56 protein-coding genes, 1 pseudogene and 1 riboswitch (2 of these 58 running past the window's edge) are annotated in these 56900 nt (G+C 57.7%); of the genes and pseudogenes, 27 read left to right on the top strand and 30 right to left on the bottom strand.

Annotated elements, in window-relative coordinates:
• Positions 1-312, top strand: partial view of a bacterioferritin gene (gene bfr / locus JNL86_14790; GenBank protein MBL8044179.1) — the 3' portion only. 168 nt of this gene lie to the left of the window's left edge; the window shows 312 of its 480 coding nt (coding positions 169-480); its start codon lies beyond the left edge, outside the window; the stop codon is at positions 310-312.
• 209 nt (positions 313-521) lie between these two features.
• On the opposite strand, the gene JNL86_14785 is transcribed toward bfr, so the two are convergent.
• The 5 genes from JNL86_14785 to JNL86_14765 form a co-directional block, all read right to left on the bottom strand.
• The gene (locus JNL86_14785) at positions 522-1097 is read right to left on the bottom strand and encodes a helix-turn-helix transcriptional regulator (protein ID MBL8044178.1); all 576 of its coding nucleotides are present in this window, start codon (positions 1095-1097) and stop codon (positions 522-524) included.
• Positions 1098-1125: 28 nt separating this feature from the next.
• Positions 1126-1839 carry an HD domain-containing protein gene (locus tag JNL86_14780; protein MBL8044177.1) on the bottom strand — a complete coding sequence of 238 codons (714 nt, stop codon included), beginning with the start codon at positions 1837-1839 and terminating at the stop codon, positions 1126-1128.
• 138 nt (positions 1840-1977) lie between these two features.
• The gene (locus tag JNL86_14775; GenBank protein ID MBL8044176.1) at positions 1978-2496 is read right to left on the bottom strand and encodes a hypothetical protein; all 519 of its coding nucleotides are present in this window, start codon (positions 2494-2496) and stop codon (positions 1978-1980) included.
• Positions 2497-2507: 11 nt separating this feature from the next.
• On the bottom strand, positions 2508-3185 hold the full coding sequence (locus tag JNL86_14770; protein ID MBL8044175.1) for an FMN-binding protein: 678 nt from the start codon (positions 3183-3185) through the stop codon (positions 2508-2510).
• Between the two features lie 526 nt (positions 3186-3711).
• Complete coding sequence (locus tag JNL86_14765; protein ID MBL8044174.1) at positions 3712-5187, bottom strand: hypothetical protein; 1476 nt, start codon at positions 5185-5187, stop codon at positions 3712-3714.
• A 1175-nt stretch (positions 5188-6362) separates the two neighbouring features.
• Here JNL86_14765 and JNL86_14760 point away from each other — a divergent pair.
• Positions 6363-7310: pseudogene (locus JNL86_14760) on the top strand (FAD:protein FMN transferase).
• A gap of 46 nt (positions 7311-7356) precedes the next feature.
• Here JNL86_14760 and JNL86_14755 read toward each other — a convergent pair.
• From JNL86_14755 to JNL86_14725, 7 genes are all read right to left on the bottom strand, one after another.
• Positions 7357-7659 carry an energy transducer TonB gene (locus JNL86_14755; GenBank protein ID MBL8044173.1) on the bottom strand — a complete coding sequence of 101 codons (303 nt, stop codon included), beginning with the start codon at positions 7657-7659 and terminating at the stop codon, positions 7357-7359.
• Positions 7660-8309: 650 nt separating this feature from the next.
• Complete coding sequence (locus JNL86_14750; protein ID MBL8044172.1) at positions 8310-8684, bottom strand: biopolymer transporter ExbD; 375 nt, start codon at positions 8682-8684, stop codon at positions 8310-8312.
• Positions 8668-9099: a TonB-system energizer ExbB gene (gene exbB / locus JNL86_14745; protein ID MBL8044171.1), complete on the bottom strand. Its 432-nt coding sequence runs from the start codon at positions 9097-9099 to the stop codon at positions 8668-8670. The genes JNL86_14750 and exbB overlap by 17 nt, the downstream gene beginning before the upstream one ends.
• A gap of 111 nt (positions 9100-9210) precedes the next feature.
• On the bottom strand, positions 9211-10293 hold the full coding sequence (locus tag JNL86_14740; protein MBL8044170.1) for an ABC transporter ATP-binding protein: 1083 nt from the start codon (positions 10291-10293) through the stop codon (positions 9211-9213).
• Between the two features lie 65 nt (positions 10294-10358).
• Complete coding sequence (locus JNL86_14735; protein ID MBL8044169.1) at positions 10359-11963, bottom strand: iron ABC transporter permease; 1605 nt, start codon at positions 11961-11963, stop codon at positions 10359-10361.
• 14 nt (positions 11964-11977) lie between these two features.
• Positions 11978-13009, bottom strand: a complete 1032-nt coding sequence (locus JNL86_14730; GenBank protein ID MBL8044168.1) for an extracellular solute-binding protein — start codon at positions 13007-13009, stop codon at positions 11978-11980.
• Between the two features lie 96 nt (positions 13010-13105).
• Complete coding sequence (locus JNL86_14725) at positions 13106-13567, bottom strand: transcriptional repressor (GenBank protein MBL8044167.1); 462 nt, start codon at positions 13565-13567, stop codon at positions 13106-13108.
• Positions 13568-13690: 123 nt separating this feature from the next.
• Between JNL86_14725 and JNL86_14720 the strand changes: the two genes are divergently transcribed.
• Positions 13691-14254 carry a hypothetical protein gene (locus tag JNL86_14720; GenBank protein MBL8044166.1) on the top strand — a complete coding sequence of 188 codons (564 nt, stop codon included), beginning with the start codon at positions 13691-13693 and terminating at the stop codon, positions 14252-14254.
• 95 nt (positions 14255-14349) lie between these two features.
• Here the strand turns inward: JNL86_14720 and JNL86_14715 are convergent, their stop codons facing one another.
• The 3 genes from JNL86_14715 to JNL86_14705 all read right to left on the bottom strand — a co-directional run bounded on the left by JNL86_14715 (position 14350) and on the right by JNL86_14705 (position 17687).
• Positions 14350-14775 carry a hypothetical protein gene (locus JNL86_14715; GenBank protein MBL8044165.1) on the bottom strand — a complete coding sequence of 142 codons (426 nt, stop codon included), beginning with the start codon at positions 14773-14775 and terminating at the stop codon, positions 14350-14352.
• A 134-nt stretch (positions 14776-14909) separates the two neighbouring features.
• Positions 14910-15650: a response regulator transcription factor gene (locus JNL86_14710; GenBank protein ID MBL8044164.1), complete on the bottom strand. Its 741-nt coding sequence runs from the start codon at positions 15648-15650 to the stop codon at positions 14910-14912.
• Between the two features lie 429 nt (positions 15651-16079).
• Positions 16080-17687, bottom strand: coding sequence for a carboxypeptidase M32 (locus JNL86_14705; protein MBL8044163.1), 1608 nt, complete (start codon positions 17685-17687; stop codon positions 16080-16082).
• On the opposite strand from JNL86_14705, the gene JNL86_14700 reads away from it, so the two are divergent.
• The 12 genes from JNL86_14700 to JNL86_14645 all read left to right on the top strand — a co-directional run bounded on the left by JNL86_14700 (position 17686) and on the right by JNL86_14645 (position 32171).
• The gene (locus JNL86_14700; GenBank protein ID MBL8044162.1) at positions 17686-18336 is read left to right on the top strand and encodes a class I SAM-dependent methyltransferase; all 651 of its coding nucleotides are present in this window, start codon (positions 17686-17688) and stop codon (positions 18334-18336) included. The genes JNL86_14705 and JNL86_14700 overlap by 2 nt on opposite strands.
• Before the next feature lie 62 nt (positions 18337-18398).
• Positions 18399-19310, top strand: coding sequence for a DMT family transporter (locus JNL86_14695; protein ID MBL8044161.1), 912 nt, complete (start codon positions 18399-18401; stop codon positions 19308-19310).
• 153 nt (positions 19311-19463) lie between these two features.
• Positions 19464-21041 (top strand): PAS domain S-box protein, encoded by a 1578-nt coding sequence (locus tag JNL86_14690; protein ID MBL8044160.1) that lies wholly within the window; start codon positions 19464-19466, stop codon positions 21039-21041.
• Positions 21038-21691, top strand: coding sequence for a response regulator transcription factor (locus tag JNL86_14685; GenBank protein MBL8044159.1), 654 nt, complete (start codon positions 21038-21040; stop codon positions 21689-21691). The genes JNL86_14690 and JNL86_14685 overlap by 4 nt, the downstream gene beginning before the upstream one ends.
• 228 nt (positions 21692-21919) lie before the next feature.
• Complete coding sequence (locus JNL86_14680) at positions 21920-23002, top strand: Gfo/Idh/MocA family oxidoreductase (protein ID MBL8044158.1); 1083 nt, start codon at positions 21920-21922, stop codon at positions 23000-23002.
• 608 nt (positions 23003-23610) lie between these two features.
• On the top strand, positions 23611-27645 hold the full coding sequence (locus JNL86_14675) for a PAS domain S-box protein (protein ID MBL8044157.1): 4035 nt from the start codon (positions 23611-23613) through the stop codon (positions 27643-27645).
• 18 nt (positions 27646-27663) lie between these two features.
• Positions 27664-29058, top strand: a complete 1395-nt coding sequence (locus JNL86_14670) for a sigma-54-dependent Fis family transcriptional regulator (protein ID MBL8044156.1) — start codon at positions 27664-27666, stop codon at positions 29056-29058.
• A 656-nt stretch (positions 29059-29714) separates the two neighbouring features.
• Positions 29715-30035: a hypothetical protein gene (locus tag JNL86_14665; GenBank protein ID MBL8044155.1), complete on the top strand. Its 321-nt coding sequence runs from the start codon at positions 29715-29717 to the stop codon at positions 30033-30035.
• A 149-nt stretch (positions 30036-30184) separates the two neighbouring features.
• The gene (locus JNL86_14660; protein MBL8044154.1) at positions 30185-30577 is read left to right on the top strand and encodes a nuclear transport factor 2 family protein; all 393 of its coding nucleotides are present in this window, start codon (positions 30185-30187) and stop codon (positions 30575-30577) included.
• Positions 30578-30754: 177 nt separating this feature from the next.
• A complete protein-coding gene (locus tag JNL86_14655) occupies positions 30755-31153 on the top strand; it encodes a hypothetical protein (protein MBL8044153.1) in 399 nt (132 codons plus the stop codon).
• Positions 31154-31530: 377 nt separating this feature from the next.
• Positions 31531-31776: a hypothetical protein gene (locus JNL86_14650; protein ID MBL8044152.1), complete on the top strand. Its 246-nt coding sequence runs from the start codon at positions 31531-31533 to the stop codon at positions 31774-31776.
• A gap of 44 nt (positions 31777-31820) precedes the next feature.
• Positions 31821-32171 (top strand): hypothetical protein, encoded by a 351-nt coding sequence (locus JNL86_14645; protein ID MBL8044151.1) that lies wholly within the window; start codon positions 31821-31823, stop codon positions 32169-32171.
• Between the two features lie 86 nt (positions 32172-32257).
• On the opposite strand, the gene JNL86_14640 is transcribed toward JNL86_14645, so the two are convergent.
• Complete coding sequence (locus tag JNL86_14640) at positions 32258-32494, bottom strand: hypothetical protein (protein ID MBL8044150.1); 237 nt, start codon at positions 32492-32494, stop codon at positions 32258-32260.
• A 188-nt stretch (positions 32495-32682) separates the two neighbouring features.
• Here JNL86_14640 and JNL86_14635 point away from each other — a divergent pair, with 188 nt between their 5' ends.
• Together JNL86_14635 and JNL86_14630 are read left to right on the top strand one after the other, a co-directional pair.
• Complete coding sequence (locus JNL86_14635) at positions 32683-32943, top strand: hypothetical protein (GenBank protein MBL8044149.1); 261 nt, start codon at positions 32683-32685, stop codon at positions 32941-32943.
• A 48-nt stretch (positions 32944-32991) separates the two neighbouring features.
• Positions 32992-33474, top strand: a complete 483-nt coding sequence (locus JNL86_14630; protein ID MBL8044148.1) for a hypothetical protein — start codon at positions 32992-32994, stop codon at positions 33472-33474.
• Between the two features lie 184 nt (positions 33475-33658).
• Here the strand turns inward: JNL86_14630 and JNL86_14625 are convergent, their stop codons facing one another.
• The 6 genes from JNL86_14625 to JNL86_14600 form a co-directional block, all read right to left on the bottom strand.
• Positions 33659-34750: an aminomethyltransferase family protein gene (locus JNL86_14625; GenBank protein MBL8044147.1), complete on the bottom strand. Its 1092-nt coding sequence runs from the start codon at positions 34748-34750 to the stop codon at positions 33659-33661.
• 32 nt (positions 34751-34782) lie between these two features.
• Positions 34783-35172: a histidine kinase gene (locus JNL86_14620; protein MBL8044146.1), complete on the bottom strand. Its 390-nt coding sequence runs from the start codon at positions 35170-35172 to the stop codon at positions 34783-34785.
• A gap of 12 nt (positions 35173-35184) precedes the next feature.
• On the bottom strand, positions 35185-35700 hold the full coding sequence (locus tag JNL86_14615) for a tetratricopeptide repeat protein (protein MBL8044145.1): 516 nt from the start codon (positions 35698-35700) through the stop codon (positions 35185-35187).
• 139 nt (positions 35701-35839) lie between these two features.
• On the bottom strand, positions 35840-36640 hold the full coding sequence (locus tag JNL86_14610; GenBank protein ID MBL8044144.1) for a thiazole biosynthesis protein: 801 nt from the start codon (positions 36638-36640) through the stop codon (positions 35840-35842).
• Between the two features lie 139 nt (positions 36641-36779).
• Positions 36780-38630: a phosphomethylpyrimidine synthase ThiC gene (gene thiC, locus JNL86_14605; protein MBL8044143.1), complete on the bottom strand. Its 1851-nt coding sequence runs from the start codon at positions 38628-38630 to the stop codon at positions 36780-36782.
• Positions 38631-38785: 155 nt separating this feature from the next.
• A riboswitch (TPP riboswitch) is annotated at positions 38786-38888 on the bottom strand.
• A gap of 86 nt (positions 38889-38974) precedes the next feature.
• A complete protein-coding gene (locus JNL86_14600; protein ID MBL8044142.1) occupies positions 38975-39526 on the bottom strand; it encodes a DUF3617 domain-containing protein in 552 nt (183 codons plus the stop codon).
• Between the two features lie 217 nt (positions 39527-39743).
• Between JNL86_14600 and JNL86_14595 the strand changes: the two genes are divergently transcribed.
• Complete coding sequence (locus JNL86_14595; protein MBL8044141.1) at positions 39744-40340, top strand: DUF3365 domain-containing protein; 597 nt, start codon at positions 39744-39746, stop codon at positions 40338-40340.
• 160 nt (positions 40341-40500) lie between these two features.
• Here the strand turns inward: JNL86_14595 and JNL86_14590 are convergent, their stop codons facing one another.
• Complete coding sequence (locus tag JNL86_14590) at positions 40501-41805, bottom strand: DUF262 domain-containing protein (GenBank protein MBL8044140.1); 1305 nt, start codon at positions 41803-41805, stop codon at positions 40501-40503.
• A 400-nt stretch (positions 41806-42205) separates the two neighbouring features.
• Between JNL86_14590 and JNL86_14585 the strand changes: the two genes are divergently transcribed.
• The 5 genes from JNL86_14585 (at position 42206) to lspA (ending at position 47680) form a co-directional block, all read left to right on the top strand.
• The gene (locus tag JNL86_14585) at positions 42206-42430 is read left to right on the top strand and encodes an addiction module protein (protein ID MBL8044139.1); all 225 of its coding nucleotides are present in this window, start codon (positions 42206-42208) and stop codon (positions 42428-42430) included.
• Positions 42430-42726: a type II toxin-antitoxin system RelE/ParE family toxin gene (locus tag JNL86_14580; GenBank protein ID MBL8044138.1), complete on the top strand. Its 297-nt coding sequence runs from the start codon at positions 42430-42432 to the stop codon at positions 42724-42726. Before JNL86_14585 ends, JNL86_14580 begins: the two co-directional genes overlap by 1 nt.
• Positions 42727-42884: 158 nt before the next feature.
• The gene (gene nadA / locus JNL86_14575; protein MBL8044137.1) at positions 42885-43988 is read left to right on the top strand and encodes a quinolinate synthase NadA; all 1104 of its coding nucleotides are present in this window, start codon (positions 42885-42887) and stop codon (positions 43986-43988) included.
• Positions 43989-44342: 354 nt separating this feature from the next.
• Positions 44343-47162 carry an isoleucine--tRNA ligase gene (gene ileS / locus JNL86_14570; protein ID MBL8044136.1) on the top strand — a complete coding sequence of 940 codons (2820 nt, stop codon included), beginning with the start codon at positions 44343-44345 and terminating at the stop codon, positions 47160-47162.
• On the top strand, positions 47159-47680 hold the full coding sequence (lspA, locus tag JNL86_14565) for a signal peptidase II (protein MBL8044135.1): 522 nt from the start codon (positions 47159-47161) through the stop codon (positions 47678-47680). Before ileS ends, lspA begins: the two co-directional genes overlap by 4 nt.
• Before the next feature lie 31 nt (positions 47681-47711).
• On the opposite strand, the gene JNL86_14560 is transcribed toward lspA, so the two are convergent.
• Both JNL86_14560 and JNL86_14555 read right to left on the bottom strand, forming a co-directional pair.
• Positions 47712-47978 (bottom strand): DUF2024 family protein, encoded by a 267-nt coding sequence (locus JNL86_14560; protein MBL8044134.1) that lies wholly within the window; start codon positions 47976-47978, stop codon positions 47712-47714.
• Positions 47979-48006: 28 nt separating this feature from the next.
• The gene (locus JNL86_14555) at positions 48007-48882 is read right to left on the bottom strand and encodes an undecaprenyl-diphosphate phosphatase (GenBank protein ID MBL8044133.1); all 876 of its coding nucleotides are present in this window, start codon (positions 48880-48882) and stop codon (positions 48007-48009) included.
• Positions 48883-49133: 251 nt separating this feature from the next.
• On the opposite strand from JNL86_14555, the gene JNL86_14550 reads away from it, so the two are divergent.
• The 4 genes from JNL86_14550 to JNL86_14535 all read left to right on the top strand — a co-directional run bounded on the left by JNL86_14550 (position 49134) and on the right by JNL86_14535 (position 53343).
• Positions 49134-49856 carry a helix-hairpin-helix domain-containing protein gene (locus JNL86_14550; GenBank protein ID MBL8044132.1) on the top strand — a complete coding sequence of 241 codons (723 nt, stop codon included), beginning with the start codon at positions 49134-49136 and terminating at the stop codon, positions 49854-49856.
• A gap of 183 nt (positions 49857-50039) precedes the next feature.
• Entirely contained in the window at positions 50040-51299 is a 1260-nt protein-coding gene (locus JNL86_14545; protein MBL8044131.1) for an efflux RND transporter periplasmic adaptor subunit, read from the top strand.
• A gap of 90 nt (positions 51300-51389) precedes the next feature.
• Positions 51390-52100, top strand: a complete 711-nt coding sequence (locus JNL86_14540) for an ABC transporter ATP-binding protein (protein ID MBL8044130.1) — start codon at positions 51390-51392, stop codon at positions 52098-52100.
• A gap of 7 nt (positions 52101-52107) precedes the next feature.
• A complete protein-coding gene (locus tag JNL86_14535) occupies positions 52108-53343 on the top strand; it encodes an ABC transporter permease (protein MBL8044129.1) in 1236 nt (411 codons plus the stop codon).
• A 58-nt stretch (positions 53344-53401) separates the two neighbouring features.
• Here JNL86_14535 and JNL86_14530 read toward each other — a convergent pair whose 3' ends face one another.
• The 5 genes from JNL86_14530 to JNL86_14510 all read right to left on the bottom strand — a co-directional run.
• Entirely contained in the window at positions 53402-54640 is a 1239-nt protein-coding gene (locus tag JNL86_14530) for a DUF3391 domain-containing protein (GenBank protein MBL8044128.1), read from the bottom strand.
• 55 nt (positions 54641-54695) lie between these two features.
• Positions 54696-55196 carry a RusA family crossover junction endodeoxyribonuclease gene (locus JNL86_14525; GenBank protein ID MBL8044127.1) on the bottom strand — a complete coding sequence of 167 codons (501 nt, stop codon included), beginning with the start codon at positions 55194-55196 and terminating at the stop codon, positions 54696-54698.
• Positions 55197-55359: 163 nt separating this feature from the next.
• Positions 55360-55800: a hypothetical protein gene (locus tag JNL86_14520; protein MBL8044126.1), complete on the bottom strand. Its 441-nt coding sequence runs from the start codon at positions 55798-55800 to the stop codon at positions 55360-55362.
• A gap of 148 nt (positions 55801-55948) precedes the next feature.
• Complete coding sequence (locus JNL86_14515) at positions 55949-56287, bottom strand: zinc ribbon domain-containing protein (GenBank protein MBL8044125.1); 339 nt, start codon at positions 56285-56287, stop codon at positions 55949-55951.
• Positions 56274-56900 carry the 3' portion of a ComF family protein gene (locus JNL86_14510; GenBank protein MBL8044124.1) on the bottom strand. The gene runs 24 nt beyond the window's last position, so only the last 627 of its 651 coding nucleotides appear in the window; its start codon lies beyond the right edge, outside the window — the gene reads right to left on this strand; the stop codon is at positions 56274-56276. The genes JNL86_14515 and JNL86_14510 overlap by 14 nt, the downstream gene beginning before the upstream one ends.

Below are 56900 nucleotides of genomic sequence, written 5' to 3'. Positions count from 1 at the left end.
GGTCTAATCGATCATATTCTCTATTTGGGCGGAGCGCCTGAGATGGACCGCTTGGATGCTGTAGTCGCGGGCAAGAAGGTGACGGAGTTGCTTGAAGCTGACCTTACGTTTGAGCGTGAGGATGCGGATGTGTTGCGAGGCGGGATCGCGCATTGTGTCAAGGTCGGGGATTTCACCACGCGACATCGGCTCGAGGAAATGATCGTCGATACAGAGGAGCATATCGAGTGGTTTGAGACCCAGCTCCGGACGATCTCGCAGGTGGGGCTGGAGCGGTACTTGGCTGAACAGATCAGTTCTGCCAAGTCATAGGCTAGACGTGTCATGAACGCCGGTCGGCATTTCTCGAACGGGAAGTGTCGACCGGCCTCCCTCCCTCCCGGTTTGCTCGTGTCAATTCTTTCCAACGTTCAGCGCACGCACGCGCTGCTTCTCTCCGATATTTCGAAATGTGAAAGCGGCATGCCCGTTTGTGACTCTCGGCTTGTGAACGGTTCTAATCGCCTATGCTCTGGTACGAGCTATGCGGAGTTATTGGAGGGCGAGTATCGGAGCGAGCGATGCTCTTGGCGTGCGTGCCGCCGGATGTGGAGCATCCGTAACTCCAGCGGGGACTGGCCAGTCGCTCGTTTGAAGAAATGGCTAAAGGCGAATTGATCGCTGAATCCCAAGCTTGCCGCAATCTCGGCCAGCGTCTGACCGCTGCTTCGAAGCAACGTGCTGCCGCGCTCGACTCTGTATCGACGCAGGTAGGTCGAAAAAGGCTCACCCATAATCCGCGCAAACAAATCGGAACAGTACTTCTCTGAGTAGCCTAGGAAGTTCGCCAGCACCTTGAGACTCATTCCCTGGTGGAGATTGTCCCGGATGAATGCGGCAATGCGTGTGGGAAGCGTGTGGACGGTGGGCGGAGATTCTTCGTGGGAGATGAGCGTGTGGGAAAGGTTGAATAGCTCACAGACCAGGTTACGCAGTTCATGCTCCGTTTTGACGTGTTCCAATCGATCGGCCCATTCGGGCGACTGGCTTCGGAGCTCTGAAGCGAGAGTGTGCAGACGGTCAATGGAAAACGGCAGGTGGGAGGGTTTGGCCGACATGTGACATCTCCTTTCTCGTGCGCGCTGATTATTTCAGATCGCTGTGGGTGGGTAATGGTGCATCTGAGGCCAGTCCAGGTGCTGGATTGGAGGATTCTCTTTCGTCAGACTGCGGGCGACGAGCCTGGTCGTACAATACGTTGCAAAAGGTGGCACAGAGCTCGGGGTCAAATTGGGAGCCTGCAGAGGCGTGTAAGGCGCGGAGGGCCGTTTGCCATGAGGTTGAGCGCGAGGCGATAGTATCGAACACGTCTGCAAGTGCAAGTATTCTGGAGCCGGCAGGAATATAGACGCCGCGAAGTCCATAGGGATATCCAGCCCCATCCCAACGCTCATGATGATGGGCGATCAGTCGTGCCGGCTCTTGGAGGAATGGATAGGGACTCAGGAGGGCGGCACCTTCCCGGGGATGGCTTTGGATCAAGGCATAGTCGTTCAGCGTATGGGGGGCTGTTGTGCCGAGCAGGTGTTCCGGCATCATCAAGAGTCCGATGTCATGCAGCAATGCCGCATAGTGTAATTCGAGGCGCTGTTCCTTGGTCAGTCCGAGGCGCTCGGCCAACAACAGCGCGTAATGCGCCGTGCGCTCTCCGTGCCCGAAGTGTCCAGGAACGACGGTTTCAATCTGTCGTGCCAGACGCCGGAGTTGCAGTACCCGGACGGCCTCGAGCGACTCATGGGGAAGTTGTAGGGCATTCAGGGCTGAGAGTTGGCGACTGAGGCCTTGATGAGACCGAGTCATGGTAGGTATCGGTAGGGTCGAACGGTGCATGAGAGTCCTCCAAAATGTCAGAGCCCAAGACCATGTGGAATGATCTTGGGCTCTGGGCTGAATACCTCGGGCCGCACGTAACGCGCGTAGCAGGTGTGCGATGCTAAGTCATCCGTGCTCCCCACGTTTGCCTGCCATCAACGGTTGTTTCAGAATCCACATTTCATGGAGCGGGATAACAAACATGACCAAGAATCCTGCCGTCATAAACGTATCGCCTGTCAGCATAGTCAATACGAAGGCAGGAGAAACATAACTGATCAACCACGGGGATATGAGGTCCAGGATAACCCCTCCGAAGGAAACCCAAGTCGTGACAATTTTCAGTCGGTTGCTGGCGTTCGTTAAGTAGAGGACATGAACGAGGATCATAAACACAACGGGCATCGTGAATAGGTGGAAGTGGGTAATTTCAGCCAGTTCACGGAAAGACATCGGTTCGCCGAATGTTGCGTTGGACCCACGGTAATGGTCAGCAATTCCCTGCGGGGACAAGCCTGTCATACTGTGTGCCCAGAAAAATGAAAACGTAAAGCCGGCGAGCATCAACAAGAGAAAGAATGTGTAGACCAGCCTGATGTGACGATCCGAATCGCGGAGGCGAAACCGGGTGTTGAAATTGCGCATGTCTGCTGGAATCAGTTCCCGAAAATCGACTTAAAGAAACCCTTCTCGGTCTTTTGGGCAGTCACCGTGTCGCTGCCAAGCCCTTGCGGTTTCAGGTAGAACTCGTCCACCAACACCAACACTCGTTTAATGCCTGCGGTCATAGAGCGGACAGACATCGTGGCGCCGCTGATGTTGATAATGTCTTTGTTGATTCGGACCGGATCGAGTACGGATTTGCCTTCATACTGGACGTTAAACCGTTTGGTGCGTACCTCACTGCCGCGCGCCTCGCGAAAAACGAGTAATTCGACATTGGAGACCAGGCCTTGCGCGTCTACGCCAACCATATACGTCATGGGTTTGTGTTTGCCGATCGTGTTTTGGACCAACGCATACCCATCAATGTGCGTGCCGGTCTCGCCGACATAGACTTCGAACGACTCCTCCGGAAAGTTCCAGCCAATGCGACTTTCGATGACTGCCTTCTTGTCCGGTGGAAGGTTGAGTGCTTCTTTCCTGACCCGTGCTGATTTGGGGAACATAAGTTTAAGGGCTTCTTCTTCGGTCAGAAACACTTCTGCCATCGTCATTTCTTGTTCCGTTAAATAACGCTTCAGTTCACTGTCCCACACGCGTTCTGCCGACGCAGGAATGGGGGAGAGTGACCAGAGTAGCATCAATGAACAGACAAGCAGATGAGTTCTCATGTGGGCAGACATCCTTGTTCTTTCAGTTTGGCATTGACTCGATCTACAATCTCATTCGTTGTGGCTTCCGATGGGTCTGCTGGCCACCATTTTGTGGCTTGTGAAGTCACTCCCCCTCGCGAATGCCATCGCTGTCTAGTTTCCAATACGCTGACTGAAGCCACCTCGTTCATCCGTTTGACTGCAACGCTTACGCGTGCACGTTCTTTATTCCCGAATCCTTCACGGGAAAAGAGTCCGAACGAGCGTTCCGTAATGGGTTCAACGTCCATCCATGCAGTTTCGATCAGTCCTGCACCTTTGTCGGAAGTCGCGATAGACTGCCCCTTCATGACGTCGAGCGCGGCATCCCAGACCCTGTCATAGGAGCAGACATAATATTGCTCCCGGCTTCCGCTTAGGGCGGCGCAGCCGGTCGTAAGGAGCAAAATGGCTGATATGGCAATATGTGAAATCGACACGTTAACTGGCACCTTCCTGAGTTCAGATGCCCCCTCCTTGCGGAGAGGGGGCATCTGAGACCGGTTTAGAAATATGTCGCCGCTGAGATCACAACGGCACTATCGTGAATCCGCTCTCCCGTGTTCGGGTTAAAGGACTTTGGCATATATTGGTAGCTAATCTTGAAGACCGCGTCTTCAACCGGCCGATAATTCAGACCAAAGGAAATTTGTTCCAATTCGCCCTGGTTTTCCCCGCGGTTGTCGCGGTTTAAATTCACGCGATCATAACGGACAACAGCCGTAAAGGTTGAACCCTCACCAAACCGCTTAGGTGAGAGTTTCGTCAGGAACGCCGGCATGAAGTGGTAGTTGCCTTGAATATAGAACCCCTGCATCCGTTGCGGTGGCCCTGCGAAGGAATTTAATGTGTTGATACCCGTCAGAAATGTGCCGGGCGTGGCGAAGGTAGCCCCTTGAATGGCACGGGAGTTTCCTCTGGAGTAGGCCCACGCGGCCTCACCGAGGATTTCAAACGGTCCCTTCTGTAGGGTCCAGTCAATTGCCGTGATGCTCAATGGGTTGTAGCTGGTGGATGATTGATTGCCGTAGTAGCTCGATCCGGCGACTTCCACACCCAACATCGGGCTGAATGCGACGCGACCTGAAACCGCTTTCCCATTGTTAATGTCCAGGCCATCATCGGAAGCACATTTCCGCTGACGGGAGTTGCGAGTCCCATTCTCCTCGCTGACTCGTGGAGAGCCATCCTGGTTATATCCACAAGGACCGGTGGTGACGTAAAACTCATAATCCAGCTTACTGGTGCGACCTGGATAGAGAGTGCCATAGAATCCGACTCCGGTCTCGGCCATCGTGGAAGGGATAATCAGTTGACTCACAAGTGGACGGTCCGTCAAGTCGTTGAGTGGTGAATCGTGTAGCAGGTTGAACTTGCCGATGGGAATGAGCAAGATGCCCGCTCTGAGGTTAAACGGTTCGTGCACTAAATAGTCAATATGAGCAAATTCCAGGCTGATTTCATTGTCACTGGTTTCCCGAATGCCGTGCTCGATCTCAATTTCTGACGCAAATTTTACATGCTCCGTAATATCGGCATAGATAAATGGGACAAAGCGTTGTTGATCGAATCCATTCGTGGTTCCGCTACCAAAACCGCCCGTTTCCAAAACGCCTTTATTGTGGGAACGATACTGAATGTCCATATAGCCGCCCACAATGGCCTTCGGGGCCGAAACGAATGGTTTGGCATAGACGAGACGACCGGACCCAGTCGATCCGAATGACAGGGCGGGTTGCGTGTCGGAGCGGCGTTCTTTTCCGACCTCCGGAAGTGACCCTATTCCTGGCTCATTGCCAGGAGTGGTCAAGCCTTCTTTACGCTCAGACACTCCTTCGCGGCGCTCGTGCTCCCGTAAACGCTTTTCAACAGCTTCGTCAACCAACTGCTTGATCTCCTCCGGGGTCAGGTTTTCCGCCAACGCCGGCATTGCCGACAGACTGGCCAAGACGAGAGCCCCGAGGATTGCCCGGATCTTCATGGGTATCCTCCATCCGCGAGTAAAGTTATGGAATGACTCGGGACTCAACGGTCTCTGGTCTGTGATGAAAGTCTGAGGGGGTGACTGAAGCCTTGAATGCTTTCCGGTGCGGAGGCCTCCTTTCGTGAATTGAATCATGCCGGCACCGTGCCCCACCCTTCAATTGAGGTGAATGGGATGACCACAATGCGTTTGCATCGCTTGCATTTGAGCTCCAGCCCCTGTCCACGAACTTTGGCGATCAGTTGGCCGCACTCACAGCGTGTTTCGCTGTCCTGGCACAAAGAGGGTATCGGAGAATTGGTAGACGTCATAGCGAGCGATTATTGCGTCGGCGAAATTGAGAACGATTATTAATATCCCGATCAGCGAGAGAATGTCAAGGGCAGATTGGAGGCGCTGCTGGACAATAATTGCGCGCACCCGTATGTTCGGTTACCTTAATTGCGCAATGAAGCAGTCACTGCGATTCCTTGTCATCTTGAGGTTGAATTGCAGCATGATTTGCCTCCTCGCCCTGGTGGGGTGTGTGAGAGAGGCTTCAGTCCCCCCTCTCTCGGTCGGACCTCCGATGATTCTGGTTTCAGGTCGAGCGATGGCGTTGATTACCGGAGATCGGGGTAGACGGTTTGAGCCGGAGGTGCGTTGGTTGGAGTTCATGCATCGGCAAACGGGAGAGCGTTACAGTGCAATACTCGAGACCGGCGACAAGACATTTGTGCTTTTCCTTCCGGCTGGACATTATGAAATTACTCGTGTGCAAATCAGTGAAGGACCATTTAGGTCGATCGCTCAGCTCTCGTCTTCCTTCTGCATAGGCGAGACATCAATGATCTTTGTTGGCACCTGGCGTTTCGGAGTAGATTCGCCGCGGTATGGACGCATGGTTCTTGTATCAATGGTGGCCGAAGACGACACGCGACAGGAAGTCGAGCAGACCATTCGAATGCGGTATCCTACCCTTGGAAGCGAAATCTTATCCACACTCATTCCTTCGCCCGCAGAAACGGAGACCCGACTCTATGAAGTCCTCCCATACCCTCGCTACCCGAGGTATTTTCAGCGCCATCTCTGGTAGAGGCTGCTTTGTCCGGCTACGGGGCTGTCTCACAGCCATGCCTCACCTGATTGTTGCGTTCTCGCTTAGTTGGGGATGCGCAAGTAACGAGGTCGTGTCTAGTCCTGTCGTCGTGAAGCGGACGCAAATGCAAATGGGCACGCTCGTAACAATTACCTCGGTGGCACCGGACCGTCAAAGTGCGCAAGAGGCAGCAACGGCAGGGTTTCAAGAGATTCATCGGTTGGAAGATTTGCTCAGTACATGGATTGCAACCAGCGAACTGTCTCAAATGAATGCCGCAGCGGGGAAAGGGCCAGTTACGATCAGTCCTGAAACGATGCATATCTTGCAGACATCGATCGAGATGGCTCGTCTGACCGAAGGAGGGTTCAACATCCTCGTGGGGCCTGCTGTTGAGGCGTGGAGCGTCTTAGATCGGCAACAGGTGCCCTCGGATGAGATGTTGCAAGCGGTTCGTCCACTTCTGGATCTGCGAGAGCTTCATCTCGATGTCGCCCCCAGTACCGGTTATCTCGCAAAACCCGGCATGCGCGTTGATGTGGGGGGCATCGGCAAAGGATACGCTGCGGACATGGCTGTCGCAGCGATGCGAAAGGCAGGAGCAACAGCCGGAGTCGTTGCCCTCTCGGGCGACATTAAGACATTTGGTCGACTTCCAGGGCACGAAACATTTGTGTTTGGCATTCGGCATCCACGACGAGAAGATGCCCTGTTGGCATCTGTTGATCTCCAGGATGAAGCGATTTCCACGGCCGGTGACTATGAGCGGTATTTTGAACGGGATGGAGTCCGATACCATCATATTCTCGATCCGGCGACGTTACGCCCGGCACAGGATTGTCAAAGCGTGACGGTTATAGCAAGAGACGGGACGATGGCGGATGGATTGGACACTGGAATTTTTGTGATGGGGCGAGAACGAGGGTTAGCGCTGATCGAGCGTCTGCCGGGGGTTGGTGCAGTCATCGTTGATCGTGATGGAAACGTTTGGGTCTCGTCATATCTCAAAGAACGAGTCAAGATTCATGGGGGGCACGAATAGCTCCAATGTGGCCGACCTAACAGCTGCTCCTCACCATCAACCGATATTATCGTCCTAATTGATAGCTGAGGGGCACTTGTATTGTGATCTGCGATTTCTCTAGAGGCTGAGTCAGCATGATGGGTGAAGCTTTTCGAATGGTCTCAAGGGCTGCCTGATCGAGAATGTCATGCCCAGAACTCTTGGCGATCGTTGCGGACAGGATTTGTCCATCTTCCTGAATGACAATTCGTACAACCACTCGTCCCTCAGCATGTTTGAGTCGCGCATCGATGGGATACTGCTTCAGCGCTTCAATGCGCGGCAATAGGACGCCCGAAAGCCAACCGTAGTCGGGCTTTCGAGTCACCGGCGTGGTGCTTGTTGATGGGGCAAGGGCTGCGGTTGAAATAGGAGCTGGCGTCTCTTCAGGCGTTTGCTGGAGAACGTGTTGTGACGACGGTGGTTGTGCGATCGTCTCGCTGTCTTTGCTCGGAGAAGGTGAAGATGTGTGGTGTTCGTGAGCTTCTGCCGGAGGTTCAACTGCTGATGGAAGAGATTGTTCCGAGGCCGGCTGCTCACGGAGTGATTCCAGGGGCTCGGGAGCAGGAGGTATCATGGGAGGTTGAGACGTCAGTTCACTATTTTGGGGCGGCGATGGGGCAACCGGAACCGAAGTCTGCGGTTCATGGACGGTGCTCTGCGAGGTCAGGACCGATTTCGTCGAACGTGATGAGTCAGCGGGGGTGGCGCGGTGCGGTGTTCCGAGCGTCCTCCGTTCTGCTATCCGCGATGGTGTGGCAGCAACCTGTGGCTTGTCGGTCGTTGCTGATGGCGTAGCGGGTGCTGAGGCGACGACTGTCACGTCCCAACGGAACGACGATGAAGGCGGGGTTAGTCCGATTCTGGCGGCGAGGAATGCTGCCAAAATGACGGCTGCGCCATGCAGGCAGAGCGAAATGATCCAGCCGCTTAGACGCATACGGATGAACGGATCCGGCGTGCCGGGATGGAAAGCCGTCACAGGCGAACGACCTCGAGGCTGACAGATTGGAATCCCAGGCCACGGATTTCATCGACAACTGAGACGAAACGTTCGAGCAGGGTGACTTTGTCCGCGCGCACGACAACCAGGGATTCCTTCGGATGGACCAGCAGCATGCTCTTCAGACCATCCGCCGGGACGGGACGATCATTGAGAAACAAATCTCCGTTGGCGGTCAACGTGACCACGACGGGAACATCTTTATGATCCCCGGCCTCCTTGGCTTTTGCAAGGTTTACGGGAATTTGACCCGTACTGATGAAGGTGGCGGTCGTCAGCACGATGACGAGCAGCACCAGCATGACATCGACCAGCGGGATGACGTTGATCTGATTAACTTCGCGTTCCATGATGCACCTTATAGGTCGTCAGCAGTTCAGCGACGCGTCGGCGAAGAATATTGTTCATAACGACACAGGGAATTGCCACCAGGAGACCGACGGCCGTAGCCTTCAGGGCCAGGCTCAGGCCGATCATAATCGTGTTCACGGCCATCGTTCCGGAGGTGCCCATGGTATGAAACGTCATCATGATTCCTAGGACCGTGCCCAGCAAGCCGATATACGGGGCATTTGCGGCGACGGTACCGATGATGACGAGCCGCTTGGTCAGTGCCATTTCAAACGTTTGAACGTCTGCAAATTGTGCCAGATCTACCCGTCGATAGTAGAGCCATCGCTCGACCGCGACCGCGACCGACCAGACGCTCAAGGCGATTAATAGGCCGATGATCCCATACTCAACCGCGTTCTTCAGCACGTCCATTCGTTCATCCTCCACCTCTCACTGTTATCGCGCGGCGGGCAAGCCCGCAGCACATCACTACTATGCTCTTCTGCGTCGTGTTCGGTATGGCGACCGAATATGGGTCTGAACTCACGATACCATCGGCGGTGCGCCGGATGGTTGCAAAAACAACACGGTATGGGTCGCCACCACGCGCAAGGCGATGGCAGTCCCAACCTGATAAATGCTCAGGGATGATTCACTGCTATGCACGATTTGGCCTGACGGCAATTGAATCGTGTAGACGTTTTCAGATCCCTTGAATTGCCGAGCAAGGATACGGGCGTCGGCCCCTTTTGTCGGGACGATGTGAAGGTCGTCGGGACGTATCATCACAACGACCTGTGTACCCGTCGCGAGGTTCTGAGTATTCGGAAAGTCACCGATTTCGGTTGCCACCACTTGGTGAGTTACGACTCCGGCGATAAAGTCCGCTTGCCCGACAAAGTCAGCAACGAAGGGGGTCGTAGGAAGGTGGTAGATGGCTTCCGGCGTATCGAACTGTTCCAACCGTCCTTTGTTTAAGACTGCGACGTGGTCGGCCATGGAAAAGGCCTCGTCATGATCATGGGTCACCAGAATAGCCGTGGTCTTGGTTTGCCTCAGCAAGGCGTGAAGATCCTGACGCATACGACTTGCCATATCGGGATCGAGATTGCTGAATGGTTCATCGAGGAGGAGGAGCACCGGACGAAGGGCCAGGGCACGAGCAAGAGCAACGCGCTGTTGTTGACCGCCGGAGAGTTCATGCGGATAGCGATGCTCCAATCCCCGCAGGCCGGTTAACGTGAGAAGGTCATCGACAATCGTCTGCTGCTGGGCTCGCGAAAGGTGCTGCAGGCCGAAGGCAATATTCTTCTCGACCCGTAAGTGCGGGAACAGTGCGTATTCCTGGAAGACCATGCCGATATGCCGCTGTTCAGTGGGAATCATGGTGTCCCGCGAAGATACCAGTTGCCCCGACAGCGCGATGCTGCCAGCGGTCACTCGTTCAAATCCTGCGATGGCGCGAAGGATCGTCGTCTTGCCGCAGCCGGAAGGTCCTAGCAGACAGAGGATTTCCCCTTCGTGGACCGTGAAGGTAATGCCTTCGACGGCCGGCCTGGTCGGCTCATACGCGCATGACACGTCACGCAATTCAAGAACGGCCGAACGTTCAGTAGGCATATCCAGCGCGTTCGACACCATATCCCCTGACTTAGTATGTTGCTCGCCTGTAATTGATTCGTTCACTGGGCTCACGTGGCGCTCTCCTTCGCGTGTCCACGCCAGTCCTTGGAAACCAGCAACATCAGCGCTGGAAGGCTCAGGAAGACAATCAGCAGTGCGGCCGGCGCCGCCAGTTGGTAATACTCTTCGCTGGCTTCCAGCCAGACACGAATGGCCAGTGTATCAAATCCCACCGGCCTCAGCAGCAAAGTTGCTGGGAGTTCCTTCATCGTTTGGAGAAACATGAGTACCCATGCCGCAGTGAAACCATTACGAACCAGGGGCAGTGTGATGCGTCGCAGGCTCTGTTGGGTTGTGCAGCCCAGGGTGCGCGCGACTTCCTCCACGTTGGGGGTAATCTGTTGCAGCGCCGGCTCCATCGACTGCAGTCCGACGGGGAGAAAGTGCAGAGTGTACGCGATCAACAATACGACGACGGTGCCGTATAGGGCTGGGACAAACTGCGTGAAGAGCACGAGCACCGCGAGGGCCGCGACGGGACCTGGTAGCGCATATCCCGCATAGGCTGCATGGAGACAGGCGAGATTGAGCCGGGTTGGACGACGGTTGGCGAGATAGGCCAATGGAAGCCCGATGATGACGGCAGCACTGGCCGCCAGGGCCGCAAGAAAGCTACTGTTCCAGACGAAGCCAATGAAGCGCGCATCCAGTGCCCCTTGCGCGATGGCTTCAATGCTCCAATGAATTAACATCGCTGCAGGCACGCCGAACGACACGCCAAAGACCAAGAGCACGTAGCCGGTAATCAAGAGTGTTCCTATGGGGCCAGCCTGCTGGCGCGCGGCCTTCCGATACCGACCCGTTGTCTGATAAAAGCGGCTGCGCTGGCGAAACCACCGCTCAGTGGCGAGGAAGACTCCAGCCATGAGCACGAGGAGCAGACTCAGGATGCTGGCAGCCGTGTGGTCGTAGCGGCTGGTCATTTGCTGATAGACCGCATAGGTAAGGGTCTGGTAGCGGAGGAGTGAGACGGCCCCGAAGTCCGAGATCACATACAGCACGACAAGGGCAAGACCCGCTGCGATGGCGGGACGGATGAGTGGTAGTGTGACTCTCCACAGCGTGGCCCAGGGAGCAACGCCGCAGACTCGAGCCACTTCCTCAAAAGACAGATTGAGGTTAAGAAGCGCTCCGCGAACCAGCAGGTAGACGAACGGGAAGGTGTCCAGAGCCATGATGAGTGTGACGCCAAGAAAACTTTGGGGGGAGAGCAGTCGTGCCTCCGATCCCAGCATGGCCTGCCACCACTGTTCTGCCGGTCCGCCCATTCCCAGGAGATGGGCATAGACGTACGCCAGTACGTAGGTTGGCATGGCTAAAGGCAGCGCGAGCGCCCATTCCCAAATACGGCGGCCGGGAAATTCGTAACGTACGATAACCCAGGCCAGGGAGAGCCCAAGCCCCAGGGTGGTGAGTGCCACACTGGCGGCAAGCGAGAGGGTGTTGCCGAGCAATTCCGGGATGCGCGTAGACCACAGGCGAGTCCACACGGTAGGCGCAGCCGTCATGGCCACGTAAATAATATAGCCGGTGGGAAGAACCAGGAACGCGGCGGTAATGAGGCTGACCCATTGCAGCGACGATGGTGCGTGGATGCGTGTCGTAGGGAACATAGGCGGCTAAGGGATCAGCGAAGGCCGACTTGCTCGATGAGCGTGAGTGTGCTCTCGCGCAGTTCCGCGAGTCGGGCCAGCGGCACGAGTGCCGCGCGGAAGCTGTGGCGGTCGACCAGCGCCGGGTCGGCTTTGACGTCCGGGTGCAACGGGTATTCTTTATCGAGGTCTGCGAACAGTTTTTGTCCAGCTTGAGCCACCAGGAACTCGACCAATAGCTTGGCACTGTCCACATGCTTCGAGGTGCGGGTGATCCCGATTCCGGTCACGTTCATGATGGCCCCCATCCCGCCCTCCTGCTGATCGGGCATAATGGCGGCGATGGGCGCGGCCGGCTGGGCGGCCAGGTGCCGATAGATGTAGTAGTGGTTCACGATCCCGAGGGCAACGTGGCCTTTGGCCACCGCTTCCACGATTTGCGAGCTCTTCTGATACACCTGTGTTCCGGCGTTGGCCTTGAGACCTTGTAGAAATTGCTTCGTGCGGTCATCGCCGAAAGTGGCTTTGATAACGGAGACGCCGGCTTGGAGGTACTCGCTGCCGGAGTTTGGAATGGCGATCTTGTCTTTCCACTGCGGTTGAGCCAGATCGAGTAAGGAGTTGATCTGTTCAGGTTTGACCAGGTTCGTGTTGTAGACGACGATCCAGAATCGCCCAGACAGTCCGATCCAACTGTTGTCGCTTGCGCGGAACTGTGGAGGAATGGCTCGTTCGACTTCGCGCATGTTCATGGGCCGGAGTAGTTTCAGTTCCCGGGCATGCTCGAGGCTCCCGGCATCGTTGGTGAGGAAGACGTCTGCGGGGCTGTGGTCGCCCTCGGCCTGCAACCGGTTGACCAGTTCAGTTGTTCCCGAAGACAAGAGTTCGACCTGAATGCCGCTCTTGGACTGGAATTCGTCCAGAACCGGCTTGATTAGGCGCTCGGCTCGACCAGAATAGACGACGAGTTTGTCCGCTGCTTCCACAGGTGTGGTGAGAAGTTGGGAGCACAGTAGACTGCCGAGGATAAAGGCCAGCGCGAAGAGGGAGCGAGGGGATGAAGCCATGCGGCATGCCTCCACGTGTAAGGATTGCCCGAAACGGGCGCTCTAGTTGAAATTGATAAGCCGTCTCAAGATGATACCGAATGAGACGGCACGCCGTCAATGGCGGCAGCGCGGGCAGAGACCGTACAGTTCCAGGCGGTGGGTTTGGATCACAAAACCATTTTTTGTCGCGACCTCCTCCTGCAGCCGTTCGATTTCGCAATTCTCGAACTCGACGATCGTGCCACAGCCGGTGCAGATGAGATGATCGTGATGCCCTTTGTGCGAGATATTGTCGTATTGCGTCTGCGTGCCGAAGTGGCGCGCCTGGGCAATTCCGGCCTCGCAGAAGAGGTTGAGCGTGCGGTAGATCGTGGCCAGCCCCAGATGGGGATCTTTCTTGGCAAGCTGATGGTACATGGTTTCCGCCGTGACGTGCTCCTGTCGAAGGAACGCCGTCAGGATCAGTTCTCGCTGGCGAGTCAGTTTCAATTGATGCTTGGCCAGATGTTGGCGAAGCACATCCATTTCTTTGAGAGTTTTGCTCATGGCGTGTCGTTCGGCGTGAAAGAGGCCCATTAAAAACGAAAGGGGGTGAATGGGTCAAGAGGGTAGCATGAACTTAGGATCATCGATTGACGAACACAAAGGGGCCTGTTTATAGTCCTCCCCGTTGCCGCGCTTGCAGAGGAGATGAGATCCGTGCGAAAGCCTCATGAAATGACTGTGGATCGGGCCTTGCTGCTGTATGTGCTGTCGTTGGCCGAACCGTATGGCCTCTTGAGCGATGTCAAACTCCAACAGCTCTGCTTTCTCTGTGAATTACAACTGTTTGGAAAAGGCATGAAGGGGTTTCATTTCGAATTCGTTCGGTTTGCGTACGGTGCGTTTAGCCGAGACCTGGATAACGATTTGACTTCTCTGCGGCGGAAGGAGCGGATCGAGAATTTCAGCCCCTCGGATCAGGTTCGTGATGAATTGCTCCCTCTGCTAATGAAGGGGATTGACGGCAATGAGGTCAATGAAAAAGTTCGAGACCTGATACACGCCGTCATTTCTACCTATGGGTCGCAGGATGTCACCGCCATTACGCAGTCCGTAGAATCGGTCGAGTTGAGCACCCCTCAACAGCCGGAGTGCAAAATTCCGATCCGCGATATTGTTTTTCACACCACACTGCTCGTCCCGGCCAGAATCGAAGTGGCGTCGGAGTTTCTCCTTCCCGCAAATCAATTGGCGAAGTTGAATGTGGCGATGGGGTATTAGTCAGCCCTGAACATGCCTGCTGCCAGGGGGCCGGTCTTACGCCCCCATCATGCGATACCGTTAGGCTGGTGAACCTGTCGTCGAGCGTTCGACCGTCACGTCCCGGTGGCTGCTCTTCCTGAAGACGGTCCTGATCCGGAGCGTTGAGGGAGTGCGAGTGCCGCTTGAATCGTGTGCAGCATCGCTCCGGTTTCGATCGGCTCAAGCAAGCAGTATTCAATCTGCAGCTCGCGCACGACGCGCTGAAACTTTTGGCCTTCCAAGGCTGGGTCGTGCAGTGCTGCCGTGACGATCAGCCGGGCAGTCGGAAAGGCTTTTCGGAGCTCAATAAGGTCCTCCGGCCCTTGATCGTCATCGGCGACAAGGCGTGCGATGACCAGATCGAGTTTGGAGGAGGAGGGGTGCGTACAGGCAGTTTGCCAGCTGGCGCTGTGTTGAACGAAATGTTCCATCCCAGGCAGGGCCAGCTTGATCAGCCGTTTTAGATTCGAGTCGGCGTTAATGATAAGGATGTTGGCCATAATCCCCCGACACGAAATGATGATGAATCGCGAGGTGCCGGCTTGTCGTGGCGTGTGTCGGCATCGCAGGGACAGTCCCGCTTGCATATGTGTATGGGTGTGAAGGTGGGCCTCCTTTCGAATCTCCGGTGCGGTCAGACCAATTGTTGGTCGAGAGCATAGCGAATCAATTCCGCGGTGGTCCTCATGCCGAGCTTGATGAGTAGTCGAGAGCGGTAGGTGCTCACCGTCTTGATGCTGAGGTTTAGGTGCTCGGCAATTTCCGTCAGGCGGCGGCCTTGAGCGATCCACTGGAGCACTTCAATTTCCCGATCCGAAAGTCCGGCTGGAAGTGCGTCCATATAGAGAGGATTTCCCGTGGAGACCGCCTCACGGCGTGGTTGGTCGCTGGGAGTGGGCGGGATGTACCGTCCGCCTTGCAGAATACGTGAGACCGCCGTGCGGAGTTCCTCCGGCCCTGTCTCCTTCGTGAGGTAGCCGAGGGCACCGGCTCGAACGGCACGGGCCGCATAATGTTCTTCGGAATAGATGCTGACCACCAGCACTGGTAGCCCCGGTTGTACCGATTTGAGAATGCGCAACACCTCCAGGCCAGGCATGTCGGGCAAGTTGAGATCCAGAATCACAAGATCCCAGGCGGCCGTGCGAATGTGCTCAATCGCCTGTTGGGCCGATCCTGTTTCTGCGATGTAGGGTGTTTGGTCGTCCTCAGTGAGGAAGTCTTGGAGAAATTCTCGAAGACCTCGTCTGAGGAGTGCGTGGTCGTCGGCGAGGAGTATCTTGAGATTGGTTTTAAGGGTCGGCGATTCGTCGAGTACGTCCACGGCCAGCAAGTCTCTCACGGTGCGTTGCGGTGCCCGGCTGTGTTGGGACACAGGGGCGTTCGGCGAATGAATCACCCCTGCGAATTCATCGTATCGGGAGAGCCGTTCGGGAGCTGATGGCAGGACGGACTGCGCATGTCGTGATGCCCTTCCTGTCGTCTAGTCGTGGCAGCTTCTTCTGTGGACATCTCCTGGAAGACCCAGAACCTGTTCGATGCGTTTCGTGCAATCGGAAGGTCCAGGTGGTTCCCGTGATTCCACAGCCCACGTGCTCAGCCGATTCATCTACTGGAGCGGGGTCAGCACTCAGGAATTCATACGCTTATGTATCTCTCACTGAAGACTATCATGATTGTCGAAGATATCCCTAGAGCTGAAGCGTCCTGTTATGGCCCTAGGTATATCGCTGGGTTGGCTGTCATGCGCGAGGAGGTCGAGGGAAGTCCCTTCCCTACATTCGACGCAGGGGGGACTTCTCCTTCATAGCTGGTAGAGCTCTCGATATTTGCCCTCCAGATAGCGCAGAAATGGTTCCGGACTGACTCCTTTGCCCGTCACGCGCCGGGCAAGATGGTCCGGGGTGAACATGCGTCCCCAACGGTGAATTTTTTGTTCCAGCCATCGTCGGAGTGGCACGAGCTGCCCTGCTGCGATGTGTTCTTCCAACTGAGGCAATTCTTGCTTGGCCTGTTCGAAGAATTGCACCGCATAGAGGTTGCCCAAGGTATAGGTGGGAAAGTAGCCGAATGCGCCCATCGACCAATGTACGTCCTGCAGGACACCCTCGGCATCCTGCTCTGGAACGATTCCCAGGTAGGACTGCATTTTTTCGTTCCAGAGCTCAGGTAAGTCATCCGGCTGGACGCGATTCTCAATCAGCGCTTGTTCAATTTCAACGCGGAGCATGATGTGTAGATTGTAGGTCAACTCATCGGCCTCGACACGAATCAACGAGGGGGAGGCTCGGTTGATCGCCGCATAGAAGAGATCGAGGGGGACAGTTGCCAGTTGCTGTGGAAACGTCTGTTGCAGGATCGGATAAAAGCAGTGCCAAAACGCGCGCGATCGGCCCACGCAGTTCTCCCACAGGCGGGACTGGCTCTCATGAATGCCGAGTGAAACAGATTCGCCCAGCGGGGATCCATAGTACCGGGGGTCCAGGCCCTGATCATACAAGCCGTGGCCACCTTCATGGATGCAACTGAATAGGCAGGAGGGTAAATCTTTCTCAAAGACGCGGGTCGTCACTCGGACGTCTGTGGGATGGAAGGAGGTCGTGAAGGGGTGTGCCGAGAGGTCGAGGCGGCCACGTTCGAAGTCATATCCCATTGCCACGAGGACGAGCCGTCCGAACTCGATTTGCTTGGCCTGGTCGAAGCGTTGGTGTAAACAGGTGTCATCGACGGCCACCCCGCTGGCCTGGACCTTTCTCAGCAGTACGACGAGCCGTTCGCGTAGTTCGGTGAACAAGGGGGCAAGTTGTCCAATCGTCGCGCCAGGCTCATAGGTATCCAGAAGCGCGTCATAGGGAGAATTTCGGTACCCGAGGTAGTCGGCTTCCTCACGTTTCAGGCTGATGATGGTTCGGAGCGAGGGCAGGAATTTTGAGAAACGACTCTCTTCCCGTGCCGTCACCCAGGCCTGTTGGGCCAAGGAGCATTCGCGACTCAGTCGGATCACAAATGCGGACGGAAGCTTTTGGGCTCGGCTGAAGTCACGCCAGGTTTCACGGAGCAACGAGCGCGACGGCTCGTCCCACCCCGCGGCTGCCTGGCCCGTGGCGGGGTCGATCCAGTCGGCGAGAAGGGTTTCGACCTCCTGGGACACGAGTTTCTCGTGTGCGAGGCCTTCCAGTGTCGCGATTTGTTCTGCTCGCGCCGCTCCGCCTCCGGCAGGCATATAGGTTTCCTGGTCCCACGAGAGGACCGAAGCGGCGCTCTGGATCCGCCGGATTTCGAGGAGACGGTTTATTAACGGTTCCAAGGTTGCCAATGTCTTCACCTGCGGGCCTCTTCTGCTGGGGTGTCCATGGTATGATTCGCGGTCGGTGCGAATTGTCGCACAAGTCTTGACTGGAGTGAAACTCATGCCCGATCTCGTGTCGCCCGATATCGATGCCTATGCGGCGGTCTATTCCTTGCCGGAAACGTCGGTTCGCCGAGAACTCCGAGAGGAAACGGAGCGGACGATGGAGTTCGCGCGAATGATCGTGGGGCCGCTTGAAGGTGCATTTCTCCATATGATGGCCCGTCTCGTACAGGCCGAGCGGATTTTGGAAATCGGCATGTTTACGGGCTACAGCGCGCTCTGCTTTGCCGAGGCCCTGCCCGAGAAGGGACGGGTGGTGACGTGCGAGGTTGATGAGGCTTCCGCCGCCGTGGCTCGCCGATTTTTTGCCCAATCCCCGCATGGAAGGAAAATTGAAATCCGGATGGGCCCGGCCCTCGAGACGATGGCGAGCCTCACTGGACCGTTTGATGTGATCTTTATCGATGCCGACAAGGGTAATTATGTGAATTATTACCGTCGCGCGATCGAGTTACTGTCTCCGCGTGGCGTGATTCTGATCGACAATGTGTTGTGGAGCGGCGATGTGTTGCTGAATCCCCCACCGGACGATCGGACGGCGGCCATTCAGGAACTCAATCGGGTGGTGGCCGCTGATACCCGTATGACGGCTGTACTGGCCACGATTCGCGATGGGGTGTGGATCATTTCCCCGAAACCCTCACGGTAGCATCTTGCGCCGTCTTTGCCAGATGAGTTGGTGGCCATGAATTCTGTGGAGAACTAGAACGGATGGACAAACCCTCAGCACCGGCCGCCTATGCGGCGTTGACCACGTCCGCACTGGTGTGGGGCGGCTCGATCGTTGGACAGAAACTGGCACTCGGTGCATTTTCAGCCGTCGAGACCTCCCTGTTGCGTGGCCTCGGCGCGCTGGTGATTTTGATCCCTCTCTGGTGGTGGACAGAGGGGGGGCGGACCACACTGACTGCCCGCGATCTCAAATGGTTGTTCCTTCTGGGCCTCGGCGTGCTGGGCAATCATCTGTTAACCTTGTTCGGCTTACGGTATGTGGGCGCCGCGACCGCCGGTGTGATTATCGGCGCGAGTCCGGCTATCACTGCACTCCTCTCTTCCCTGTTGGTCCGGGATGTTCCCTTCACCACAGTGGCGGGAGGTTGTGCGGTCTCCTTCGCCGGTGTGGCGCTGGTGTCCGGCGTCGGAGGAGATGCTCCGACGGGAGACAATCCCTGGCTTGGTGGCTCGTTGGTGCTGTTGGGATTGGTGAGTTGGGCGCTGTATTCGATCGGCGGTCGACAGGTAATGGAGCGCCTCTCTCCGCTCACCGTGAATTGGACGACCTTGTCACTCTCGCTGATGCTGCAGATCCCCCTGCTCTGGACCGACCGGAAGCTTCTGGTCACCGGCATAAGTGTGGTTCCCCTGTCTGGATGGTTGGCCTTGGGCTATCTGATCATTTTCGCCACGGCGCTTGGCCAGCAGGCGTGGCTATATGGTGTGCAAGGCGTGGGGCCTTCGAGGGCCGGCGTGTTTGTGAATCTGATTCCTGTGTCGGCACTTCTGCTGTCAGCCCTTGTGCTCGGTGAATCGATCGGCGGTCGCGAGGTCTCGGGTATCGCGCTCATTCTGGCAGGGGTGTGGTTGGTCGGACGGCAGTCTGCTCGGCTCAAGAGTGCCGGATAGGCCTGCTTCCGAATGCGTGATGTGTCTCGCGAACACCCAGAGTTCGGGTGTCGTTCCGACCTGTCGTCGCGCAAATTCTCCGTGAGAAGAAAAGATGGTATGAACCTGTTTGAAGCGTGAGGCTATCTTCGGCGTGGGGCAACGATTGTGTCGATGAGCGTGATCTCCCAAACAGAGGGACCAGGCATGGGTGGAGGTACGGCCGAATTCGGCGACGGTGGGTTGAGCAGGGTTGCGGTGATCTCCACCAGACCGGATGGGACCATCACGAGTTTCAGCCCCGCTGCCGAGCGTTTGCTCGGTGTGACTGCGGGGACGGTCGTCGGTCGCGTCACCCCGGCTACATTTCATGATCCCGTCGAACTGGAGGCTCGACGATCTGCGCTTGCGGCTCAGATTGGAAAGATGCTCGAAAAACCTTTTGATGTGATTGTCGCATTGGTCAACTTCGGACAGATGGCCGAGGAGGAGTGGACCTATATCGATGGCAGTGGATGCCGGATTCCTGTGCGCCTCTTCGTGAGTGCCCTTCCTGATGAGCGTGGACGTATCGTCGGCTATTGCTTTGTGATCAAGGACCGTCGTGAGCAGTTGCAGGCGGAGGCGTTGCTTCGCCGACAGGCAAAATTGCTCGATCTGGCCAATGATGCCATCCTGGTTCGAGACTTGGTGAGTGACACGATTACCTATTGGAATGACGGTGCGATGCGACTGTACGGATGGACACCTGAGGAAGCGGTGGGAGCCTATATTCATGAGTTTTTGAGCACGACGTTTCCGCGTCCCCTGGAAGAGATTAAGCGGGAGTTTCTGCGTGAGGGATTCTGGCGGGGAGAATTGGTGCATAAAACTCGTGCGGGACGGATCATTACGGTGGCAAGCCGGTGGACGTTGCTGCGTGATTCCTCGGGGACTCCGAGCGGAAGTCTCGAATTGAATACCGATATTACCGAACAGAAGCGGACGCAGGAGGCGTTGCGGACTGCGCATGAGGAGCTGGAGGTGCGGGTGCTGGAACGCACGGCTGCGTTACGCGAGGCTAACGAACGGTTACGCATCTTGTCCCGTCGCCTGATGGAAATTCAAGAATCAGAGCGTCGTGCGATTGCCCGTGATTTGCACGATGAGATCGGGCAGGCGTTGACTGCGATCAAGCTCAATCTGCGAGAGCTTCGTACGGGACCTAACAGCGAGGCCGTAGAGAATCAGATCGTAGATAGTCTGGAGATTCTCGGGCAGGTACTGCAACGTGTCCGCAATTTGGCCTTGGATTTACGCCCCTCACTATTGGACGAACTGGGATTGGGGCCGGCGCTCCGATGGTATGTCGGTCGCCAGGCGGAGCGTGCGGGGTGGGAAGCATTGGTCTCGGCTGAAACTCTGGCGAGCCGGCCTTCGCCGGAGATTGAGATCGCCTGTTTTCGGCTGACGCAGGAGGCCTTGACCAATGTGGCTCGCCACGCGCAAGCGAACAAGGTAGAGGTGCGGCTGGAGCGGTTCCCCCAGGAATTGAACCTCGTCATTCGGGACAATGGAATCGGCTTTGACCCGGAGACGGTTCGCGCGGGATCCAGAGCCGGCACCAGTGTGGGTTTGTCGGGGATGGAGGAACGGGTTCAACTTGCCGGCGGAACAGTCACGATCACGTCTGCCCCGGGAGAGGGGACGGAAATTCGTGCTTCGTTTCCTGTCATCAGTATTCCCGGGGGCAGTCGGGAGGTTCTGCCATGAACAAGATCAGGGTGTTGCTCGCGGAGGATCACACATTGGTGCGTGCCGGGTTTCGGGCCTTGCTGGAGAAGATGGACGAGGTCGCGGTGATTGGGGAAGTCAGCGATGGCCGAGAGGCGGTGCGGGTTTCCAAAGAACTGAAGCCCGACGTCGTGTTGATGGATATTGCGATGTCAGGGATGAATGGGCTGGAGGCCACGAGTCGTATGTGCCAGGAGTGCCCGAATGCCAAAGTCATCATGCTCACGATGTACACAAACGAAGAGTATCTCAAGGAGGCGTTACGCGCTGGTGCATCGGGCTATCTCTTGAAAGACGCCGACCGGTCGGAATTGGAACTTGCCCTCAAAGCGGTGTGTCGGGGGGAAACCTACCTCACCTCAGCCATGGCGAAATTCACGTTGGATGTCTATTGTCGTCAGGGTGCTGCCGCTGCAGGGCCATTGGGGAAACTCACGGGACGCCAACGGGAAATTCTCCAGTTGATCGCCGAAGGCAGCTCGACAAAGCAGATTGCGCACCGGCTCGATCTGAGTGTCAAAACCGTGGAGACGCATCGAGCCCAATTAATGGAGCGGTTGGATATTCATGACATTCCCGGATTGGTGCGGCTGGCCATTCGAACCGGGCTGGTGGGGACTGATAAGTAAAGAAAATAACAGTTAACTTTTTGTTGTTTCCTGCTAAACTATCAAGAGTCTACGCGTGTTGTTGCTGGAAAGGGTGGTCAAGCTTCTCAGAGAAGCCTCGTTGAGAAGCGTAGGTCCTGTGTGCTAGCCCAACATCTCATACAATAGAATGCTCTCGGCATATTCTCTATTGGCGGAACATTCGCCAGTCAGAGCATGGTTGCTTGTCCATCCAGTTCGGGTCTTCTTATGCCAAAACTCCGCCTGGCCGTAATCGGAGCAGGGGCGTTTGCTGAAACTTGCCATGTCCCTGGTCTCCAGTCCCATCCACAGGCAGAGGTCGTTGCCTTGTGTGGACGGGATCGTTCACGCACCCAGGCTGTGGCCAGACGTCTTGGCGTGCCTGAAATTTCGATTGATTATAAGGAAGTGTGCGCACGCAACGATATTGATGCCGTCACCATTGCCACCCCCAATGTGGCTCATGCGGCTCAGGCCAAGGCTGCGCTCGCATGCGGGAAGCATGTCTTCTGTGAAAAGCCTCTGGGGATGAACGCACTTGAGGCCACGGAGATGCTGCAGGCCGCAGAGGGCAGTCACTTGATCCACCAAATCGCGTTCACCTATCGGTATCTGTACGGTGTGCAAGAATTAAAACGGCGGCTACAGAGGGGGGATATCGGCGAACCCTATCATGTGCGGGTGCAATATGCCTCCTGGGATGGGGTGAGGCCGGACTCCCAGATCGGGTTCCGGGAAAAGTTAGTGTGTGCGGGCGCTGGAGTGCTGTACGACGTGGGATCCCATCTGTTCGATCTCGTCGGGTTCGTCCTCGGGCCGATTGAAGCTGTTGCCGGCAGTACGGTGTTGATCCCCCGAGAGCGAATTGATTCCAAGACCGGAGTGCTGGCGCGGGTGGAAACCGATGATATCGCCTCAGCCTGGTTTGTCTGTCGAGACGGCATTCAGGGCCAATTATTTGTGAGTCGCGCTACACCGAATTCCGGCGACCGAGCGTATATCGAGGTCGTTGGGCGAGAGGGAGCGTTACGGGCTTCGTTAAGCCGCGGCTCCGTGGACGTGTTACGCATGTCCTGCTCTACGCATCCGAACTGGACCTTCGTTTCCTTACCCAGGCAAGCTTCGGATGGCACCCCCCATTGTCTTGGCTTGATGATGAGGAGTTTTGTCGATGCCTGTTTGAGAGGAGGCTTGAACAAGGACGTAGATGCCTCCTTTTACGATGGTTTGGCTGTTCAGCGAGCGTTGGATGCGGTGCAGGAATCCGCTTCACGGCCGAATTGGATCCCATTGGAAATCGGCCTGTCGTGAAAATCTTGGTGTACGGTCATTCTTGTCAATCATGATGTGCCGCGGTAGCCAGTTTGTGTCAGCGAGTGGTTCTCCTGAGCCAAGGGCGTGTCGTGGGAACTGGTCAGCCGCAGCAGATCTTTGAACAGCATATGAGTGCAGCCTTTGCGGGGCGCGCACGTCCCTAGCCGATCGAACCGACCGTGACGCCAAGGGCGAGCACATGGTCCAGGCCATCACGTTCCTCGACGAGAAATTGCAACCTGTTCAGTCCGTGAGGTCCGGGCAGCACCTCGTCCTGTGCGGAACTCACAGCTGGCAGGTAGAAAGAACGTCCTAAGCAGCATAGGGCCATCCCGCTTTCGCGCTTATCCTCCCGCTGAACCCCAATCGGAATCACTCAGGGCCACCTTCTCCGCCGATTGTTGCGCTGTTATGGCCAGCATGCGCTGATGCCTTGTGCCGCTGCTTTTCCAAAACACCCATCCTGCGTATCTCCTGGTAGGGCCACACTAGGGCCGATTGCCGGGGTTTACCTCCTCAAGGCATACGCGTATCTTACCGGTGTCGTACCGCCAGTCGGTTCGCACATCAGTCTTTCGCCTTGAGCGGCGAGGAGGCGAACGATCATGCTGCCCGTCATTAGTTTGATGACTATCGGAATTTTCGCGCTGGATGTGGCAATTCCGCTCGGCCACATCGCGTGGTCGCTCTACCTGCTTCCCCTCTGGCTGAGTTCATCCCTCGCGTCCCCAGCCGCACCACTGTGGTATGCCTCGCTGAGTACCGTGCTGCTCGGGGTCGGCTTTTATCTGGCGCCGGCCGGTGTCGAGGTGAGGACGGCGCTGTTCAATCGAGTGCTCGGGGTGGGGCTGATGTGGAGCGGAGCGGTTCTCTTGTCTCGACGTCGCGATGCCGAAGCGGCATTGCGTGCCGCCAATAGCAGCTTGGAGATGCGAGTGGCGGAGCAGACACAGAGTTTGATGAACGCCAATAGTCGGCTGAGCCAGCAGTTGGTTGAGCAGCAACAGGTTGAGGCGGCATTGCGAGAGAGCCGGCAACGCTTCGAACTAGCCGCGGAAGGGGCGGACGTGGGCGTGTGGGAATGGGAGTTGGAGACCAAGGCGGCATATTACTCCCCGAGATGGAAGGCGCAGTTAGGCTGTACAGAGTCAGACATCGAGCCGACAATGGAGGCCTGGGAGCGTCGAATTCATCCCGATGACCGTTCGCATGCCCTGGCCACGGTGACACTATTTCGGGAGAAATACGCGAACCAGTTCCGCCTGGATCATCGTCTCCAGCATCAAGATGGTTCGTATCGTTGGATTGCTTCGCTGGGGTCTGGCCTGTGTGATGAGAACGGCCGCATGGTCCGGATGATGGGCATCCATCTCGATGTCACCGCGAGAACCCAGGCGGAGGCTGCACATCGGGCAACGGAAGAGCGATATCGCGAACTGGTCGAGCAGGCCGGTGACATCATTTATCGAACGGATGCGACCGGTCGATTTACCTATTGCAATCCCACCTCGCTCCGCATCCTCGGGTATCTTCCTGAAGAGCTGCTGGAACGTCACTATCTGGACATTGTCCAGCCTGAATATCGCCCGCAGGCGGAGCGATTTTATGGCCGGCAATTTGTCCGGAAAGTCCCGCGAACGGTGTATGAGGTGCCTGTTGTCACGAAGGACGGGCGCGAGGTGTGGCTGGGGCAGCATGCACAACTGTTGGTAGAAGGGGAAACCGTCAGCGGCTTTCAAGTGGTGGCGCGCGATATCACGGAGCGGAAACGGGTTGAGCAGGCATTGCGCGAAAGTGAGGAGCGGTTCTCCAAGGCGTTTCAGAGCAGTCCGGCCGGAATGACCATCAGCCGGCTGGAAGACGGCCGGGTGCTCGATGTGAACGATGCTTTCGTGCGGATCTCGGGATTCAGCCGCAGAGAATTGATCGGCATGTCCTCGTTGGACATCGGTATCTGGGTACACCCCGAAGACCGGCAACAGTTGGCGGACACCCTTCGTCGAGAGGGGTTTCTCCGTCATCTGGAAAAGGCGTTTCGAACGAAATCCGGAGAGGTGCGGCATGGGCTTTTTAACGTGGAGCCGGTTCGCATCGGTCACGAGAACTGTCTGCTGACGCTCGTGTTGGACATTACCAGGCGAACGGAGGCGGAAGCCGCGTTGCGTCACAGTCAGTCCGTACTGCAGGCGCATCAGCATGCGCTGATGCGTCTGACAAAAAGCCAGCACATCGGTTCAGGGGATTGGCCGTTGGCACTTGAGGAGCTCATGCGAGCCTCCTCACAGGCATTGGCGGTGGATCGCGCCAGTGTCTGGTTGCTGGACCACAGCGGGACAATGCTTGAATGTGCGGAGTTGTACGAGCGGGGTTCGGCGGGGCACTCACACGGACAACGGCTGAATGTCTTGCAATACCCGCGCTACTTCGCTGAACTGCTTCGGGAGCAAGTGGTGAACGCCCATGATGTCGAGAGCGATCCGCGCACGTCCGAATTGCTGCAGGCGTATCTCCAGCCACTGGGCATTGTCTCGTTGTTGGACGTGCCGATTTTTTTCGGAGGCCGGCTGGCCGGCGTGATGTGTCATGAGCGGACCGGCGTGCCGCGTGCCTGGACCAATGAGGAGACACAGTTTGCCACATCGATTGGGAATCTCGTGACGTTAGCCTACGAGGCCAAGCAACGCCAAGAAGCGGAGAAAGCCCTGGTGATGGCCAAGGAGGCGGCCGAGTTTGCCAATCGGGCCAAGAGCGATTTCCTCGCCACCATGAGCCATGAAATCAGAACCCCGATGAACGCCATCGTGGGCATGGCAGACCTCTTGTCCGAGACGCCGTTGAACGAGGATCAGCGGGAGTATGTGCAGATCTTTCGAGATGCCGGAAGCAATCTCCTGAGTTTGATTAACGATGTCCTGGACCTCTCAAAGATCGAAGCCGGACATCTCGATCTCGATCTCGTCGATTTCGATCTCAACGACTTGGTGCAACGCGCGGCTGAGTTGGTCGCCGTTCGCGCGGCCGAGAAGAATCTGGAGTTGGCCTACCAGATTCAGCCCGATGTTCCGACCGCGCTGGTCGGAGACCCGAATCGATTGCGGCAGGTCCTTCTCAATTTACTGGGGAATGCCATCAAGTTTACGGATCAGGGCGAGGTCGTGTTGCGGGTGGAACGCGATCAGCAGTCGGAGGGACCGGGGAATCTGCTGTTCACCGTGAAGGATACCGGCATTGGAATTCCGGAGGACAAGCTCGCCGTCATTTTCGAACGGTTTACCCAGGTCGATTCGTCGATGACCCGGCCATACAGTGGGACCGGCCTCGGGCTGACGATCTCACGGCGCTTGGTCGAGCGGATGGGCGGGAAGTTGTGGGTGCAGAGTGAGTTCGGCAAGGGGAGTACCTTCAGCTTCAGCGCCAAGTTTGCCGTACATCTTCAACCGGCCCCAGCGGTTCCGTCGGCTCAGTGGGAGCAATTGGCGGCATTGCGCACCTTGATCGTGGATGACAACGCCACGAATCGCTTGATTGTGCGCGAAACGCTGACCGGCTGGGGTATTCCTGCAGCCGAGGCAGCTGGCGGTGAAGAAGCCTTGGCGGAGTTGCGCCGCGCGGTGAAAGCCGGCGAACCGTATCGTCTGGTGATTCTCGACGTGCGCATGCCGAAACTCAGCGGGTGGGAGGTTGCGGAGACAATCGCCCGCTCACCGGGGCTGGCAGGACTCTCGTTGATCATGTTGACCTCGGAACGGCGGGTCGGCGATCAGGCTCGGGCACGGGAGTGTGGGGTGGTGCGGTATCTCACCAAACCATTCCGGCGATCGGATTTGTTCAATGGCATGATGGCCGTGATCGGCAAGGCGGCATTGGCCGAGAGGCATTCGGCCATGCCCTCGCTCCCCCAGCATACCCCTGATTGGGCAGGAGGAACGGCAGGGCTGTCGATTCTGTTGGCCGAAGACTTTGTGGACAACCGTCGCATGATGGAGTTCTATTTCAAGCCGACACCCCATCGAGTCGAGACCGCGGCCAACGGTCAGGTGGCGGTCGACATGTTCATGCGAGGATCATACGATTTGGTCCTGATGGATATTCAGATGCCGGTTCTGGACGGCTATGCGGCGACCAAGGCCATCCGTGCGTGGGAACGGGCGCAGGGGCGCAATCCGGTTCCCATTCTGGCCCTGACGGCCAATGCATTGCAGGGCGAAGTGCAGCGCAGTCTTGAGGCGGGGTGCACGGCCCATCTCACAAAACCCATTCGCAAGGCGCGACTGATGGAAGCGATTCAGTTGTACTACCAGACGACGGCTTCGGCCGCGCCGTCGGCACCTGGCGTGTCCTCGGCTCCCGTGGTGCTTCGGATCAGCGGAGAACTGGAGCCGCTCATGCCTGGATTTTTGGAGCATCGACGCCAGGATCTGCTGCAGATTGCGGAGGCCCTCAGTCGGGAAGATTATGCGTTGGTTCGTGAAATTGGTCATGGGTTGAAGGGCGCGGGCGCGACGTACGGACTCGACGTCGTGAGCGCGTATGGGCGCTCCCTTGAGGCGGCGGCAGATCGCAAGGATGGATCAGCGGTGCGTGAGACCCTGGATGCATTCACACGCTATCTGGATCGCCTGCACGTCGTCTATGTGTGAGTCAGAGGTAGGGCAGTCATGCGCGTATTGCTGGTGGAAGATCACATCGACGTCCGACGGCTGTTTGAACAGGTGATCGAGGCGCGCGGGCATGAGGTGACTGCCTGCGAGGATGGGGAATCGGCCTGGGTGGCCTACGGCCAACGGGCCTTTGAGCTGGTCTTGCTCGACTGGGAGTTGCGTGGGGGCGGTATGGACGGGCTGCAACTCTGTCGTGCTATCAGATCCAGTCCTGGCGGCGATCGCTGTGTCATCGTCATGATCACGGCACATGATACGCCCGATGCCTTGCGCACCGCGCTTCAGGCGGGCGTCAACGATTATCTTGTGAAGCCTGTCGGCGTCGAGTTCCTGAAATTGCGGCTGACGATTGCGGAACAATGGGTCGAGAGTGTTCGACGGCGGTTTGCCGCAGAAGATCAGGCGCAGGCGCTCCAGTCGCAGTTGGTGGATCATGGAAAGTTCCATGACTTAATCGGCCGAAGTCCGTCCATGGTGGTGCTGTACGAGGAGATTCAGAAGATTGCGGCGGTGGATGCAACCGTCCTGATCGAAGGGGAAACCGGCACGGGGAAGGAATTGGTGGCCCGCGCGATTCATCTCGCCAGCCGCCGCGCCTCGCAGACCTTCTTGGCCGTCAATTGTGCCGGCTTTACCGACTCGATTTTGGGGAGTCAGCTCTTTGGACATAAGAAGGGAGCTTTCACCGGCGCCATCGATAACCAGGAGGGGGTCTTTGAGGCGGCGCAGGGGGGGACCCTCTTCCTGGACGAAATCGGCGATATTTCCCCTGCCGTCCAAACAAGTCTTCTGCGCGTCCTTCAGGAGCGGGAAGTGACGCGTTTGGGGGAATCGAAGCCGCGGAAGGTCGATGTGCGCCTGGTGGTGGCGACGCACCATAACCTGGCGGAAGATGTCGAGAAGGGGACCTTCCGGCGAGATCTCCTGTATCGCATCAAGGTGGCTCGACTCCGTTTGGCGCCGCTGCGGGAACGGCCCAGCGATGTTCCCTTGCTGGTCCATGCCTTTCTTGGGCAGTTTCGCTCGGTGATGGAAAAGTCTGTTCTCCAAGTCAGCCCGGAGGCGCTGCAGGTCCTCACTGCCTATCCATGGCCGGGTAATGTGCGCGAACTCAAGAGTGCGGTGGAATCGGCCCTCATCCACTGTAAAGGGACGGTGGTGCAGGTAGGGGATCTTCCACCGGAGATCAGGCATCCGGAGCCAAAGGCGACCTATGTTCCCCTCCAGCGCGAAGATGAGCGGACTCGCATGGTGGGGGCCCTTCAACAGACCGGCGGCAATCGTTCCGAGGCGGCTCGCTTGCTGGGAATGAGTCGTCGAACCTTCTATCGCCGCCTGGCCGAATACGATGTGGCCGCTTCGGAGGAAGCCGGTCAAGATTGGCGCCCATGACCTGATTTCGTGGAGATCGGTGAACCTCCACTCCGACGCCTCCCGGCAGGCCCATCCCGTCCTACACGTACCCTCCTCCAATCCCAGCTGAACAGTTCACGTGTCAGATTTGCGTCGGTGGCATCTCGGTGCCCAGCTGGCAAGCGTGCGCTGCGCCACATGAGACAGGTGTGACACAGCACCGTGTGCCATCCTATTGACGCCTGATAGGTGAGGCTCGATGACGCCTCGGCGTAAATCCCTAGTTTTTCATCAACCTCCTCTTGGCAATGTTCATGGCACGATCCTTGATATATGAATTCAGCAATTGGGAGAGCGTCAAGGGGCTGGCTCAGGAAACAAAAACAAGATGCCCCGCAAAGAGGACCGTATGGACGTCGCAGGTTTTTTGATCTCAACCGGCTCTGATCAAGAGGTATTGGTCACCATTGCACCCTCATCGTTGGGCCCCTTCGATCAACCGGCTGTCAAAGAGCAGATTGACGGAGATTGGATCGATATAGGTCGCTTGCCCCACAGAACATGGTCTGACCGGACGCGCGCGGTCGGGGCGGTATTGACCTACTTGCAAGGGCTGGCGCCGATTTCGTCGGGTTTCCCCGGGCCAATTCGTTAACGGCTGAATGTGTGGGCTCAGAAATAAAGGAGCGTGGATCATGTGGAATGACGACGAGAACATCTTGCGGTTCAGTCGAGAGGGCAATCTTCGTGAGGTGTCAGCGGGACCGGTCGCCGTGGCGAGCAACGGCACGGTGGTCAAGCGCCGTCCCGAAGATCTGACGCCAAGGGAGCAGGAGATCCTCCAGCTGGTGTGGGCGGGATTGACGAACCGAACAATTGCCGAACAGCTGCATATCAGCATCAAAACGGCGGAAGCGCATCGTGCCAACATGATGAAGAAGCTTCGGGTCTCCAATATCGCTCAACTCCTGAAGACGGCGCTCGAAGAGGGGCTGCTCGCCACCCATGCGGGCTGATGGGGCTCGCGGCGGCCTGCACTCTCGAGAGAAGTCCCACTCTCGGCGGTGCGGCGGTTCCCCGCGAGTCCGCCCCCTCACCGAGTAAATGAGGCTCGCACCGGCGGCGGTGTTTGCAGTACAATGCCGCACCGTTGCCGGAGCGAGCCGTGGTCGAACAGCGTATCGAAGAAATCACACGTGCCAATCTCGCCTTCTATGCCGCCTTTGAAAGCCTGGATATGCTCCAGATGGACAAAGTGTGGGCACACCTCGAGTATGTGACCTGCATCCATCCAGGCTGGAGCCTCCGTAGCGACTGGCCGGCCGTTCGCGATTCGTGGGTCCTCATTTTCAACAACACCTTCTCCATGAAGTTTGAGCTGTCCGACGTGCAGGTCCAGGTGGCCGGGGATCTGGGGTGGGTGATCTGTACCGAGCACCTGACCAGTCGACAGGACGATCAGCCGGTCGAAACCCGCGTGCTTGCGACCAATCTGTTCGAGCGGATCGGCGATGAATGGCTGATGATTCATCATCACGGCAGCCCGGTGATGGGGTAGCCGCCGCCGCGCCCTGCGTTCCGCTTCCTCGGACATGCTGCTGGCACTGGTCGTGTGGTGAGTCCTCCGAGGATAACGTTCCATGGGGGCAGAACGCTTGTGTCTCGCACCCTCTCGACCCCCGCCCCCATGCAGGAGGTCGGAAGCCCAATGTGGCGCCCTGGAGGCAGATTGAAAATGAATCGGGGGAGTCGGCCTCTGAAGTGGATCGGGTTGGGATCTGTGCTCCTGTCCGGTTGCACGACGGTAGCCCAGATCACGACCTTGTCGGATGAATCGTGTCACCGGACAGTGCAGGGTCAACTCGAATCCATTCTTCTCGAAGAAGGGGAGACGCCTGAGGTGGCTAACCGCCTGGCTGTGAATACGACGGTGGTGTTGGCGACCGGCTCCCTTGGTCCCCGTCCCTTCGGTGTCTCTTCGCCATCCGGTGCCGACTACAGCTTCTTCGTCCAACTGAAGGGCGATCAATGTCTGTTGCGGCTCTACGGTCGGAGGAAGGGGTTTACTCGATACACCAACAATCTCACCTATATCGCCACGCGTTCGCTAAACGGGTGTGCCTGCGCTGAGTAACCTGCTGCTGATCACCGGCGCTGTCTCGTTTCTATAGTCCTTCTCTCTTCCCTCGCTCGATTTCGCATGTCAGCCTGATGACTGGTCAGGCCGGACATCCATACCCGTTCATGTGTCTCACATTGTCTCACGCCGTGTCGTTGGCGCAGTCGCGAGGGTATGTGGCACAGCTCTACGGAAACACATAATCAACTGGTTCTTGATCACAAATGATGATGAATATTGAAGATTCTATGAACTTTTCGGTCTGGCACAAGCCTTGATGTAGGAAGGTGGTGTGTGTAGGGAGAAGTCCTTGAGGAGTTGCCGGGAGTTGCCATTCAGGGGATGAGTGCGAAGTTCTGCGAACATGTCGGGTGCAAAAAGGAGGAGTGACGATGACGGTGAAAGGGTTTTTGCTCAAGGATCGGGAAGAGCAGGAGTATTTGTTGGCGATTCAGCCGGCCACGCATGGCATGTTCGAACGATTGATCGTGCGTCAGAAGGTCGATGGAGGGTGGGTGGAATTAAACAGCAACGCACAGGGGACCTGGCAACCACGCACACAAGCGATTTCGGCGGTGTTAGGGTATCTCCAGCGGCTATGGGATACCTCAAAACCCGTCACGGTGCGGGAGAACTGACGGCGCTGACCTTGGAGGGGAGTGCTTGAGCAGGAAGGAGCGGTATGTTAGTCGACATGAATGACTATGGAACGGGCAATATAGAGCGGACGCGTATGAAGGCGTCGCAAGCTGATCCGGCAGAGTCCACTGAAGCCGTATCGAACAACAGTAAGCGCAGGCCCGACGATCTCACGCCGCGCGAGTTGGAGATTCTCCGGTTGATCTGGGAAGGACAGACCAATCGCAGTATTGCCGCGCATCTGAAGATCAGCATGAAGACGGCCGATACCCATCGCGCCAATATGATGAAGAAACTCCGGGCATCCAATACCGCGCAGTTGTTGAAAGCGGCGTTGGAGCGAAACCTGCTTCAGGCCAATGATGCAAAGGTGCGGAGGGGTGGAAGTCAGTAACCGGTGACACAACCTGGCGGGCTCTGCACCCTTGTTTGGGGGCAGCATCACGAACGGAGCAGGGAAGCGCGAGTCGAGGCCAGGGATTAAAGTCCGGGAATCGGGTGCGGGAGGTCTTTCGTCGCGAGCGTCTGAAGCCATTCGGCTGCGACCACATCACGTTCCTCCATCGTCAGCCCTGCATACTTGCGGAACATCTGCGGTCCTCGCCGTCGTCGCCAGGTCAGAAATCCCAGAAAATGGTCCTTGCAGATAGAACGGGTGCCTGCCGGCGCATACACTCTCGCCTGACAACCATCGATCAAACAACTCTGTCCGCTCATCTGTGCCTCCCCTTGCTTGTCGCGAAGTATGCCGGAGATCGATCCGCAAATGCAATGTGGCGACCAGCGTTCGACCGTCTTCCCTGAGAAGATGGCGGCGGGGGAGTTTCTACTTGCAATCCTGTCAAACAGCCAGGTACCGTACCCCGTTCCGCAGTCCGCTCCGGACCGAGAGTGTGAGTTTCCCCATGGTGATGCAGGTCATATCGGTGGCCGGGGCGCTGATGGTGCTCCTGGCCTACGGGCTCAATCTAGCCGGCACGTGGCGCGAATTGGACGCCGGCTATCTAGCCCTGAATATCGTGGGGTCGCTGCTCCTGGGGATCGTGGCGATAGAAGATCGACGAGTGGGGTTTGTGTTGTTGGAATTTGCGTGGGCCGGGATTGCGCTGGTCGGGGTGGCTCGAGCGATTCGAGCCAGACGAGCCGCGCACAGCCTCGAATCATAGACGACAGCCTCTGTGGTGGATAGTCTTGTAACGAAGGAGTAAGGCGTTATGGCAGGGTTGATGTCAGCGGACGAGATTTTTGAACAAGCCAAGGATGCGGCGGTTGGTGCGACCAGCGCGGATGAAAAGGCGCTCCAGATCGACTACGAGGCCTTGCAGCTGAAGTTTCGCGCGGCTCTGGGTGATCGCAAGGTGGCTCGGTGCCACATCAATAAGTTTCTGCCGGAAGGGTATGAGGATCAGGGGCGGTTCAACCTGGTCTTGCTGACGGCCGGCAATGTCATTTTTGATATCGTGATCGGCGATTCCTATTTCCGTTACGATGTTGTCTCGGTCGGGCAGTTGGATAAGGTTCAGATCATCGATGCCATGTGGGACAACCGGGAGAAGCGGCGGGAAGAGCCGTTCCTGAGCCTCCGGCTGATGCATGCCGAAGAAACCCACCTGTTGTTGGCATTGGACGATGAAGAGCGAAAGAGCCTGCTCGGATTCGCGGCAGCCGTGTCGGCCGTGCGGAATCCGGAAAAGTAGATCACCGTTGTGATCTCGCAAAACGGGTGACGAGCGGTTTGAGTGATTGAGAGTCCTCCAGGATGGTCAAAAAGGCCGTCCAGCAAGGTGGCAGGGAGTAAAGCGCCGAGGCGTGTACCCTCTGGGGTACGTTGAGGTCCTGAGTCATGCGAGAACGCTGCTGGCTGGCGTTCTCAGCATCCTGCTAGCGACGAGAGTAGAACGGAAGGGCATGGACGATAGCCGGGTGGCGCGTCCCTGCCACTTCCACTGCGAGCACGGTATCAGGTGTCGAGAAGTCGCGGAGTGGAAATCCGAATGCCAGCACCGCGTTGCGCGTCGGTGAAAATATCGCGCTACTGATCCAGCCGACCTCCCGATCCCCGCTGAACAGCTTTGCCCCTCTCGGCAGAACTGCAACATCCTGAATGCGAAGCCCCACCAAGTGTCGGCGGACGTTGCCGTAGGTGTCCATTCGTGCCACCACCTCTTGCCCCGGGTAGCACCCCTTCGAGAGACTAAACGCTTTTCCTTCCAAATTGGCTTCCGGTGGAACGATCTCCTCATTGAGATCCGGGCCGGCTTTCGGCAGGCCCGCTTCGATTCTGAGGAGTTCGCGCGCTTGTGAACCGACTGCCTTGATGCCGAACGTGGCACCGGCGGCCATCAGTTGCTCCCAGGCAGAAACCACCGCATCCGCGGGCAGCAAAATCTCCAGGTCCTGTTCACCGGTTTCTTCGGTGCGCAGGACCAGCGCCGGTTGGCCGCCGATGGTCAGCGAGGTTGTGTGCAACAGGGGGAGGGTGGCGACATCCGTGCCGAATGCGGCCTTGACGGTCTCGGCCGATTTCGGCCCGCTGACCAGCAGCAGGCTCCAGGTGTCGGCGCAGTTTTCCATCTTGGCTTTGGTGCCGTAGAGAAGAAATTTTCGCAAGGCCTGAAAAGTGGCCTCACCAACTTCACCTACGTCCTCGATCCACACCGCGTCGTTCAGGACAAACACACGGAAATAGCCCAGCATTTTTCCCTTGTGGGTGAGAAAACTGGAATAGCGGCCCTGGCCAGGTTGGAGCGGGAGAAGGTCGTTGCTGATGATGCTCTGGAGCCACTTGATGCGATCGTCGCCGGTCACGCGAAGTCTACCGCGGTGCGACAGGTCGGCCACTCCGACGGCCCCCCGCACGGCGGCGTATTCTGCTGCTGCATCGCCATAGTGAGCCGGCATCGACCATCCGGTGGATTCTTCGAACGTGGCGCCGAGCTGCTCGTGGTGAGCCTGGAGTCGTGATTGCTTCATGGCAGAGCCCGTAATCCTCTCTCGCCCAGCTCTTACGATTGCGCGGAAGGCTGAGGATGAATCAGTTCTTCGACAAGGTCCTTCGTCCGGGCGGAAAACTCGTTTCGTGACACCACCTTGGTGACGCCGAGTTCCTTGGCCCGCCGCCACGTGTCCACTTCTTCGTGGTTGGCGAAGGCCAGAATGGGAAGCGGGGGCATGGGAGCGGCGACCTGAACGGCCTCCAGCGCTTTGTACGGATCAATGACCAGATCGTTCATATTGACGATCAAGGCTAGTGGTGTGGTCGACCTAAGCTTGTCCGCCACGTCCTCCTGGGAGCGAATCCGTTCCAGCGTGTAGCCGTGCGGGCGCAAGGCGTCACGCACTTTGGTGTAAAAGAAGATATCGGTGACGGCCACCAAAATTGTCCGGTTTGTCATCGTGTGTCGTGCCTAGTTGAGCGAACTGATGAGGCGGCCTAAGGCTTTCTTGGCTAAGGCATAGTCCGGATTGAGAACGAGGGCTTGTTTGTAACAGTCGATTGCCTCGCCCCACTTACCTTGTCGTTCATAGACACGGCCGAGGTTGAGGTGGGGGAAGGCCGGACTTTCGTACCGTGTAGCCTGCATGGCCTTGTGGAACCAGGGAATGGCCTCGTCCAGATCGCCCTTTTCAATGAGGTAGGCCCCGATATCGTTGTACGGGTTGCCGAAATGGGGATCGCAGGCAATGGCTCTGTGACATTCCTCGATCGCCTCGTCCAGCTTGCCCATGAAGCTGTAGGTCCAACCAAGGAAGGTATGGGCCTCGGCAGTCTGATGTGTCGCGAGTGACAGTTTATACAGACTGACGGCCTCCTCCAGCTGCCCCTTCATCTGCTGCTCATAGGCTTGCTGGAACAGCTGCCAGGCTTCGCGCTTGTCTTCCTCGCTGCCGTCGCCCTGTATGAGAAAATCTTGTACATCCATGGTAGTCAGGCTGATGAAAAAGGCCCCGGCTTCGTTCTCAATCGTGCGAACTCCTCAACGTACTGAGAAGTATGCCTGCGGCCTCGCCGGATGACCATTTTGATCAGCTTGTAAGCCGGCGGGTCTTGTTTGCTCCGCGTTACCCGTGCCTCAGCTTTTTTTGAATCAACTCGGCGCCGTATCGGCCTGAAAGCAACATCGAACCGAACGCCGGGCCCATCCGTGGCGTACCGAATACGGCCGCGACGGCCAAGCCGATGACAAAGCAATTCGGGGAGACTTCTCCGGTCCGGTCCATGACTTCTTCTTCCGACCGCGAGACCCACATGGCCCCGTTGCCCGGCACTTGCTGGTAGAGCCCCCGTTTATGCAGGAGGTTCACTACGACCGCGTCATGGCCGGTGGCATCGACCACGAGTTTGCTCTCCAGGGCGATCGGATCGACATGGATGATGTCATGGCCGGCCATTTCGGCGGTGGTGCTGTTCACGACCACGCCTTCGAGAACACCCTCGCGGCGCAGAATGAGATCGACGACGCGCGTCAGGTTCATGATCTTCGCGCCCGCATCGTATGCGGCGGCGATCAGCGCGCCGGTCGCATGCGGGGGATCTACCATGTACATGCCGGGGCATTCCTTGATCTGCTTGCAGGGCACGCCCACTTCTTTCAGGATCTTGTGGGCCGGGGCGCAGATGGTCGCCTTGTTCATGAGATATCCACCGGACCAAAAGCCTCCGCCCAGCGCAAGGCTCTGTTCGACGATGAGCGTTTTGATGCCCATTCTGCCCAAATCATGGGCGCAGATCAGGCCGGAGGGACCGGCGCCGACGATGATGACATCGCTTTCGATGAGTTGATCGAACTCTTTATAGTATTCCCGCGCGATCTGGCGAGTAATGTCGCGCTCGCGTAGTGGTGCCGGTTTTGGCTTCCCCATGCTACTGTTCCTCTCAGCGGCTGCTGAACATGACTCCCGGCTTCGTTCTCGGCTCCATCAAATCCTCAACGTACCCCTGAGGGTACGCCTCCGGTGTGAGTTCGCCTGCGGCCTTGCCGGATAGCCATGTTGATCAGCCTTACAGGTAAATTTCGGAGCCGGCCTGTTTAAACTCTTCTGACTTTTCTCTCATGCCGATCTGAATGGCCTGCTGCTCTTCCAGTTGTTTCTTGGCCGCGTAGTCTCGGACATCCTGCGTGATTTTCATCGAGCAGAAATGCGGCCCGCACATGCTGCAGAAATGGGCGACCTTCGCCGCATTGTCGGGCAGCGTGGCGTCGTGATACGCGCGGGCCGTCTCCGGATCGAGCGCGAGATTGAACTGGTCTTCCCAGCGAAACTCGAATCGCGCTTTCGACATGGCATTGTCGCGCACTTGCGCGCCGGGATGTCCCTTCGCCAAGTCCGCCGCATGCGCGGCGATTTTGTAGGTCACGACGCCGACCTTCACGTCTTCCTTGGTCGGCAAGCCCAGATGTTCCTTCGGCGTCACATAGCACAGCATCGCGCACCCGTACCAACCGATCATCGCGGCGCCGATGCCGGAGGTGATGTGGTCGTATCCCGGTGCGATATCGGTCGTTAGTGGCCCGAGCGTATAGAAGGGCGCTTCCTGGCATTCCTTGAGCTGCTTTTCCATGTTCTCTTGAATCATATGCATCGGCACATGGCCGGGGCCTTCGATCATGACCTGCACATCGTGGTTCCACGCGATCTTGGTCAGCTCGCCGAGCGTTTCCAATTCGGCGAATTGTGCCTCGTCATTGGCGTCGGCAATCGAGCCGGGCCGCAAGCCGTCGCCGAGGCTGAAGGCGACGTCATAGGCTTTCATGATCTCGCAGATTTCTTCGAAGTGCGTGTAAGCAAAGTTCTCTTGATGGTGTGCGAGGCACCATTTGGCGTGAATGGAACCGCCGCGCGACACGATGCCGGTCATGCGTTTCGCCGTCATCGGTACGTAGCGCAGCAGCACGCCTGCATGGATGGTGAAATAGTCCACCCCTTGTTCGGCCTGTTCGATCAGGGTATCGCGGAAAATCTCCCAGGTCAGGTCTTCGGCCTTGCCGTTGACCTTTTCGAGTGCCTGATAGATCGGTACGGTGCCGATCGGCACAGGGGAGTTCCGGATGATCCACTCGCGAGTCTCATGGATATTCTTGCCGGTGGACAGGTCCATCACCGTGTCGGCGCCCCAGCGAATTGACCAGATCATCTTCTCGACCTCTTCCTCGATGGAGGAGGCGACGGCCGAGTTGCCGATGTTGGAATTGATCTTCACGAGGAAGTTCCGGCCGATAATCATGGGCTCGGATTCCGGATGGTTGATGTTGTTGGGAATAATCGCGCGGCCGCGGGCGACTTCATCGCGTACAAACTCGGGAGTAATAATGTTCGGGATTCGAGCGCCCCAGGCCTGGCCGGGATGCTGCGAGACCCCCCCGCCATGCCCGTTGTTCGACGCCATCAATTCCTTCGCGCGCGCGCGGGATTGGTTTTCTCGGATCGCAATGAACTCCATTTCCGGCGTGATGATGCCCTTCTTGGCATAGTGCATCTGACTGACATTCCGTCCGGGCTTGGCTCGGAGCGGTTTGCGGAGATGGGTAAACCGGAGGTCGGCCAGTTTCGGATCGGACGCTCGTTGGCGACCGTACTGGGACGTGACTTGTGGGAGTTCTTCCGTATCCTGGCGGGACTCGATCCAGGCCCGGCGCAACGGCGGCAAGCCGGCGCGCACGTCGATGGTGACAGCCGGGTCGGTATAGGGGCCGGAGGTATCGTAGACGGTAATCGGTTGATTGGGTTGGTCGCCATTGCCGTTGGTCGAGTGCGTCGGGGTCAGGCTGATTTCACGCATCGGCACCCGGACATCGGGACGCGAGCCCTCGATATGCACTTTGCGCGAAGCGGCAAAGGGAGCGGTGGTCAAGCGGGCGGTGGAAGGCGCGGCGCCGTGACCATTTTGTGAACCGTTCTGTGTATGGGCCTCGCTCATGGCAGCAATCCTTTCGTCGGAAGTGAGCGTCAGACGACCAAATAAAAAAGCCGCATCCAGCTTGGGTGCGGCTTGAAGCGATCTCGAAGCCAGTGAACCGGTCGCTTCCCTACGCTGGTATTACCCAGGTCAGGTTGTGAGGGTCGCCCGATCGCTCGGACTCTCAGCCGGATGGCACCCCTAGCTGTCGGTGGTGATCGTACCGACCCGCCGGGGCGAAGTCAATCTTCCGGAAGGCCTAGTGCCGGAGGGGCTTCAAGGGCAACGGGATCACTGCGTCATTCCACGATGCCGGCGCAACTCGCTCCGATCCAGCGGCCTTTCATGTCGAGATGGACCTTGCCCGCTCGCGGACGGTCGGTGTCCATGCTGCCGACCAGGGACTCAGGATTCTGGGCTTCCACGCTTATCCGGGAAGTTGAAGCGTGTGGTGGCGGACAGGTGCGTTCGAGAACCAGTTTGCCGGCCGACTTCGACAAGACGGTGGTATGACAGCCCGGTTCGTCATCATCGCTTTCCTTGATGATGCGATGTTGATCCAGGTCCTCCTTTGTGAGGCACGTCTTGACGGAATGGGTCCTTGGTTTGCCGGCGCGCGCCTGCATCGACTGTTCGACCTTGGCCCGTTGTTCGGGCGGCATGGCGGCCAAGACGTCCGGTGGCACCAGCATCCCGCTGGATTGGGTGGTAAAAGTCATTTCCCAGGCTCCAGGCTTGGCATTCAACGCGTCGGCTCGGGCGGCGGAAGGCATGCCGACGAGAGGATTCGGGATGAGCCCGAGGCTCAGCAGAAACACGAACCCGCCAAGGGTGGTTGCGGTGTGCTTCATCGTTCCATCTCCTTTGTGTCCGTTGTGTCCGTGGGGGGCCAGCCTGCTTCGAATCGATGCCTATCATACGCGGTTCCCATCAACAACGCACGCCGTGTGGGATCCCGCAGAGATCGCCTCCGGTGTCCCGGCGAAATCCTCGCTTTACGTAATGGACCGGCGTACAATTTTCGACAGGGTGCATGATGGTCTGCGCTCAGAGAAATGGAGGCACATCATGAACGGGAAAGGTTTTTGGCTGGGACTAGTTCTGGGCGCGGGGGCGATGGGGATGCTCGGACAATGGGGGCCTGCCGCCGCGGGCAGGGATGATAATCCATCCACCTGTATCCCCGCCGGCGCGGTGGCCGAGTATCTGCATAGCGTCATCCAGGCGGATCGCACGTTTTACACGACCGATGTCGTTGAGCGGATGCAGATGCGCGGGATTGCCTTTGCCGCTGAAAACTGGCGAGAGACGTCCCGGCTTCCTCTTCCGGCCCAATATTTATTGGAAACCGGGCGGCTCGTGGCGGCGGGACGAAGCGGGTTGCAATACCGGTTGATCAGCAATTGGGCGATCAATGCCAAGAACCGACCGATGACCGACTTCGAACGAGCCGGCCTGACGGAAATTCTCGTGAATCCCGATCAGCCCTACACGGCTGTGACCACCGAGGGCGGGTCCCCTGTTTTTCAAGCTCTCTATGCAGACAAAGCCGCATCCCAATCTTGCATCGGCTGCCACAATGCTCATCCCAATAGCCCGAAGAAGGATTTCAAGTCGCAGGATGTGATGGGCGGGATTCTGCTCACGATTCCGCTGCCGCAGTAGTTTGGGAGAATGATCTTTGGGAACGGCTAGGACCATTCGCTCGATCGCATAAGGTGTCAGTCTACGACCCCTCGACTATTCACTACAGGTGTTCTCTCGGATCCGACCTAAGCGATGAAGAGAAGGTTTGGAGCGCTTCAAGATAATGAAATCTGAGGTTTCAGTTTTTCCCCTTCCTCGAATTGCATTCCCGACACATCAGCGCGGCGTTTGATAAATGCGATTTTCCACCCAGCGCATGAGGCTTAATGTGGTCAATAGTAAAATTATTCCAATTGAGTGGCACTTTGCACTTCGGACATCGCCTGCGTTCCTCCGAGTGCCACAGTAGCCTACGTTGCTCAATTGTGAAGCCACGTTGATCATCTTTCTTCTGGAAAAGGCCACCAAAGACTTTTTTGAGAATTTCAGATCGTCGCTGCCTTGTTGCGAGGCTATCCGTATCGCCTTGAACTGTCAAAAGGTAGTCTGCAAAGAGTCTCTGCTCAGGGGCACCCCCTTCCGCCTTACGTTGTCGCTGTCTTACTAACCCCACTCCATTTGATAGCCAAACGAGAAGTTTCTGGGCTTGTCTATTCCGCTTGCTTTCAATCAAGATACAGTTGTCCTGATCCATTTCCCACAAAAGCATGAACAGAGAATAAAAGTCTACGGAGTTCGAGAATCGGGTAGATCTGATTTCTGGGAACATCTTCTTCGTGAGATTCAGTATTCGGATTGTCTCTTGAACCGTTCTCCGTAGTGACCGGTGGTCGACGGCTTGCCCGCCTATGATGCCGTCAAGAGCCTTCTTCTTATTGATCAGTCCTTTTGCATGACTGGATGCCATCAGTTCGCAAACTAACTCCACATGCTTCATTCTGCTGATTTGCCCTGCGGAGAGAATTCGATTTCCTAAGAAAAAGTCATGCTTTCTCTCGGCAAGGCGCGCCGCCTGCTTAAGAAAGTCGCTTTTGTAAAATCTGGCATGCCGCTTCTCTGCTCCAGTGAGTCGCTTTCCCGTCGAGTTGATGCGGACAAATAGATTTATGATGTCGGCGAGATCGCCGGTAATCTCAACAGTCTGAAACTTGTAGCCCATGAGCCGGTGCTCATGCCCACGCTTTTGCAATTTCTGCCAATCCCACTCTTCAACAGTTTCATCTGAGCCAATTTTGAGTTTTGCGGCAAATCGATGACCACGAAAATGTCCGGCTCCTTGAAACATGAGAACTGTTTCGAGCCGTTGCTTCCCATCGATTACATCATAACGGAGTTTGCCGTTCTCGCTCTGCTTATAGAGAAACACAGAAGGAATCGGGTAGTTCTGAAGCAAGGAATCAATCAGCTTCTTTCGGTCCGATAGCGTCCACACGGAATCCCGCTGAAATCCAGGTTCAAGGTTCAACTTATTGTTCTGGTATAGGAAAACAAAGTCTTGGATTGTTTTGGCGCCGTAGTCAAAATCAAGAGAATGCTCGCGCATTATTACCCCATAGGTTTCTTTGCTATACCTGATTGCCTCTATTGATCCTTGCGTGACGGCGCAGTATGCCGCGGACCTCAATATCAGTCAACGACACATCATTGACTGCATGAGTGGGTACCTGACTTACTGAAGCCTGCGGCCGTTGAACTCCGTAGGAAACGGCGAAGCCTATCCTGTTTGAGCCGGGATGCTGGCGAGTTGACAGGCTTCGAGTGGACAAGGCTTAGTTAGGTGCTCATGCAGGTGTCCATGGCGGATCAATCGTCTGTCAGGCTCTATCACTTTCCCCTCATGGCGGCCTTGTGCCATACGAGCTGATGATGTTTGTGGTTTGGGCCCAATAGCCGGTGCAGAAGACAGACTTTCCTGCTTCCACTGCTTCTGCTAGAATTCGGGTATGGGTTCTGAAGCGACGAAATTATTAGAAGCGGCACTTAAGCTTCCGCCAGAGGTTCGTGCGGCAATGGCTGGTTCCTTGTTGGACAGCCTAGACACGGCTGTTGATGCTGACGCCGAAACAGACTGGGAGCAGGAAATTGCTCGCCGCCTCAATGACCTAGATTCACCTCACCCCCGTCTCGTTTCCTGGATCGATGCCCGCCGAAAGATATTCGGGCTCTGATGCCGAAGTTATCGGTTGTGTTTCATCCCGCCGCTATTGAGGAAGCTTGGGCGGCGCGGGAATGGTATGCGGCAAGAAGTCAGTCTGCTGCTGAATTGTTTCTGGCTGAGCTTGATGGAGGGGTTGAAGCAATCTCGCTCGCTCCTGAACGTTGCCCGCTATTCGTGCATGGAACTCGTCGTTATCTCTTTCATCGGTTTCCCTTCCAGTTGGTCTACCGGATCGTGAATGACTCCGTTCAGGTGGTGGCCCTTGCGCATGGCCGCCGCCGGCCAGGATATTGGAAGCTTCGCTAAGGAAGAGAGCCTCTTCCGTCCATTCGACCCATCCCCGCACTCTTCCTGGGCCGTCTGTGCCGACTCATGTCGTTGCGTAGCCGCGAAGGGGTGTCGTAGAATCAGACAGTGTAAGCTCCCTCGTGGTATAGTTTTTTCAACCAACCGAAAGGCTGCAGGTGAAAACGGTCGCCACGCTTCCCCGTCCCATTACCGATTATCAGGCTCTCTCTGCCGAAGAACTCTTCGAACGGACCCGTGCGGCCAAACGGTCGCTCGGCGACCGGGTGATGATTCTCGGCCATAATTATCAGCGCGATGAAGTGATTCAACATGCGGATTTTCGAGGCGACTCCCTGATCCTGGCGCAGGTCGCCGAGCAGCGATCAGACCGACCCTATGTGGTGTTTTGCGGCGTGCATTTCATGGCGGAAACGGCTGACGTGCTGAGCCGTTCCAATCAAACGGTTATTCTTCCGGACATGGCGGCCGGTTGCTCCATGGCCGATATGGCGGCGATCGAACAGGTGGAGCAGTGCTGGGATGCGCTTGGACGGGTCGTGCCAGTCGAGGAAACGGTGATGCCGGCGGTCTACGTGAACTCCGCGGCGATCTTGAAGGCCTTCTGCGGCGAACATGGCGGACTCACCTGCACGTCATCGAACGCACGGAAAGTCATCGAATGGAGCTGGGCGCGCCGCGAGAAGATTCTGTTTTTCCCCGATGAACACCTGGGCCGGAACACGGCAAATAAGATGGGCATTCCCCGCGAGCAGATGATTGTCTGGGATCCGTATATGCCGCGGGGCGGTAATTCTGTGGAGGCGATCCAGCGAGCCAAGCTGATCCTGTGGAAGGGGCACTGCAGCGTGCACCAGATGTTTCAGCCGTCCCATATCGACTATTTCCGCAAGCAGCATCCCGATGTGAAGGTGATCGTGCACCCCGAATGCCATGAGGATGTGGTGAACAAGGCCGACCTCGTGGGCTCGACCGAGTACATCATCCGGACGATCACGGCTGCTCCGGCAGGAACCACCTGGGCCGTCGGAACAGAACTGAACCTGGTCAACCGCCTAAAACATGAACAGACAGACAAGAAGGTGTTTTTCCTGTCGTCCACAGTCTGTCAGTGCGCCACGATGTACCGGATCGACGCCCCGCACCTCTGCTGGGCGCTGGAGAATCTGGTCGACGGCCATGTGGTGAACCATATCACGGTGCCTGCGGACGAAAAGCAGTGGGCGAAGGTGGCGCTCGATCGCATGATGGCGCTGAGCTAGCAAGCTGTTGAGAAAGGCCGCCGCCGGCGTTCTCGCGGCGATCAGGGGCGTACCGTATTGACGCGGGAATGTTGGTGAAGACACTGCCCGCTCACCGCCTCGCGGGCGCGCACACACGTGGCGCTCGTTATACCTCGCACCGTGCGCTTCGCTGCGGCCTTGCCGGAAGACGCTGTTGACGATCCTGCAAGCATAAGCATCGGGTGTCAGCGGTTCTACGTGCGGGCCTGCCTGTGAAAGGGCTGGTGCCTTCCCCCTTCCTTCCGGTATATTCCATCCGATCACCTAAGCCGAAGCCTGCAACCTCTTGATATGCTGATCGCTGAAGGCTGTCAGCCGACAGCGTGAGTACCTATGGACTATAAATCGACGCTCAATCTACCGAAGACCGATTTCCCGATGAAGGCGAATCTGCCGCAACGGGAGCCGGAGATGCTTGCTCGCTGGGCGCAGGAGCGCTTGTACGAGCGGATTCAGGAATCTCGTCAGGGATTCCCGCGCTATGTGCTGCACGACGGCCCGCCCTATGCGAACGGCCGCATTCACATCGGCCATGCACTGAACAAGATCCTGAAAGACATCATCATCAAGTCGAAGACGATGTCCGGGTTTCAGGTGCCCTACGTGCCGGGCTGGGATTGCCATGGCCTGCCGATCGAGCATCAGGTCCTGAAGGAACTGGGTGACAAGAAGCGAGATTTGGACGCACTCGCGATTCGCAAACTGTGCCGGGAGTATGCCGAAAAGTATGTGGCGATTCAGCGGGAGGAGTTTCAGCGTTTGGGGGTGCTGGGTGATTGGCAACAGCCCTACCTGACGCTGAACTCTGCCTATGAGGGCACGATTATCCGCGAGTTCGGTCACTTTGTGGAACGGGGTGGGGTGTATAAGGGGTTGAAGCCTGTCCTGTGGTGTACGCAGGATCAGACAGCCTTGGCGGAGGCGGAGGTCGAATACGACGACCACACGTCGCCCTCGGTGTATGTGAAGTTTCCGCTGGTCAGTCCTCCGGCTGTCTTGAGCAAGCGGTTCGGCGGGCTGACATTCCCGGCCGATGTGAAGAGCGCCTCCGTCCTGATCTGGACGACCACCCCCTGGACTCTGCCGGCCAACCAGGCCGTCTGTCTGCATGCCGACATCGAGTATGCCTTCGTGCAGGTCGGGGATGAACTGCTTGTGATCGCCGAAAAGTTAGTGGAGTCAGTGGCGAAGGCCTGCAGTCTCCCGGCCTACACCGTTGTGGGCGTCAAAAAAGGTGCGGAGGGTTTCGAAGGGTTGGAGACGCAACGTCCATTGACCACCGGCCTTTCGCCGCTGCTCCTGGGCGACTTCGTCACCTTGGAGCAGGGAACGGGCTGCGTCCATATTGCGCCGGGGCACGGCATGGAAGACTACCTGCTGGTGCTGAACCACAACGCGAAGGCCAGCGTGGGCGAACGGCTCGAAATCCTGGCTCCGGTGGACAATGGCGGGAGGTTTACCGATGCAGTTCCGGAGTTTGCCGGACAGCATGTGTTCAAGGCCAATCCGAAAATTGTGGAGCGCCTGAAGGAGAACGGTCGTCTGCTCGGCTCCGGGTCGCTCCGACACTCGTATCCCCATTGCTGGCGGTGCAAACAGCCGGTCATTTTTCGCGCGACCGAACAATGGTTCGTCTCGATGGAGACGAACGAGCTGCGGCAGGAAGCGTTAGCCGAAATTGACCGGGTACGGTGGATTCCGACCTACGGGCGTGACCGGATCAACGGGATGATCGAGAACCGGCCGGACTGGTGCCTCTCGCGCCAACGGGTCTGGGGTACGCCGATTCCCGGCTTTACTTGTGTGAAATGCGGCAAGGTGCTGGCTCATCCCCGGGTGATCGATCACGTCGCTGATTTGATCGGACAGCATGGGACGGACTATTGGTTTGCCAACCAGGCTGCTGCGTTGGTTCCCACGGGGACGCAGTGCGAACGCTGCGGTGGAACAGAATTTGAGAAAGAACGTGACATTCTGGACGTGTGGTTCGAGTCCGGCGTGAGTTTTGCGACGGTGCTCAAGCCTCGGCACTGGTATCCGGCGGATCTGTATCTGGAAGGGTCGGACCAGCATCGAGGCTGGTTCCACAGCGCGTTATTGGCGGGGGTCATCACCGATCATCGCGCGCCCTATAAGGCTGTGCTGACGCACGGATTCGTGTTGGACGGGGCCGGGCGAAAGATGTCGAAGTCGGCGGGCAATGTCGTGGCGCCGCAGGACGTCATCAAGCAATCTGGTGCGGAAATCCTTCGTCTCTGGGTATCGGCCCAGGATTATCGTGAAGACCTTCGGATCTCTCAGGAGATCCTCAATCACCTGATCGAAGCGTATCGGAAGATTCGGAACACCTGCCGCTTCCTGCTGAGCAATCTGTACGACTTCGATCCCGCGCAGCACCGCGTGCCGTTCGAACAGTTGCCTGAATTGGACCGCTGGGCGCTCATGCGACTCAACGACCTTATTCCGCGCGTGCGGAAGGGATATGACGAATTTGAGTTTCATACCATCTTTCACGCGCTGAACAACTTTTGTTCAGTCGATTTGAGTGCGGTGTACCTGGATATTTTGAAAGACCGGCTCTACACCTTCCGGAAAGATTCACCGGTGCGGCGTGGTTCGCAGACGGTGCTGTTCGACATTCTCGTGGCCCTGACAAAGCTGATGGCGCCCGTGCTGAGTTTCACCGCCGAGGAAATCTGGAGGATGTTACCTGAGGCGGTGCGGGTCGATTCGAAGGCCGAGAGTGTCCACATGGCGATGTTTCCCGAGGTTGATCCGCGTTGGGCTGATGCGGAACTGGCCGCGCGCTGGGACCAGCTGCTGGAGGTGAGGACCGCCGTTCAGGCTGCGCTTGAAGTGAAGCGGCGAGACAAGGTCATCGGGGCGCCGCTGGAAGCCAGGGTGATGATCGAAGCGAATGCCGAGCGCTATGAGTTCCTGGCGCGATACCAGCAGGATCTCTCGTCGTTCTTCATCGTGTCGGACGTGGTGCTGACGCGGGCCTCGCGTCCCGAGGCGCCCTCCGGTTTTGCCATCACGGTGGATAAGGCGACGGGGACCAAATGCGAGCGGTGTTGGAACTATCGATCGGCCGTGGGAAGTTCCACCGAGCATCCCACGTTGTGCGACCGTTGCATCGAGGCTGTCAGATGACCCCATCCATCCGGTACCTGCTGCTGGGGTTGCTCAGCCTGTCGATCGTGGTGCTGGACCAAGTCACGAAGCTGTCTGTCATGGAGACTATGCGGCTCCATGAGTCCATTCCCGTCATCACCAACCTGTTCAGCATCACCTACATCCGCAATCCCGGGGCGGCGTTCGGATTCCTCTCCTCCAGCAGCAGCTCATTCCGGTTTGTGTTTTTCGGGCTGACGTCGGTCTTTGCCGTCGGCCTCTTGGGGATGATTCTGGTGCGTATGCCCAAAGACGACTGGATGGGGCGGCTCAGCGTGGCAGGTATTCTTGGAGGGGCGGTCGGGAATTTATTGGACCGGCTGCGGTACGGGGAAGTCATCGACTTCCTGGATTTTTACGTCAACGGGTATCATTGGCCGGCGTTCAATGTCGCCGATTCAGCCATTACCGTCGGGGTGGTGTTTCTGATTTTCCACTTTGCGACCGAAAAGGACACCCAGGACGTTCCGGTCGTGCCGGAGAATCCTTCCTCCTGAAGCGCGTTGTCGAAGTGATCGTCCTGTCCGGTCAGACCGGCAGGGTGATGATGAACCCACCCTGCTCGCGAAACTGGCGCTGCTGCTCCACGGAAAACATGACGAGCGGTTCGCTGTGGCAGAACTGGCATTCTTTGAGTGTCACGACGGCCTCCGGTTCGCCGATCCCCACCAGATAGTGTTTGGCCAGTGTAAGCGCCTTGTCCTGACTGGTCGTCATCACATCGAAGTGCAGCTTGCCGTTCTTGCCCTTGACCCACGTATCGTAGACGTGGACGCTATCCATCTCGTTTCCCATGCCGATTCGACTCCTTGTTGTGAAGTAGCTAGCGCACCACCAGCAGGACGATGATGCCCAATACCATGCGGTAGTAGGCGAAGACGCTGAGGCTGTGGCGTTGCACATAAGTTAAAAACGCGGCGATCACGGCCCAGGCCACCACAAATGACACCACCAAGCCGATTCCGAGCGCGACATAGTCATCTTGGGAAAACGCCGCTTGCGATTTCAGCATTTGATAGATGGTGGCGATGATCATGGTCGGCAAGGCCAGGAAGAAGGAATACTCCGTCGCAACGCGCCGGTCGAGTCCGGCGAGAAGGCCTCCGACAATCGTCGATCCAGAGCGTGACATGCCGGGAATCAAGGAGGCGCATTGGGCGATTCCGACCCAGAGGGCCGATCGTGGCGTCACCTGTAACAGCTCTTTCACACGCACGCGGTTTTGCATGCGCTCGACCACCAGAATGATCACGCCTCCGACGATTAAGGAAATTGCGACGGTCGTCGGCGAAAAGAGATAGGCCTTAATCGACTTGTGGGCGAGGAATCCCACCAGCGCGGCGGGTAAGAAGGCCAGGCCCAATCCAATCACGAACCAGAGATTGGGTTGGGCATTGATCGATTCTTGAATAGTCGTCGCCCAGGATTTCGTACCCCGGTTCGCAATCAACGAGCGAAAGTCCTGTTGTTCGCGCAAGGCATGGGAGGCCAGTGACGCGAGCTTGGCGCGCTCGTAGGCGATGATCGCGAGAATCGAGCCCAGCTGAATGGAAATCTCCACGTTGGAGGCAATATCCCCGGTAAAGCCGAGGGCATGCCCGACGAGGATCAGATGGCCTGTGGAGGAGACGGGAAGAAACTCCGTCAGTCCTTCGATGATGCCGAGAATGACGGCAAGTTCCGGGCCCCAGTTCATCATAATAGTGGGTGCGAGGTGGTGCGTGGGAAGTCGGTGGTTGGTTGCGAGCTTCGTCGAACAGTCGCTGCATATTCCCAGACTGCTTTCCGTCAGTCAAGCGTCGTTGGATTTTAGGGCGGCTGCCGAGAAATCGTCTCCGGTGTTTCGCAGCGGCCTGCAATCGGCAAACTTGTTGACAAAGTTGAGGTGATGGCATACACACAACAAGAGAGAAGAGGTCTGATCGGTCCAGATCGAACAGGGAGGGGCGCATGAGGCATGTGTGGATGGCTGGGCTGGCGCTCGTGAGCGCGATGGCCGTCAGCGGGTGCATTAGTGAGAAAAAATATCATGAGGCGCTTGCCGATGCCGATGCCACCAGGGGGGAGCTGGAGCGCGCGAGGGCGCAAAAGAATGCCCTGGAGCAGCAGGTCAAGACACTGAAGGATTTGAACGCCAAGTTCGGTTCCGAAAGCCAGATCGCCCGTGATGAACTCCAGCGGATTCAGCATGGGCGTGATAAGGAACGCGACACCATCGAGGTTCGCACCAAAGAACTGGAAGATAAGGTGAAGCAGCTGACGGCGCAGAATCGCAACGTCAAGCAGGAGTACGAGGAAGCTCGTCGACACAATGAGCAACTGAAGTCATTAGTCGCTCGATATCAGAAGGAAATGAAGGAGCGGTCGCGTTCCTTGTCGTCGACGACGGAATCGTCCGGGGCGCCGGTGCCGTTCTCCGGTGCTGGGTCTTCTCCGACGAAGTCCGCGTCCGTGCCGTCTCCGTTTGATGCACCCGCCCCGGCAGCCTCGTTGCTGAATATCAATAAGGCTCCATCCGCAGATCTCGTGCTGACTCTAGGGATCTCGCAGGATATGGCTGAGCGCATTGTGAGCAATCGTCCCTATAAGGTGAAGGGCGAACTCGTCGCGAAGAACGTGGTGCCCAAAGACGTGTTCGACGACATCAAAGATCGCATCACCGTCAGTCCGTAGTTGTATCAGCTGCCCGCACGTCGTCGGCGGGACAGTGACCTCTGAAGGGCCGCTTGCCGATCGGCAAGCGGCCCTTCTCTTTTTCCCCCATCTCGCGCGGCGCATTGCATGGCCCACGCGTTCCCCGGCCAAATTGTTTTCTGTTAGAATGCCTGCACCGTCCGGCTGAAGGAGAGTCTCTTGATGCGCCGTGTCATCGTGATCGTCGCTGTGCTCGTTCTCGGCCTCGCGATCGCCGGCTACGTATTTTTTAACGGTGAGCGCAAGGTGCCGGTCCGTTACCGCACGGTCGCCGTCGAGCGCGGGACGGTCATCTCGCTCGTCACCGCGACGGGGACGATCAACCCCATCACGACGATCCAAGTCGGGAGTCAGGTGTCGGGGATGATCGAAAGTCTCCACGCGGATTTCAATTCACGGGTCAAGGCCAACCAGGTCGTCGCGCGTATCGACCCGTTTCCCTACCAGGCCAGGCGTGACCAAGCGGCGGCCAGTCTCGCCAATGCCAAGGCCGCCTGGGAGAAGGCACGGATCGATCTTGCCCAGCGGCGGCGTGAGCTGGATCGAGCCAAGTCACTCATCGGCCAACAGTTCATCTCCCAAAACGAGGTGGATGTCGCGCTGACCGCATCAGAGGGCGCGCTGGCGCAGTTGAAGGTCACGGAAGCCGCCGTCAAGCAGGCCGAAGCAATGCTGCAGGCGGCCGAGTTGGACCTTAAGTACACGGTGATCCGCTCCCCGGTTGATGGGGTGGTGATCTCCAGGCAAGTGGAGGTCGGTCAGCGGATTTCGGCCAGCTTTTCCATTCCCACCCTGTTTTTGATTGCCGAAAACGTGACGAAAATGCAGGTGGACACGAATGTCAGCGAGGCTGACATCGGTGGAATTGCCGAGGGAAAGGCGGCGACCTTCACGGTGGATGCCTATCCAGGGGAACCGTTTCACGGGCGTGTGCGGCAGGTGCGTAATGCGCCGATCAACGTGCAGAACGTCGTGACCTACGACGTGGTGGTGGAATTCGACAACCCGGACTTTCGTCTGAAGCCCGGGATGACGGCGAACGTGTCCATTGTCATCGAGAAGCGAGAGCAGGTTCTGAAAGTGCCGAGCTCGGCGCTACGCTTCACGCCTCCTAAGGCGGCCCGCGAAGAGCAGGGGGCGGCTGTGGGGGATAGGCCTTCACCGACCAGTGGTTCGGCAGAGTCGGCTTCTCGGCGATGGGGAGTCTGGAAGGTGGAGGCCGGGAATGATTTGGAGCGGGTACCGGTCGAGATGGGCATCTCCGATCGGTCATACGTGGAAGTCACCGCCGAAGGGCTTCGCGAAGGGGATCACGTCGTTGTGGGAATCGACGCACCCCGCGGCGAACGCAAGGGCGCGGAACTCCCTCCCGGGTTCGGTAGCGGACAGCAGCGCAGTGGGCGGCGTGATCGGGGCCTGTAGCTGCGTCAGGACTGAGGCTGGGGACAATCGCGTTCATGGTGCCGCACGCGTAGAGTTATCTGCGCACCTGGTGCAGTGAATAAGGACCGAATGGCTCCCCTAATCGTCTGCGAAGACGTCTGGAAAGTGTATCGCGTCGGCGACGTTGAGGTACAGGCACTGCGGGGGATCAATCTTGCCGTCGAACGCGGTGAGTTTGTTGCGGTGATGGGCACTTCGGGGTCAGGCAAATCCACCCTCATGAATCTGCTTGGCTGTCTGGACCAGCCGACCCGAGGGCGTTATCAGCTGGACGGGTTGGACATTGCCAGCGCCAAGCCCGATCTATTGGCCGAATTGCGTAACCGGCAGATCGGATTCGTCTTTCAGAATTTCAATCTGATCCCCAGAACCAGTGCGCTGGAAAATGCGCAACTTCCGTTGTTCTACCGTGGTGTTTCGATCAAGGAGCAGCGCCAGCGGGCCGCCGCCGCGTTGCAACGTGTCGGGTTAGCGGGACGGGAGCAGCATTATCCGTCTCAACTCTCCGGCGGTCAGCAGCAGCGCGTGGCGATTGCGCGGGCGTTGGTGGGAGCGCCGTCGATCCTGTTTGCGGATGAACCGACGGGCAATCTGGACACCACGTCCAGTCGCGAAATCATGGGCATTCTGGACACCCTCAACCGGGAAGACGGCATCACGATCATCCTCGTGACCCATGAGCCAGAAATCGCCGCCTACGCCTCTCGCGAGCTTACGATGAAGGATGGGCAGATCGTGCAGGATGTTCGTCGTGCACCGCACCTCTCCGGTGTAACCTAGATCTTCGATGTCGGCATTTGTCGTGCTCACCGTCATGACCGCGTTGCGGATTCTCAGCCGGAACCGGCTTCGAGCCGGGCTGACGATGCTTGGTATCGTCATCGGCGTGGGGGCGGTAATTGCCATGGTCAGCATAGGGCAGGGCGCTCGTGCTGTGGTGCAGGCGCAGGTTTCGAGTATGGGCACGAATGTGATCGTGATCATGCCGGGCTCCACCACGGTCAGCGGGGTGCGGGGAGGGCAAGGCGGTGCGGTGACATTGACGGTCAACGACGCGGCCGAAATGAAGAAGCGGAGCCCGTTGCTCTCGGAGACGGCCTGGGCCAAGCGTGACGTGATGCAGATCGTGAATGGTAACCGCAACTGGAACGGGCCGGTGAACGGCGTGTCCCCGAGTTATCTCGCGATTCGCGATTGGTCGTTCTCAAGCGGCGGGCCGTTTACCCAGGCGGATATGGAAAGCGCGGCTCGGGTGGCGTTGATTGGTCAAACCACGCTGGAAAACCTGTTCGATCCTGGTGAAGAAGCGGTCGGCGCGACGATTCGTATCAAGAACGTGCCCTTCCAAGTCATCGGCGTATTGGATCCGAAAGGTCAGTCGGCACAGGGAAGCGATCAGGACGACGTGATTTTCGTGCCGTTTACGACGGCGGAGCGGAAGGTATTCGGGAGCCAGTTTCTTGGTTCCGTGGGTGCTCTCTTCGCGTCCACCGAACAGAGTACCGATTTGCCTGAAGCCGTCGAGCACATTCGTGAGATCCTTCGCGCGCGACATCGCCTGCAGCCGGATCAAGCAGACGATTTTACCATCCGAACCCAGGTGGACATCGGCAAGGTGCAAGAAGGCACGAGCCAAACCCTCACGGCCATGCTGTTCGCTATTGCGTCGGTCTCGCTGCTGGTTGGTGGCATTGGGATCATGAACATTTTGTTGGTCTCAGTGACCGAGCGGACCAAGGAAATCGGGGTGCGCATGGCGGTCGGCGCGAAGCGCGTGCATATCCTGACCCAGTTTCTCATTGAAGCGATGACGCTAAGCCTGCTTGGTGGCGTGATTGGTGTGATCGCAGGGGTGGCAGGCGCCGGGCTGACGACGGTGATCGCCGGCTGGCCGACCATTATTTCAATCGAGTCGATCGCGACGGCCTGTGTGTTTTCGCTCGCCGTCGGTCTCTTTTTCGGGTTGTATCCCGCGAATAAGGCCGCGCGCCTGAATCCGATCGAGGCGCTTCGCTACGAATAGCGGGCGTGAAATGGCTGTGCGATGTCCGGAGAGAAGTGGCGTAGCCGCGATGGCCGTGTCAGTGATAGGCCCGCTCAAACTCTTCGGGGATGGTCCCCAAGACCGAGCGGATTCCGCGTGGGGGCGCCTCTGGGTCTTGATTGGCGATGTCGATCACGAGCGGGACGATATAGGGTTGTCCCGAGGGGTCATGTGTGATGGTGACAATGGGTTGGTGCAATTTGTTGGTATTGATGACGGAGACAATGGCTCGCTCTCCGGTGGTCAGGGCGACATAACTATAGACCGGATAGATGCCCATGACTTTGACGAACAGTGAGATCAACCGCGCTTCGTATTTGCCTTCCTGCCCTTCCTGATACAGTCGCTGGAGGGATTGGTGGGGTGTCAGGGGAGAGGCGCCGCCGAATCCCGTCATCAATTCGTCATAGCGATCGGTGACCATGACGATCCGGGTCATGTCCGAGGTGAAGGCCCCTCCGGTTTCGGCGGGAAATCCGCTGCCGTTTAAGTAGGCATGATGTTCCGCGACGATCTGTTCCACCGGCTGAGTGAACCCGCCCTGACGCTCCAGCAAAATGGCGCCGCCGCGTGCGTGGGCTTCGTAGGTCCGGCGCTGCTGCTCGGTGAGAGGCGCGGAGGTGTCGAAGACGCGTTGAAGAGTCGCCGGCGGAACCTGTAACAGCCCAATGTCGTGTAACAGCGCACCGGTGGCCAGTTCTTGGATGGCCATCAGGTTATAGTCCGCCGCGTGAGCGAGAATCATGGAGAAGCTGCAGGTGGCGAGCGCATGCTGACTGAGCGGCGCATTCGCGTCGCGCCCCTGGTTGAACACCATGAACAGCGCGTGTGAGTTGAGGGCCTGCGCCACGGCGCTGATGGCATGGACGGCATGGCTCGCTTCTTCCGGATCGACGATGCCGGTCTTGGCGATGCGGGAGAAGGTGGATTGAACCGACGCTTCGAGTTTGGCACGCGCCGATCGGGCCGCCAGAAGTTCCTGCGTCATCGTGGCCAGGGAGCGGACTGCCGGGACGGTTGCCTGTGGTACGAGGATGGGCGGTGCGACGGTTCCGGGCTGATCCTGGTGGGGAGCCGGGGTGTCTTGCAGGTCGAGCCCGCGGGTCGGATCAATGCTGAGGTGTTTGATGCCGGCACGCCGGAGCTTCTCGATTTGCTCGTCGGTTCGAATCAGGAACGAGTGGCGCATGAAGGGCGAGCGAAACCAGGCCACATCCAGCTTGGCGACGTGCATACCGATGCGAAGTGCGTCGATTGTGATGGGGCGGTGTGCCATACCGTCTGATCGTTACGAGGCCTGTCGTTCCTTGCGTGAGTCGTCTCTGCCCGGCCTAGAGGTTTCGTCCAGGGACGCATCCAGGGTCCGGGAGCATCGCCGGTGCTGCCTTGGTGGGGATGGGATGCAGGGATGTCCTCAGCGTGCAGGGCGCCACCGCCAGCAGAATTTCCATACGGGGATTGTCGCGATCCTGGGACTTATATAAATGCGTTTCCACCACCCGGTTGTCGTTCAACCCCAGCCCCTCACAGAGGGCGTCCTGTGCGATCTTGAGTCCGCCATCGGTGTCACGTCGCAACGACGAGGCAAAAAAGAACTGGATCGAAAGGGAGAGGCTCGCCTGCTGCAGCGTCTGGCTTAGCGTACCACGATGGGGCGATTGGGCAAGTGCAACCAGAATTTGTTGTCCGACGAATGCCTTGAATGCGCGGCCTTTTGCAGAGAGCAGTCGGCGCCCGTTCACGGTGGCATATTGGTGATTCACGCTGGGCGGAATGGGGAGCGTGAGGGCAATGGAATCATGAGTGACCGTGCCGCCGGCCTGATCCGGCATCGTGAGCGTGACGGCACTGCGGCCTCGCGTCGATCCGTTCCGGAGAACAAGGTCCGCGGCCGGAGGCGACTCCTTCGCAGGCAGCGGTCGAAACGAGGTGGATCGAAGAGGAATCGGGGATTGTCGGGGGCGGGACGCGCGGCGCAAGGGCCTGCCTATCACACTAGAGAAGGTTTTGGATTTTGGCCATGTCCTGCTCGACCCGGTCTTCGTTTCTGGTGAGATACCGCCGCCATTCAGACGGTCCCCAGATTTCCAGGCGATGGTACATCCCTACCAGATAGATTTCCTGATCGTCATCCATCGGAACCAGCTTGCGCAGGCGGCTTGGAATCAGGACTCGACCCGTCTTGTCGATATCGGAGGCGCCGGCTTGTGCCATCACATGGTGCATGAACAGGCGGCTTTGATCCTCATCTAGTGTGGCCCTGGTTCGCTCCAGCACTTTCTCCCATTCCTTGGCCGAGTACATCCACAGGGTCTGCTCGGTATTTTTCAGGAACATGACCTGGTTCCCCTCGGCCTGGAATTGCTCCCGAAGCGGAGAGGGAATCAGAAAGCGTCCCTTTTCATCGACCTTGCAAAGATGTTCGCCGGCAAACACTCGCGGGATCCTCCGCCCTTGGCTTTCTGACAGGGTATGAGGGCCTGTGCATGGCTCGATACCCGGTACGTAGGATGTGATCCACCGCTGATGGTAGGAGACGGAGGCAATCCTGTCAAGAGAATAGTGGTGACTGCATCCGCTATGGTCACTCGGTCATGTCCATGTCGGTCGGCGATGAGGTGTCTCCTCCCATCGATGCGTCAAGGTCTTCACCCAGGTCTTCGCCGAGTTCCTGCCCCATCTTTTTCATGAATCGCTCCATGCTCGCCGGGTCGTTTTCGTCCAGACCGCTGAGGTGACTCGGGTCGGAGAGGGCCTCGAGCCGCGCTTCTTCCGATTTAGGCGAGGCAAATCTGGACAGTAGCCGTTCTAGGTCGGCACTGTGGCAGTGGGCACAGGTTTGCTGAGACATCGCGCTTACGCTGAGCACTAGTCGCGTGGTACGTGTCCCGCATTGGCGGCAGCGATATTCATAGATCGGCATGCGTTACACTCGTAGTAGGTGTGGTCAGGCTCGGGTCTGACGGAGGCAGCCACGCATTCGGCACCATGCCGGCCTCCACGGAACGGGCGAGGGCAAGAACTGTCACACGTGCGGCCCCTGCTTCGCGGAGGATTTTGGCGCATTCGTTGGACGTGGTTCCGGTGGTAAACACATCGTCGATGAGGAGGATCCGCTTCCCGATCACCTCCTGCGGCGTGCGAAGGGCAAATGCTTGACGAAGATTGTGTAACCGTGCGGAGCGCGGGAGCGTGGTCTGCGGCTCGGTATCGACGATGCGAACCAGATTGTGAGGAGAAACCCGGCATGCCAGCGCTCCGGCGACGCGATCGGCCAGAAGAAGCGATTGATTGAACTCTCGCTGCCGAAGCCGGTTGGGATGGAGGGGGATCGGCATAAGGACATCGCCATCCAGGTGAGTCGGGAGGGTACGTGTGAGTAGCGCGGCAAGGGGATCGGCCAGGGACACCTTTCCGTGATACTTGAAGAGGGTAATCGCGTCCTGAAGGGGCGCACAGTAGGCATAGGGTGCCCAGACCTGAGCATAGTGGGGTTTGCGGGTGCGGCAGTCATGGCATTCGTGAGTCGGGCTATG

The sequence above is a fragment of the Nitrospira sp. genome (genome assembly GCA_016788885.1).
Classification (GTDB): Bacteria; Nitrospirota; Nitrospiria; order Nitrospirales; family Nitrospiraceae; genus Nitrospira_A.
The sequence above is the reverse complement of the archived record's forward strand: the minus strand, read 5'-3'. Positions and strand labels throughout refer to the sequence as shown.

Excerpts from the sequence above, each read along its gene's own strand:
- JNL86_14525 (MBL8044127.1), bottom strand. The coding sequence starts at position 55,196 with ATGCCGGATCAGGCCGGCGGCACGGTCACTCATGATTCCATTGCCCTC.
- JNL86_14620 (MBL8044146.1), bottom strand. The coding sequence starts at position 35,172 with ATGACAAACCGGACAATTTTGGTGGCCGTCACCGATATCTTCTTTTAC.
- JNL86_14680 (MBL8044158.1), top strand. The coding sequence starts at position 21,920 with ATGCCAAAACTCCGCCTGGCCGTAATCGGAGCAGGGGCGTTTGCTGAA.
- JNL86_14550 (MBL8044132.1), top strand. The coding sequence starts at position 49,134 with ATGAGGCATGTGTGGATGGCTGGGCTGGCGCTCGTGAGCGCGATGGCC.
- JNL86_14630 (MBL8044148.1), top strand. The coding sequence starts at position 32,992 with ATGGCAGGGTTGATGTCAGCGGACGAGATTTTTGAACAAGCCAAGGAT.
- JNL86_14785 (MBL8044178.1), bottom strand. The coding sequence starts at position 1,097 with ATGTCGGCCAAACCCTCCCACCTGCCGTTTTCCATTGACCGTCTGCAC.
- JNL86_14535 (MBL8044129.1), top strand. The coding sequence starts at position 52,108 with ATGTCGGCATTTGTCGTGCTCACCGTCATGACCGCGTTGCGGATTCTC.
- JNL86_14580 (MBL8044138.1), top strand. The coding sequence starts at position 42,430 with ATGCCGAAGTTATCGGTTGTGTTTCATCCCGCCGCTATTGAGGAAGCT.
- JNL86_14555 (MBL8044133.1), bottom strand. The coding sequence starts at position 48,882 with ATGATGAACTGGGGCCCGGAACTTGCCGTCATTCTCGGCATCATCGAA.
- JNL86_14685 (MBL8044159.1), top strand. The coding sequence starts at position 21,038 with ATGAACAAGATCAGGGTGTTGCTCGCGGAGGATCACACATTGGTGCGT.
- JNL86_14530 (MBL8044128.1), bottom strand. The coding sequence starts at position 54,640 with ATGGCACACCGCCCCATCACAATCGACGCACTTCGCATCGGTATGCAC.
- JNL86_14780 (MBL8044177.1), bottom strand. The coding sequence starts at position 1,839 with ATGACTCGGTCTCATCAAGGCCTCAGTCGCCAACTCTCAGCCCTGAAT.
- JNL86_14690 (MBL8044160.1), top strand. The coding sequence starts at position 19,464 with ATGAGCGTGATCTCCCAAACAGAGGGACCAGGCATGGGTGGAGGTACG.
- lspA (MBL8044135.1), top strand. The coding sequence starts at position 47,159 with ATGACCCCATCCATCCGGTACCTGCTGCTGGGGTTGCTCAGCCTGTCG.
- JNL86_14735 (MBL8044169.1), bottom strand. The coding sequence starts at position 11,963 with ATGTTCCCTACGACACGCATCCACGCACCATCGTCGCTGCAATGGGTC.
- JNL86_14655 (MBL8044153.1), top strand. The coding sequence starts at position 30,755 with ATGAATCGGGGGAGTCGGCCTCTGAAGTGGATCGGGTTGGGATCTGTG.
- JNL86_14725 (MBL8044167.1), bottom strand. The coding sequence starts at position 13,567 with ATGGGCCTCTTTCACGCCGAACGACACGCCATGAGCAAAACTCTCAAA.
- JNL86_14545 (MBL8044131.1), top strand. The coding sequence starts at position 50,040 with ATGCGCCGTGTCATCGTGATCGTCGCTGTGCTCGTTCTCGGCCTCGCG.
- JNL86_14595 (MBL8044141.1), top strand. The coding sequence starts at position 39,744 with ATGAACGGGAAAGGTTTTTGGCTGGGACTAGTTCTGGGCGCGGGGGCG.
- JNL86_14560 (MBL8044134.1), bottom strand. The coding sequence starts at position 47,978 with ATGGGAAACGAGATGGATAGCGTCCACGTCTACGATACGTGGGTCAAG.
- JNL86_14640 (MBL8044150.1), bottom strand. The coding sequence starts at position 32,494 with ATGAGCGGACAGAGTTGTTTGATCGATGGTTGTCAGGCGAGAGTGTAT.
- JNL86_14675 (MBL8044157.1), top strand. The coding sequence starts at position 23,611 with ATGCTGCCCGTCATTAGTTTGATGACTATCGGAATTTTCGCGCTGGAT.
- JNL86_14590 (MBL8044140.1), bottom strand. The coding sequence starts at position 41,805 with ATGCGCGAGCATTCTCTTGATTTTGACTACGGCGCCAAAACAATCCAA.
- JNL86_14700 (MBL8044162.1), top strand. The coding sequence starts at position 17,686 with ATGCCCGATCTCGTGTCGCCCGATATCGATGCCTATGCGGCGGTCTAT.
- JNL86_14515 (MBL8044125.1), bottom strand. The coding sequence starts at position 56,287 with ATGCCGATCTATGAATATCGCTGCCGCCAATGCGGGACACGTACCACG.
- JNL86_14585 (MBL8044139.1), top strand. The coding sequence starts at position 42,206 with ATGGGTTCTGAAGCGACGAAATTATTAGAAGCGGCACTTAAGCTTCCG.
- JNL86_14770 (MBL8044175.1), bottom strand. The coding sequence starts at position 3,185 with ATGAGAACTCATCTGCTTGTCTGTTCATTGATGCTACTCTGGTCACTC.
- JNL86_14750 (MBL8044172.1), bottom strand. The coding sequence starts at position 8,684 with ATGGAACGCGAAGTTAATCAGATCAACGTCATCCCGCTGGTCGATGTC.
- JNL86_14635 (MBL8044149.1), top strand. The coding sequence starts at position 32,683 with ATGGTGATGCAGGTCATATCGGTGGCCGGGGCGCTGATGGTGCTCCTG.
- JNL86_14540 (MBL8044130.1), top strand. The coding sequence starts at position 51,390 with ATGGCTCCCCTAATCGTCTGCGAAGACGTCTGGAAAGTGTATCGCGTC.
- ileS (MBL8044136.1), top strand. The coding sequence starts at position 44,343 with ATGGACTATAAATCGACGCTCAATCTACCGAAGACCGATTTCCCGATG.
- exbB (MBL8044171.1), bottom strand. The coding sequence starts at position 9,099 with ATGGACGTGCTGAAGAACGCGGTTGAGTATGGGATCATCGGCCTATTA.
- JNL86_14730 (MBL8044168.1), bottom strand. The coding sequence starts at position 13,009 with ATGGCTTCATCCCCTCGCTCCCTCTTCGCGCTGGCCTTTATCCTCGGC.
- JNL86_14765 (MBL8044174.1), bottom strand. The coding sequence starts at position 5,187 with ATGAAGATCCGGGCAATCCTCGGGGCTCTCGTCTTGGCCAGTCTGTCG.
- JNL86_14670 (MBL8044156.1), top strand. The coding sequence starts at position 27,664 with ATGCGCGTATTGCTGGTGGAAGATCACATCGACGTCCGACGGCTGTTT.
- JNL86_14715 (MBL8044165.1), bottom strand. The coding sequence starts at position 14,775 with ATGGCCAACATCCTTATCATTAACGCCGACTCGAATCTAAAACGGCTG.
- JNL86_14775 (MBL8044176.1), bottom strand. The coding sequence starts at position 2,496 with ATGCGCAATTTCAACACCCGGTTTCGCCTCCGCGATTCGGATCGTCAC.
- JNL86_14695 (MBL8044161.1), top strand. The coding sequence starts at position 18,399 with ATGGACAAACCCTCAGCACCGGCCGCCTATGCGGCGTTGACCACGTCC.
- JNL86_14600 (MBL8044142.1), bottom strand. The coding sequence starts at position 39,526 with ATGAAGCACACCGCAACCACCCTTGGCGGGTTCGTGTTTCTGCTGAGC.
- JNL86_14625 (MBL8044147.1), bottom strand. The coding sequence starts at position 34,750 with ATGAAGCAATCACGACTCCAGGCTCACCACGAGCAGCTCGGCGCCACG.
- JNL86_14645 (MBL8044151.1), top strand. The coding sequence starts at position 31,821 with ATGTTAGTCGACATGAATGACTATGGAACGGGCAATATAGAGCGGACG.
- JNL86_14610 (MBL8044144.1), bottom strand. The coding sequence starts at position 36,640 with ATGGGGAAGCCAAAACCGGCACCACTACGCGAGCGCGACATTACTCGC.
- JNL86_14650 (MBL8044152.1), top strand. The coding sequence starts at position 31,531 with ATGACGGTGAAAGGGTTTTTGCTCAAGGATCGGGAAGAGCAGGAGTAT.
- JNL86_14705 (MBL8044163.1), bottom strand. The coding sequence starts at position 17,687 with ATGAGTTTCACTCCAGTCAAGACTTGTGCGACAATTCGCACCGACCGC.
- JNL86_14615 (MBL8044145.1), bottom strand. The coding sequence starts at position 35,700 with ATGGATGTACAAGATTTTCTCATACAGGGCGACGGCAGCGAGGAAGAC.
- JNL86_14665 (MBL8044155.1), top strand. The coding sequence starts at position 29,715 with ATGTGGAATGACGACGAGAACATCTTGCGGTTCAGTCGAGAGGGCAAT.